This is a genomic window from Pseudomonas retamae, from assembly GCF_043496865.1.
Classification (GTDB): Bacteria; Pseudomonadota; Gammaproteobacteria; order Pseudomonadales; family Pseudomonadaceae; genus Aquipseudomonas; species Aquipseudomonas retamae.
The window spans coordinates 113,221-168,818 of record NZ_JBIEIL010000011.1 but is presented as its reverse complement, the minus strand read 5'-3'; the positions used below and the strand labels follow the sequence as shown (position 1 = coordinate 168,818).

The following is a 55,598-nucleotide window of genomic DNA, read 5'->3' as shown; positions in this document are numbered from 1 at the left end:
TGACGCGGTAGTTAAGGTTGCCGCAGTGGCCGCCCAGTGGATAAACCGTCAGGCGATCACCGAAGGTCTTGCGCAGGAAGCCAAGATCGCCCGGGCCGAGGATCACGTCGTCGGCGTTGTGCATCACGGCGATTTTCGGGCTGGCGTGCAGGTAATCCTTGAGCGCGTACAGGCTGACCTGGTCGATCAGTTGCAGCAGGCTGCCGCCATCGGTGCGCGCGCGCCACATCGGAATGACCTGCTCGGTGATGTAGCAATCGAAATCGCATTGCAGTGCACGCTTGAGGAACGGCGTGAGGCTGGTGCCTTCGGTGATCGGGAATTTTGGCGGGGTGATCAGGCCGCGACGGTTGATCAGGTCGGAAGTGAACGCGATATCGGCCGCCGAGAAGCGGAACGACGTGCCGATCAGCATCGCCATCTGCTCATTGGTCAGGTGCTGCTTGGACTGTTGGAAATCGTAGAGCAGCGCGTCATTGAGGTCGATGTAACCTTTTTGCTGGAAGTAGCGGGTCAGCTTGGTCAGCACCAGTTCATAAAAGGTGGTGCTGCTGTTGATGCCTTTGACTTCGGTCTGCACCAGCTTGTCGAGGTTGGTCACCGAGGTATACAGGTTGACTGGCGGGTTGAGCAGCAAGACTTTCTTGAAGTTGAAGCTGCGGCGCGTCTCGTCCAGATGCGCGACGAAGGCGGCATCGAGGGCGCCGAGGCTGTAACCGGTGAGGTAGTACTCGGTCACCGGCAGCTTCGGGTTCTGCGCGCGCACGGCCTGCATCACCCGGTACATGTCTTCGGCGTCTTCCTTGGTCACGCCCGGTGTAGCGAAGCGCGAAGCGGCGCTGATGAAGTCGAAGCTGGTCGGCGACGACAACTGCACGACGTGGTAGCCGGCCTTGTAATAGAGCTTTTTCAGGTACTCGTTGAGCGTGCTGTCATACCGAGCGCCGGTGCCAGCGATCAGGAAGATCAGCGGTGCCGGTTTGTCTTGCGTGGCGATGCGGTAGGTCAGCTTTTTCACCGCCCAGAAATTGTCCGGCAGGATGAACTCGCGTTCCGGGCGCAGGGTGACGCTGCGATCGGACTGATTGATGTCGTCATCGAGCGGCAGTTCAGGGCGCAGATCCGGCGGCGTCGTGGCGATGGTCGCCTCGAACGGATTGGTCAGGGGGTAGCCATAACTGGCGGCGTCGATATCCACCGCCAGTGCGGACGCACTCAAAATAAGGCCGCTGAACAGCGCGGCGAAGCGCAAGGAACGGAGCATGACTAGATCCCTTAGAGGAAGGTGCCGAATGAAGTTCGCAGGCTATGACCACCGGGCTTGCGCCAAAGTGCCATGCTGCGGCACCAAACAGGCGGAATTCGGAGTAATAGTAGCTGGACGATACACTTTGCACGGCCCGAATGAACAGTTAAGTGTTGTTAGCGCTTGCGTATGCAGGGCGGCAGATTAAGCTGGCCGCCGATTTCCAAAGATTGGAGTGCTCCATGTCCCGCCGCTTGCCCGTGATTGTGCTGCTCGTGCTGTTGCCGTTGTGGCTGGCGGCCAGTTATGCCGCGCGTTATGGCTTTATGGAAGAGGGCCAGTGGGTCGGCATCTGCGTCGATGAGGCCAGCCGTTGGGAATGCGTGGTGCGTTCGAACCTTGGGCTGATGATTCATTTCAAGGTGTTGGGCTGGGCGGCACTCGGTGCGGCGCTGATCGGCTTCGTTGTGCCGGGACGGGCAGGGTGGTGGCTGGCAGTGCTGGCGCTGGTGATCGGCTTGCCGGCGCTGGCGTTGTACAACACGACGTTGGCGGTGTTTGCCGTGGTGATTGGCGGGTTGCGCCTGGTCCGCGAGTCCCGCGGCGCCGGATAGTCAGCCTTCGCGAGCAGGCTCGCTCCCACAGGAGAATGCGATTCAAATGTGGGAGCGAGCCTGCTCGCGAAGAGGCCGGTGTGGCCAAAATTTACTGTGGGCGAACCCGCAAGCAGCGCCAAAGGGCGGCCACCATCAATACACTGACCAACGCCCAACCCCACGCCTGCTGATTCAACAACCCTTCCTGATACAGCTGCGGCGCAATCCCCGCACCCACCATAAAGGTCAGCAAGGCAATCTCCCTGCGCGGCACGCTCACCGGCCGGCACACATAAACCAGCGCCGGCAGCACGAACGCCATGCTGGCAAAGCTGCGATAACGCGAATCGAAGACCATCTCCAGCATCATCACCGCCGCAGCAAAACCGGCGGCCGCGACCAGCCGGCCAGCGTGCCGCTCAAACCATTCGAAAGCACGCCCACGCCAGCCAGCGCGCGCACTCAAGGTCAGCGCGGCATGCGCCAACACCAAAAGATTCAACGCGGTAAGCAAACCGACCCACAACCACTCGCTGGCGAACCGCGTGGTCACTCGCGCCAGATCGCCCCAGGCGCCAATCGAACAAGCGGCGAGGGCGCCCAGCAACGGTAACAGCAGCGCCGAACGGGTGGTCCGAACGCGACCGCCAAGCATCAGCGTACCGATAAAAATCACACCACCGAGCGCCAGCCATTCCTTCCAGTACGGCACATTGCTCACCGGCCCGGCCAGCACGCCTTTATCCAGGCGATCGGCATCGAACAAGCCCCAATAGCCGCCGACCGCGCCTTCGCTTGCACGTTTCCACGGTTGATCAAACGCTTCGATCAGGTTGTAACGCCAGCCTTCCTTTTCAGCCATCGCCACGAACCCGCGAATGAATTTCGCCTCGTTGACCCGGCTCGGCACGGCGGTTTCGCGCTGGCGGCCTTCGCTCGGCCACCCGGTTTCGCCGATCATCACATCCTTGGGGGCGAACTTGTTGCCGAACACCTGACGCACATCGGCGACATGCTGCAGGGCAACGTCGATGTTCGACGGATCATCTTCCCAATACGGCAATAAATGAATGGTCAGGAAATCCACCGCCGGCGCGACTTCCGGGTGCTTGAGCCAGAACTCCCAGACATCGGCATAGGTGACCGGCTGCCTGACCTGGCTTTTGACCTTGTTGATCAGCCGGGCCAACTGCGCGCCCGTGACTTCTTTGCGCAGCAACGCCTCGTTGCCGACGATGACGGCCGTGACCACGTCGGGGTTGGCGTTGGCCGATTTGATCAGCAGGTCGACTTCATTTTGAGTGTCGACCGGATTGCTGTTGACCCACGCGCCGATCATCAATTTCAACCCGTGCTTGCGCGCCAGCTCCGGCAACGCTTCGAGGCCGGTCATCGAATAGGTCCGAATGCACTCGAAACGCGTCGCGAGCAATGCGAGGTCGGCGTCCATGCGCTCCGGGCGCAACTTGAACGGCACGTCGAAGGGTGATTGGTCTTTATCGAACGGCGTGTAGGAGGCGCATTGCAGCTTGTGCGTCGGGGTGGCCGCGTCCGGCAGGATCACCGGCTGGCCGAGCGCGTACCAGAAACCGCCAAGGGCAAACACGCCGAGCAGGCAGGCAAACAGATAAGGCAAAAAAGGAAAACGAGACGTCGCGGTCATGGTCAGGCCGAGTGGCTGCAAAGCGACGCATGTTACCTGCATTTATACAGGGGTTGGTGAGCCGCATGCTGACGACATGCAAAGTTCGGGCGGATTGTCTGGCGTCAATTATTCAGGCGCGATTAATGGCGTTCTGATGTCGTTTCTCGTTGCCTTGAGGTCGCTGACAGAGCAGGTCGCGGGCGGCGTCAGGTTGATGATCGAAGCGTCAGTACCCTTGTGGAAAAATCGCGCTGATGTTTGATCGAGTGGGCGGTGCGGCGCGACGGGGGCGCTGCACCATAACAATACGTTGACGATGCCCGGCATCCGTCGGGCGCAGCATTTCGGGGAAGTAAACGATGAAGATGCGACGACTTTTAGGCGCAGGTGCCGTGCTGGCGCTTGCGATGAGTTCCAGTTTCGCCAACGCTGAAAAACAGACCCTGAACATCGGTTACGTTGACGGCTGGTCCGACAGCGTCGCGACCACCCATGTGGCGGCCGAAGTGATCAAGCAGAAACTCGGTTACGACGTGAAGCTGCAGGCCGTTGCCACCGGGATCATGTGGCAGGGTGTGGCGACCGGCAAACTCGACGCCATGCTCTCGGCGTGGTTGCCGGTTACCCACGGCGATTACTGGACCAAGAACAAGGATCAGGTCGTCGATTACGGCCCGAACTTCAAGGATGCAAAAATCGGCCTGATCGTGCCTGAGTACGTCAAAGCCAAATCGATCGAAGATCTGAAAACCGATGACACCTTCAAAAACCGCATTGTCGGTATCGATGCCGGTTCAGGCGTGATGCTCAAGACCGATCAGGCGATCAAGGATTACGGTCTCGACAAGTACAGCCTCAAGGCCAGTTCCGGCGCCGGCATGATTGCCGAGCTGACCCGCGCCGAGAAGAAAAACGAGTCCATCGCCGTCACCGGTTGGGTGCCGCACTGGATGTTCGCCAAGTGGAAACTGCGCTTCCTCGACGACCCGAAAGGCGTGTATGGCCAGGCTGAAACCGTCAACAGCATCGGTAGCAAAGGCCTCGAAGCCAAGGCACCGGAAGTGGCCAAGTTCCTGAAGAACTTCCAATGGGCGTCGAAAGACGAAATCGGCGAAGTCATGCTGGCGATTCAGGATGGTGCCAAGCCTGATGCAGCGGCCAAGGACTGGGTGGCCAAACACCCGGAACGTGTAGCTGACTGGACCAAGTAATTTAAACACCGCCACACCCCTGTGGGAGCGAGCCTGCTCGCGAATGCAATCTGTCAGTTGATGCAATATCGACTGATACGACGCGTTCGCGAGCAGGCTCGCTCCCACAGTTTTTTTCTGTGTACCGGAAAATGGCCAAAACATCATGGCCATCTACTACTAAGGTCGTCTGGAACCTCTCCCGCAGCCGCATACATTAGCTACGTTCCAACAATAATCTGTGCTGCGAGGATAAAAACAATGAACGACAGCATTTACCTCTCGATTCAAAACAGTCCCCGATTCAAGGAGCTGGTTCAGAAAAGGGAACGATTCGCCTGGATTCTCTCGGTAATCATGCTTGGGCTGTACTCCGCATTCATCCTGCTGATCGCGTACGGGCCGCATGTGCTCGGGGCGAAACTCAGTCCGGAATCTTCGATTACCTGGGGCATCCCGATCGGTGTCGGCCTGATCCTTTCGGCCTTCGTCCTGACCGGCATCTACGTGCGCCGCGCCAATGGCGAGTTTGACGACCTGAACAATGCGATTCTCAAGGAGGCTCAGCAATGATCCGGCGTCTACTTGCTTTATTAAGCGTTGCCGCGTTCGCGCCCGGCGCCTGGGCCGCTGATGCCCTGACCGGTGCAGTGGCCAAACAGCCGCTGAACATCCCGGCGATTCTGATGTTCGTGGCTTTCGTCGGCGCGACGCTGTACATCACCTACTGGGCTTCGAAGAAAAACAACTCGGCCGCCGACTATTATGCGGCGGGCGGCAAGATCACTGGTTTCCAGAACGGTCTGGCGATTGCCGGCGACTACATGTCGGCGGCGTCCTTCCTGGGGATTTCCGCGCTGGTGTTCACCTCCGGCTACGATGGCCTGATCTACTCGATCGGCTTCCTGGTGGGCTGGCCGATCATTCTGTTCCTGATCGCCGAGCGTCTGCGTAACCTGGGTAAATACACCTTTGCCGACGTGGCGTCCTACCGCCTCGGGCAAACCCAGATTCGCACCCTGTCGGCCTGCGGCTCGCTGGTGGTGGTAGCGTTCTACCTGATCGCGCAAATGGTCGGTGCCGGCAAGCTGATCCAGCTGCTGTTCGGCCTTGATTACCACGTTGCGGTGATCCTGGTCGGTGTGCTGATGTGCATGTACGTGCTGTTCGGCGGCATGCTGGCGACCACGTGGGTGCAAATCATCAAGGCTGTGCTGCTGCTGTCCGGTGCCTCGTTCATGGCGCTGATGGTCATGAAGCACGTTGGCTTCGATTTCAACACGCTGTTCTCCGAAGCGATCAAGGTGCACGCCAAGGGCGAAGCGATCATGAGCCCGGGCGGTCTGGTCAAGGATCCGATTTCGGCGTTCTCGCTGGGTCTGGCGCTGATGTTCGGTACCGCTGGTCTGCCGCACATTCTGATGCGCTTCTTCACCGTGAGTGACGCGAAAGAAGCTCGCAAGAGCGTGCTCTACGCAACCGGTTTCATCGGCTACTTCTACATCCTGACCTTCATCATCGGCTTCGGCGCGATCCTGCTGGTCAGCACCAACCCGGCCTTTAAAGATGCAGCGGGCGCCTTGCTCGGTGGCAACAACATGGCGGCGGTGCACCTGGCCAACGCGGTCGGTGGCAGCATTTTCCTCGGTTTCATCTCGGCAGTGGCGTTCGCGACCATTCTCGCGGTGGTGGCTGGCTTGACACTGGCCGGTGCTTCGGCGGTGTCTCACGACCTGTACGCCAGCGTGATCAAGAAGGGCAAGGCCAACGAGAAGGATGAAATTCGCGTGTCGAAGATCACCACCATCGCTCTGGCGGTGCTGGCGATCGGTCTGGGCATTCTGTTCGAAAGCCAGAACATTGCGTTCATGGTCGGCCTGGCGTTCTCGATCGCGGCCAGTTGCAACTTCCCGGTGCTGCTGCTTTCGATGTACTGGAAGAAGCTGACCACGCGCGGTGCGATGATTGGCGGCTGGTTGGGGCTGATCAGTGCGGTGGGCCTGATGATTCTTGGCCCTACCATCTGGGTGCAGATTCTGCATCACGAGAAGGCGATCTTCCCTTACGAGTACCCGGCGCTGTTTTCGATGATCATTGCCTTCATCGGGATCTGGTTCTTCTCGATTACTGACAAGTCGGCGGCGGCGGACAACGAGCGGGCGCTGTTCTTTCCGCAGTTTGTGCGGTCGCAGACTGGGCTGGGGGCGAGTGGGGCGGTTTCGCACTAATCTTTGCTTGTGGTTTCTTGTATGAGAAAGCGCCCTGATTGAGAGATCGGGGCGTTTTTTTTTGTGGGCGGTTATCGGGTGGTTTTTGGGTGAATATCCGTTGCTGCGGTAACGGCTTCCTAGGGTTTCGCCCTTACGGCGACTCACTTTTTTTCAAACGCCAAAAAAAGTAAGCAAAAAACGCTTGCTCCTACGTACGGCCCTCGCAAGCTCGGGTCCCCTCGCTCCGGCATCGATCCGGGCGCAGCGGCTACGGTTTGCTTCGCTGCACCTCCTTCCGCTGTGTCTGGCTGCGCCAGACGGTCGCTGCGCTCCCACGCCCGGATCAATCCCTCCACTCAGCCTTTCGACGTCGCCGGTGGATCAAGATCAAAAGCAGGCGAGCTGACACTCGGCCTATTGAGTGGTGAGAAGCGGCGCATGGCTTGGGATTTGTGGTGTGGCTGCCCCTCACCCCAGCCCTCTCCCGAGGGAGAGGGAGCCGATCGTTGTGCTTTTCAAATTTTGCGTTCGACTCGGTTTCGCAGGTCGGTGTAGCTCTCGCATCCACCACGGTCAGTTCCCTCCCCCGCTCGGGAGGGCGCCGATTTGTGGGCTGTTCAAAACCTGAGTACGACTAGCTATTGCACGTTGGCGTAACCCTCACATCCACCACGGTCAGTTTCCTCTCCCGCTGGGGAGGGAGCCGATTTGTGGGCGGTTCAAAACCTGAGTACGACCAGCTATTGCACGTTGGCGTAACCCTCACATCCACCACGGTCAGTTCCCTCTCCCTCCGGGAGAGGGCTAGGGTGAGGGGCTTTTGATTTTGACCTGGCTTTTGATTTTGATCTGGCTCTTGATCCGGTTTTTGATCTTTTTGCCCCTTCGGCAGGCTGAGTGAAGGGATTGATCCGGGTGTGGGAGCGTAGCGACCGTACGACGAAGTCGTACACAGCGGAAGTAGGTGCAGCGAAGCAAACCGTAGCCGCTGCGCCCGGATCGATTCCGTAACGAAGGAACCCCGAGCCCCAGCGAGGGGCCGAACGCCGGGGCAAAGCCTTTTGCTTACTTTTTGCTGGGCCGGCACTCCGGCGTTTGAAAAAGTGAGTCGCTGTAAGAGCGAAACCGCCAGAGGCAACAACCGCAGCAACGGATATGCCCAAAAATCTACAAATCCCCCAAACAAAAACGGCCTCTATATAAGAGGCCGTTCCTGACACACCACTAAACCATCACAACAGGAAAACCTTACTTACGGTCTTCCAGCTTAACGATGTCACGCGACTCATAACCCGTGTACAGCTGGCGCGGACGGCCAATCTTGTACGGGCTCGAGAGCATTTCCTTCCAGTGCGAAATCCAGCCGACAGTACGTGCCAGGGCGAAGATCACGGTGAACATGCTGGTCGGAATGCCGATCGCCTTGAGGATGATCCCCGAGTAGAAGTCGACGTTCGGGTACAGCGAGCGTTCGATGAAGTACGGGTCGGTCAGGGCGATCTCTTCCAGGCGCATGGCCAGTTCGAGTTGCGGATCGTTTTTGATGCCCAGTTCCTTCAATACTTCGTCGCAGGTCTGCTTCATTACAGTCGCGCGCGGGTCGCGGTTCTTGTAGACGCGGTGACCGAAGCCCATCAGCTTGAACGGATCGTTCTTGTCCTTGGCCTTGGCGATGAACTTGTCGATGTTCGAGACATCGCCGATTTCATCGAGCATGGTCAGTACGGCTTCGTTCGCACCACCGTGGGCAGGGCCCCACAGTGCGGCGATACCGGCGGCGATACAGGCGAACGGGTTGGCACCCGAAGAGCCGGCCAGACGCACGGTGGAGGTCGACGCGTTCTGCTCGTGGTCGGCATGGAGGATGAAGATCCGGTCCATGGCCTTGGCGAGCACCGGGCTGATCGGTTTGATCTCGCACGGGGTGTTGAACATCATGTGCAGGAAGTTTTCCGCGTACGTCAGGTCGTTGCGCGGGTACATCATGGGTTGGCCCATGGAGTACTTGTAAACCATCGCTGCCAGGGTCGGCATCTTCGCAACCAGGCGGATCGCGGAGATTTCGCGATGCTGCGGGTTATTGATGTCCAGGGAGTCGTGGTAGAAGGCCGAGAGGGCGCCGACTACACCGCACATGACGGCCATCGGGTGGGCGTCGCGACGGAAACCGTTGAAGAAGGTTTTCAGCTGCTCGTGAACCATGGTGTGGTTTTTCACGGTGCTGACGAACTGGGCCTTCTGTTCTGCTGTCGGCAATTCACCGTTGAGCAGCAGGTAGCAGGTTTCCAGGTAGTCCGACTTTTCAGCCAGCTGTTCGATCGGGTAGCCGCGGTGCAACAGAATGCCGTTGTCGCCGTCGATATAGGTGATTTTCGACTCGCACGAGGCGGTCGACATGAAACCCGGGTCGAACGTGAAGCGGCCCGTGGCCGTCAGGCTCCGAACATCGATTACATCGGGACCAACGGTGCCGGTTAAAATGGGCAGCTCGACGGGGGCTGCGCCCTCGATGATCAACTGCGCTTTTTTGTCAGCCATGTGGCCTCCTATTTATGCTTGAACCATCAGACAGACCCCCCACGCAGGGCCCGCACCACTATAGTGAGATAAATTCGAATGTCAATTTGCCTAAAGTCTTGCTCCAGAAGGCTTTAAGCGCACTTTTTCCTCGAAATTGACTGCCATTTACGCCTTTTATGCGACTTGTGCAATCCGCTATTGGGGGTAGGTGAACGCGTTGTCATTAGTAGCCTAACTGTCTATACTCGGCCACCGACCGCCAAGGGCTTTTGGGCTTGCTTTCATTGGGGGTCGCATCCCTGGGTGGTGGTTACCTGACCAGTGCACTCCCCAACAACTTTGCCCTGATTGTTAGGGGCTCTTCAGTGTGAAAAAAAAGCCGTGAAAAGCCAACGACCTGTAAACCTAGACCTAAGGACCATCAAACTCCCAGTCACTGCTTACACGTCCATTCTTCACCGTATCTCCGGTGTCATCCTCTTCGTGTGCCTTGCCATCATGCTTTATGCATTGGACAAGTCGCTGAGCTCCGAGGAAGGCTTCGGTCAGGTGAAAGCGTGTCTGACCAGTCCGCTAGCCAAGCTAGTGATTTGGGGCATCCTGTCCGCTCTGCTGTATCACCTGGTAGCCGGTGTGCGCCACTTGATCATGGACATGGGCATCGGTGAGACGCTGGAAGGCGGCAAACTGGGCTCGAAAATCGTTATCGCCGTTTCCGTGGTGGTAATCGTTCTGGCAGGAGTCTGGATATGGTAACTAACGTCACTAACCTGTCGCGTTCGGGCCTCTATGACTGGATGGCGCAACGTGTGTCTGCGGTCGTTCTCGCGGCTTACTTCATCTTTCTGATCGGATACATCGTCGCCAACCCTGGCCTCGAGTATGCCCAGTGGCATGAACTGTTCGCCCACAATGGAATGCGTATTTTCAGCCTGCTGGCCCTTGTTGCTCTGGGCGCTCACGCCTGGGTCGGCATGTGGACCATCGCGACCGACTACCTGACGCCGATGGCGTTCGGCAAGTCCGCAACGGCAATACGTTTCCTTTTCCAGGCAGTTTGCGGCGTTGCGATGTTCGCTTACTTCGTCTGGGGTGTGCAGATTCTCTGGGGTATCTGAGTCATGGCTAACATTCCAACGATTTCTTTCGACGCCATCATTATTGGTGGTGGCGGTGCCGGCATGCGCGCTGCGCTGCAGCTGGCGCAGGGCGGGCACAAGACTGCGGTAATCACCAAGGTGTTCCCGACCCGTTCGCACACTGTTTCCGCCCAAGGCGGCATCACTTGCGCCATCGCGTCCGCTGATCCGAACGATGACTGGCGCTGGCACATGTACGATACCGTCAAGGGTTCCGACTACATCGGTGACCAGGACGCGATCGAATACATGTGTCAGGAAGGCCCGGCTGCGGTGTTCGAGCTGGACCACATGGGTCTGCCGTTCTCGCGTACCGAGCAAGGCCGTATCTACCAGCGTCCGTTCGGCGGTCAGTCCAAGGACTACGGCAAGGGCGGTCAGGCTGCACGTACTTGCGCCGCTTCCGACCGTACCGGTCACGCGCTGCTGCACACCCTTTATCAGGGCAACCTGAAAGCCGGCACCACGTTCCTCAACGAGTACTACGCTGTCGATCTGGTGAAAAACCAGGAAGGCGAATTCGTTGGTGTGATCGCGATCTGCATCGAAACCGGTGAAACTTCGTACATCCGCGCCAAGGCCACCGTTCTGGCCACTGGCGGTGCAGGCCGTATCTACGCCTCCACCACCAACGCCCTGATCAACACCGGCGACGGCGTTGGCATGGCCCTGCGTGCCGGCGTGCCGGTGCAAGACATCGAAATGTGGCAGTTCCACCCGACCGGCATCGCCGGCGCCGGTGTACTGGTGACCGAAGGTTGCCGTGGTGAAGGTGGATACCTGATCAACAAGCACGGCGAGCGTTTCATGGAGCGTTATGCTCCGAACGCCAAGGACCTTGCCGGTCGTGACGTGGTTGCCCGTTCGATGGTTAAAGAAATCATCGCCGGCAACGGTTGCGGTCCGAACGGCGACCACGTAATGCTCAAACTCGACCACCTGGGCGAGGAAGTGCTGCACAGCCGTCTGCCAGGCATCTGCGAACTGTCGAAGACATTTGCACACGTTGACCCGGTGGTTGCGCCGGTTCCGGTTGTTCCAACCTGCCACTACATGATGGGCGGCGTTGCCACCAACATTCATGGCCAGGCGATCACCCAGAACGCCGAAGGTCAGGACCAGATCATTCCTGGCCTGTTCGCGGTCGGTGAAGTGGCTTGCGTATCGGTTCACGGTGCCAACCGTCTGGGCGGCAACTCGCTGCTCGACCTGGTGGTCTTCGGTCGCGCTGCCGGCCTGCACCTGGAAAAGGCTCTGACCGATGGCATCGAATACGACGACGCTACCGAGTCTGACATCGAAGCTGCCCTGTCGCGCCTGAACGCACTGAACAACCGTACCGACGGTGAAGACGTGGCAACCCTGCGTCGCGAGCTGCAAAGCTGCATGCAGAACTACTTCGGCGTATTCCGTACCGGTGAATACATGCAGAAAGGCATCGCTCAGCTTGCTGACCTGCGTGCCCGCATCGCCAACGTGAAGATCAACGACAAGTCGCAGGCGTTCAACACTGCACGAATCGAAGCGCTGGAGCTGCAAAACCTGCTGGAAGTGGCTGAAGCTACCGCCATCGCGGCCGAAGTACGTAAAGAGTCCCGCGGCGCGCACGCCCGTGAAGACTTCGAAGACCGTGACGACGAAAACTGGCTGTGCCACACCCTGTACTTCCCGGGTGACAAGCGCGTCACCAAGCGTGCCGTCAACTTCTCGCCGAAGACTGTTCCGACTTTCGAACCTAAAGTCCGGACTTATTAAGGGGTGACCGCCATGTTGCAAGTCAGTGTTTATCGCTACAACCCTGATCAGGACGCTGCGCCGTTCATGCAGGATTTCCAGGTCGATACCGGTGGTAAAGACCTGATGGTGCTCGACGTGCTGGCCCTGATCAAAGAGCAGGACGAGGGTTTCTCCTATCGTCGCTCTTGCCGTGAAGGCGTTTGCGGTTCCGACGGCATGAACATCAACGGCAAGAACGGCCTGGCGTGCATCACGCCGCTGTCCGCCGTTGTAAAAGGTAACAAGCTGATCGTTCGTCCGCTGCCAGGTCTGCCGGTTATCCGTGACCTGGTCGTCGATATGAGCATCTTCTACAAGCAATACGAGAAGGTGAAGCCTTACCTGCAGAACGACACGCCGGCTCCGGCCATCGAGCGTCTGCAGTCGCCGGAAGAACGTGAAAAGCTCGACGGTCTGTACGAGTGCATCCTGTGCGCCTGCTGCTCGACTTCGTGCCCATCGTTCTGGTGGAACCCTGACAAGTTCCTCGGTCCTGCTGCATTGCTGCAAGCCTACCGCTTCCTGGCTGACAGCCGTGACACCAAGACCAGCGAGCGTCTGGCTTCGCTCGATGACCCGTTCAGTGTTTTCCGCTGCCGGGGCATCATGAACTGCGTCAACGTATGTCCGAAAGGCCTGAACCCGACTAAGGCCATCGGTCACATCCGTAACATGCTGCTCTCGAGCGGCGTGTGATTCAGCTGCTGTAACGTTGCACCGTAGAGGCTGTGGCGCGGGCTTCAACCCGCGTCATGGCTATAACCAGAGCAGTAGCCACAAGCTGCCGCTCTTATTTTGAAGAAATGAGACAAGCAGGGGCATCCGGGCTGGTACCCGGACTATCAGTGTGATCCTAAGTGGCTTGTTTTAGTCGCTGCATTCGGACTTCTGCAAGTTTGCTCGGTGTCGACGCCGATGGTGTTCCCCTAACCGAGGGTGACCAAGCATGCAAGAAAGCGTGATGCAGCGCATGTGGAACAGCGCCTACCTTTCAGGTGGAAACGCTGCCTATGTGGAAGAGCTTTATGAGCTCTACCTGCACGACCCTAACGCTGTGCCAGAAGAGTGGCGCACCTACTTTCAGAAGTTGCCAGCCGACGGCAACTCTGCCACTGATGTTTCGCACTCCACGATTCGCGATCATTTCGTGCTGCTGGCAAAGAACCAGCGCCGCGCCCAACCGGTTTCCGCCGGCAGCGTGAGCAGTGAGCACGAGAAGAAGCAAGTTGAAGTGTTGCGATTGATCCAGGCCTACCGTATGCGTGGCCACCAGGCAGCCCAGCTTGACCCGCTGGGGCTGTGGCAGCGTCCTGCACCTGCAGACCTGTCGATCAATCATTACGGCTTGACCAATGCCGATCTTGATACGACCTTCCGTGCCGGCGACCTGTTCATCGGCAAAGAGGAAGCGAGCCTACGCGAAATTCACGAAGCGTTGCAGCAGACATATTGCCGCACCATCGGCGCTGAATTTACGCACATCACCGATTCCGAGCAGCGCCAGTGGTTCCAGCAGCGTCTGGAAAGCGTGCGTGGTCGTCCGACGTACTCCGCCGACATCAAGAGCCACCTGCTTGAGCGCGTGACTGCCGGTGAAGGCCTGGAAAAATACCTCGGTACCAAATACCCGGGCACCAAGCGTTTCGGTCTGGAAGGCGGCGAAAGCCTGATTCCGATGCTCGACGAACTGATCCAGCGTTCCGGCTCGTACGGCACCAAGGAAGTCGTCATCGGCATGGCCCACCGTGGCCGTCTGAACGTGCTGGTCAACACCTTCGGCAAGAACCCGCGCGAGCTGTTCGACGAGTTCGAAGGCAAGAAGAAGGTCGAGCTGGGTTCCGGTGACGTGAAATATCACCAGGGCTTCTCGTCCAACGTGATGACCGCCGGCGGTGAAGTTCACCTGGCCATGGCGTTCAACCCGTCCCACCTGGAAATCGTTTCCCCGGTGGTCGAAGGTTCGGTGCGTGCCCGTCAGGACCGTCGTAACGACGCCACTGGCGAGAAAGTGCTGCCGATCTCCATCCACGGTGACGCGGCATTCGCCGGTCAGGGCGTGGTCATGGAAACCTTCCAGATGTCGCAGACCCGCGGTTTCAAGACCGGCGGTACCGTGCACATCGTGATCAACAACCAGGTCGGCTTCACCATCAGCAACCCGCTGGACTCGCGTTCCACCGAGTACGCCACCGACGTTGCCAAGATGATCCAGGCGCCGATCCTCCATGTGAATGGCGATGATCCGGAAGCCGTGCTGTTCGTGACCCAGTTGGCCATCGACTACCGCATGCAGTTCAAGCGTGACGTGGTGATCGACCTGGTCTGCTACCGTCGTCGCGGCCACAACGAGGCTGACGAGCCAAGCGGCACCCAGCCACTGATGTATCAGCAGATCACCAAGCAGCGCACCACCCGTGAGCTGTACGCTGATCGTCTGACCCAGGCCGGTGTCCTTGACGCTGAACGTGTTCAGGCCAAAGTCGACGAGTACCGCAACGCGCTGGACAACGGTCTGCACGTGGTGAAATCGCTGGTCAAAGAGCCGAACAAAGAGCTGTTCGTCGACTGGCGCCCGTATCTGGGCCACGCCTGGACCGCGCGTCACGACACGCGTTTCGATCTGAAAACCCTGCAAGAGCTGTCCGCCAAGCTGCTGGAAATCCCGGAAGGCTTCGTGGTTCAGCGTCAGGTCGCAAAGATCTACGAAGACCGTCAGAAGATGCAAGCCGGCGGCCTGCCGATCAACTGGGGTTACGCCGAAACCATGGCGTACGCGACCCTGGCGTTCGAAGGTCACCCGATTCGCATGACCGGTCAGGACATCGGCCGCGGTACGTTCTCGCACCGTCACGCTGTGCTGCACAACCAGAAAGACGCGGGCACCTACATTCCGCTGCAGAACCTGTACGACGGTCAGCCACGCTTCGACCTGTACGACTCGTTCCTCTCGGAAGAAGCGGTACTGGCTTTCGAATACGGCTACTCGACCACCACGCCAAACGCGCTGGTGATCTGGGAAGCCCAGTTCGGCGACTTCGCCAACGGTGCGCAGGTCGTGATCGACCAGTTCATCACCAGCGGTGAGCACAAGTGGGGCCGTCTCTGCGGTCTGACCATGCTGCTGCCACACGGTTATGAAGGTCAGGGCCCTGAGCACAGCTCGGCACGTCTTGAGCGTTACCTGCAGCTGTGCGCCGAGCACAACATCCAGGTGTGCATGCCGACCACGCCGGCACAGATCTACCACTTGCTGCGCCGTCAGGTGATTCGCCCGCTGCGCAAGCCGCTGGTCGTGCTGACGCCGAAGTCGCTGCTGCGCCACAAGCTGGCCATCTCGACGCTGGAAGATCTGGCCGAAGGCTCGTTCCAGACCGTGATCCCGGAAATCGACGCACTGGACCCGAAAAAGGTCGAGCGCGTGGTTCTGTGCAGCGGCAAGGTCTACTACGACCTGCTGGAAAAACGCCGTGCCGAAGGCCGCGAAGATATCGCCATCGTGCGTATCGAGCAGCTGTATCCGTTCCCTGAGGACGACTTGAAGGAAGTCCTGGCTCCGTACACCAACGTCAAGCATGCCGTGTGGTGTCAGGAAGAGCCGATGAACCAGGGTGCCTGGTACTGCAGCCAGCATCACTTGCGTCGCAGCATCGCAAACCTCGACAAGACTCTCGTACTTGAGTACGCGGGCCGTGAGGCTTCGGCTGCACCTGCTTGTGGTTACGCATCGATGCACGCCGAGCAGCAGGAAAAACTGCTGCAAGACGCGTTTACCGTTTAACGCCTTCGCGCTGACTGAAACCGAATTTTAAGGACCCACAGATAATGGCTATCGAAATCAAAGCCCCGTCATTCCCGGAATCGGTTGCCGATGGCACCGTTGCCACCTGGCACAAGAAACCAGGCGAGGCCGTCAAGCGTGACGACCTGATCGTCGACATCGAGACCGACAAGGTCGTGCTGGAAGTGTTGGCCGAAGCTGACGGCGTACTGGGCGCAATCGTTGCTGAAGAAGGCGCTACCGTTCTGTCGAACCAGGTTCTGGGCTCGATCGAAGAGGGCAGCGCTGCTGCCGCTGCTCCAGCCGCTGCCGCTGCTCCGGCCGCTACTGCCGCTGCCGCACCGGCTGCTGCCGATGGCGAAGACGACCCGATCGCGGCTCCCGCTGCACGCAAGCTGGCTGAAGAGAACGGCATCAACATCGCTTCCGTTGCCGGCACCGGCAAGGGCGGTCGTGTGACCAAGGAAGACGTGGTTGCGGCTGTTGCTGCGAAGAAAGCCGCTCCGGCTGCCGCGCCTGCCAAGGCTGCTGCTCCTTCGGCCGCTGCTCCAGTGTTCGCCGCTGGCGACCGCGTCGAGAAGCGTGTACCGATGACCCGCGTACGTGCCACCGTGGCCAAGCGTCTGGTTGAAGCACAGTCGAACATGGCCATGCTGACCACCTTCAACGAAGTCGACATGACCGAAGTCATGGCCCTGCGTTCGAAGTACAAGGATCTGTTCGAGAAGTCCCACAACGGCGTGCGCCTGGGCTTCATGTCGTTCTTCGTGAAAGCTGCTACCGAGGCGCTGAAGCGCTTCCCGGCTGTCAACGCGTCGATCGACGGCGGCGACATCGTTTACCACGGCTACGCGGACATCGGCGTTGCCGTTTCCAGCGACCGTGGCCTGGTTGTTCCGGTTCTGCGTAACGCCGAGCTGATGAGCCTGGCGGAAATCGAAGGCGGCATCGCCACGTTCGGCAAGAAAGCCCGTGACGGCAAACTGTCGATGGACGAGATGACCGGTGGTACCTTCACCATCACCAACGGTGGTACCTTCGGTTCGATGATGTCGACGCCGATCGTCAACCCGCCGCAGGCAGCGATTCTGGGCATGCACAACATCATCCAGCGTCCTATGGCCATCAACGGTCAGGTCGTGATCCGTCCGATGATGTACCTGGCACTGTCTTACGATCACCGTCTGATCGATGGCAAAGAAGCTGTGACCTTCCTGGTGACCATCAAGAACCTGCTGGAAGATCCGGCTCGTCTGTTGCTGGATATCTAAGAAACAGCTGCAAGCTTTCAGCTACAAGCCTCAAGCTCAAGACGAGCCTGTGGGCTTGCAGCTTGAAGCTTGCGGCTTGTAGCTTTATTGCTAAAGAGGATTTTTTGAATGTCGCAGAAATTTGACGTAGTAGTGATCGGTGCGGGTCCTGGTGGCTACGTAGCTGCCATCAAGGCCGCGCAACTGGGCCTGAGCACTGCCTGCATCGAGAAGTACACCGACGCTGAAGGCAAGCAAGCCCTGGGCGGCACCTGCCTGAACGTGGGTTGCATTCCGTCCAAGGCACTGCTCGACAGCTCCTGGAAGTACAAGGAAGCGAAAGAAAGCTTCAACGTTCACGGTATCTCGACTGGCGAAGTCAAAATGGACGTCGCTGCGATGGTTGGCCGCAAGGCTGGCATCGTCAAGAACCTGACCGGCGGCGTTGCCACCCTGTTCAAGGCCAACGGCGTTACTTCGATCCAGGGCCACGGCAAACTGCTGGCTGGCAAGAAAGTCGAAGTCACCAAGCCGGACGGCTCGGTTGAAGTCATCGAAGCGGAAAACGTCATCCTCGCGCCAGGTTCGCGTCCGATCGACATTCCACCGGCTCCGGTTGACCAGAACGTCATCGTTGATTCGACCGGCGCGCTGGAATTCCAGTCCGTGCCTAAGCGTCTGGGCGTGATTGGCGCTGGCGTGATCGGCCTGGAACTGGGTTCGGTATGGTCGCGTCTGGGTGCAGAAGTGACTGTGCTCGAAGCGCTGGACACCTTCCTGATGGCAGCGGACACCGCTGTTTCCAAGGAAGCGCTGAAAACCCTGACCAAACAGGGTCTGGACATCAAACTGGGCGCTCGCGTGACCGGTTCGAAAGTCAACGGCGAAGAAGTCGTGGTGAACTACACCGACGCCAACGGCGAACAGACCATCACTTTCGACAAGCTGATCGTAGCCGTTGGTCGCCGTCCGGTGACCACTGATCTGCTCGCAGCCGACTGCGGCGTGGAAATCGACGAGCGCGGTTTCATCGCCGTCGACGACCATTGCGTCACAGCTGTACCGGGCGTTTTCGCCATTGGTGACGTAGTTCGCGGCATGATGCTGGCGCACAAGGCGTCCGAAGAAGGCATCATGGTCGTCGAGCGCATCAAGGGCCACAAGGCTCAGATGAACTATGATTTGATCCCTTCGGTTATTTATACTCACCCGGAAATCGCGTGGGTTGGCAAAACCGAGCAGGCGCTGAAGGCCGAAGGCGTTGAAGTCAACGTCGGCACCTTCCCGTTCGCCGCTTCCGGCCGTGCCATGGCTGCCAACGATACCGGTGGTTTCGTCAAGGTCATCGCCGATGCCAAGACCGACCGCGTATTGGGCGTGCACGTGATTGGCCCGAGCGCTGCAGAACTGGTTCAGCAGGGCGCGATCGGTATGGAATTCGGCACCAGCGCTGAAGACCTGGGCATGATGGTTTTCTCCCATCCGACCCTGTCTGAAGCCTTGCACGAAGCTGCTCTGGCAGTGAATGGCGGTGCCATCCACGTCGCCAACCGCAAGAAGCGTTAACTGAATAATAAGAAACCACGGCGGTAACGGCCCGTCGCGAGCCTTGCGAGCAAGTCTCACCGCGGAATGTCCGCCGGACGCAGTCTTGCGTAGCTCAGCTACGCAAGCAGCAGTCACAGGTGGCGCGGCACTCAAACGAGCGCAGCGCCGAATGCGCAGTACCTAACGAAGACGGTAAAAAGCATGAATCTTCACGAGTATCAGGGTAAGCAGCTGTTCGCTGAATACGGCCTGCCAGTTTCCACTGGTTACGCAGTAGACACCCCGGAAGCAGCAGCAGAAGCTTGCGACAAAATCGGCGGCAGCGAGTGGGTTGTCAAAGCTCAGGTCCACGCCGGTGGTCGCGGTAAAGCGGGCGGCGTAAAGCTGGTTCGCAGCAAAGAAGACGCCAAAGCCTTCGCACAGCAGTGGCTGGGCAAGCGTCTGGTGACTTACCAGACTGATGCCAACGGCCAGCCAGTCACCAAGATCCTGGTTGAATCGTGCACTGATATCGCTAAAGAGCTGTACCTGGGCGCTGTCGTTGACCGTTCGAGCCGTCGCATCGTGTTCATGGCTTCCACCGAAGGTGGCGTGGACATCGAGAAAATCGCTCACGACACGCCAGAAAAAATTCTCAAGGCCACTATCGATCCACTGGTTGGCGCTCAGCCATCCCAGGGTCGCGAGCTGGCATTCCAGCTGGGTCTGGAAGGCAAGCAGGTCACTCAGTTTGCCAAGATCTTCGTTGGTCTGGCCAAGCTGTTCAAAGACCACGACCTGGCTCTGCTGGAAGTGAACCCGCTGGTGATCAAGGCTGACGGCGATCTGCACTGCCTGGACGCGAAGATCAACATCGACGCCAACGCCATGTACCGTCAGCCTAAGCTGAAGGCATTCCACGATCCGTCGCAGGACGATCCGCGCGAAGCGCACGCTGCCAAGTTCGAACTGAACTACGTAGCACTGGAAGGCAACATCGGCTGCATGGTCAACGGTGCCGGTCTGGCCATGGGTACCATGGACATCGTCAACCTGCACGGCGGCAAGCCAGCCAACTTCCTCGACGTAGGTGGTGGTGCTACCAAAGAGCGCGTGACCGAAGCATTCAAGATCATCCTGTCCGACAGCAATGTCGCCGCAGTACTGGTCAACATCTTCGGCGGCATCGTTCGCTGCGACATGATTGCCGAAGGCATCATCGGCGCTGTGAAAGAAGTCGGCGTGAAAATCCCGGTTGTTGTTCGTCTTGAAGGCAACAACGCTGAACTGGGCGCTAAAGTACTGGCAGAAAGCGGTTTGAACATCATCGCTGCTACCAGCCTGACCGACGCTGCTCAACAAGTCGTTAAAGCTGCGGAGGGCAAGTAATGAGCGTCCTGATCAATAAAGACACCAAAGTCATCTGCCAGGGTTTCACCGGCGCGCAGGGTACTTTCCACTCCGAACAAGCCATTGCCTACGGCACCAAAATGGTTGGCGGCGTGACTCCGGGCAAGGGTGGTACCACTCACCTGAACCTGCCAGTGTTCAACACCGTGAAAGAAGCCGTAGAAGCCACTGGCGCCACCGCCAGCGTGATCTACGTACCGGCTCCTTTCTGCAAGGACTCGATCCTGGAAGCGGCGTTCGGCGGCATCAAGCTGATCGTATGCATCACCGAAGGCATTCCTACCCTGGACATGCTGGACGCCAAGGTCAAGTGCGACGAGCTGGGCGTAGTCCTGATCGGCCCTAACTGCCCAGGCGTGATCACCCCAGGCGAATGCAAGATCGGCATCATGCCAGGTCACATTCACTTGCCAGGCAAGGTCGGTATCGTTTCGCGTTCCGGCACCCTGACCTACGAAGCTGTGAAGCAGACCACTGACGCCGGTTTCGGTCAGTCGACTTGCGTCGGCATCGGTGGTGACCCGATCCCGGGTTCGAACTTCATCGACATCCTGAAGCTGTTCCAGGAAGACCCGCAGACCGAAGCGATCGTGATGATCGGCGAAATCGGCGGTTCGGCTGAAGAAGAAGCGGCGGCCTACATCAAGGCTAACGTGACCAAGCCGGTTGTTTCCTACATCGCTGGTGTGACTGCTCCTCCGGGCAAGCGCATGGGCCATGCTGGCGCAATCATCTCTGGCGGCAAAGGCACTGCAGACGAGAAATTCGCTGCTCTGCAAGACGCAGGCGTGAAAACCGTGCGTTCGCTGGCAGACATCGGCAAGGCCCTGGCCGAGCTGACTGGCTGGGAAGTGAAGAAGTAAGCTTCGGCTGACTTTTCAGCTCCAGCAACAAAGGCCACCTTCGGGTGGCCTTTGTCGTTCAAGAGCAGCTGCAAGCTGCAAGCTACAAGCTCGAAACTTGCAGCTTGCGGCTGCTTTTCTTATGTAAACGCGACACGGAAACGTCGTGTATCGGATAGTTCGCCCTCTAATAGTGCGTTTTCCTGCCGGATTCGTTAGGCTGGCGGCCATTTTGCAGTGCGTCGCCCACAAGGCAGCCACGCAGCTTCACAGGTCAGTCCCATACGGATCGACAGCATTTCCCTAATCCCACAGGGCAATCCCCCTCTAAATTCCGATTTCAGTAGTGTGGTATTTCCTTAATGAAAGTTTTGAAAGGTCAGGACATCCTGGCACTTGGTTTTATGACGTTTGCCCTGTTCGTCGGGGCCGGTAACATCATTTTTCCGCCGATCGTCGGCTTGCAGGCCGGACCTCACGTCTGGATGGCTGCACTGGGTTTTCTGATCACCGCAGTCGGTCTGCCGGTGATCACCGTTGTTGCGCTGGCCAAGGTCGGTGGCGCGATGGATGCGTTGAGCAGCCCGATCGGCAAGATCGCTGGCGGCATCCTCGCGGCGGCCTGCTATCTGGCGGTCGGCCCGTTGTTCGCCACGCCGCGTACCGCGACGGTGTCGTTCGAAGTAGGTCTGGCACCGCTGACCGGCGAAAGCCCGTTGGCGCTGTTCCTCTACAGTTCGGTGTACTTCCTGCTGGTGTTCTTCATTTCCCTGTACCCGGGGCGTTTGCTGGACACCGTTGGCCGTTTCCTCGCGCCGCTGAAGATCATCGCGCTCGCGGTACTCGGTATCGCCGCGTTCGCCTTGCCGGCCGGTGACATCGGCCACGGCACGCCGGAATATGTTGCCGCGCCGTTCTCCCAGGGTTTCATCAATGGTTACCTGACCATGGATACCCTCGGCGCTCTGGTGTTCGGCATCGTCATCGTCAACGCGATCCGCTCCCGTGGTGTCGAGTCGCCCAAGCTGATCACCCGTTACGCGATCATCGCCGGGCTGATTGCCGGTGTCGGTCTGGCGCTGGTGTATGTCAGCCTGTTCCGTCTTGGTTCCGGCAGCCATGAAGTAGCCGTCGGTGCGACCAACGGCGCGGCGGTCTTGCACGCTTATGTGCAACACACCTTTGGCTCGCTGGGCAGCGGTTTCCTCGCCGTGCTGATTTCGTTGGCGTGCCTGGTGACTGCAGTCGGCCTGACCTGCGCCTGTGCCGAGTACTTCAGCCGCGTGCTGCCGCTGTCGTACAAGACCCTGGTGATCATCCTCGCAGCGTTCTCGCTGCTGGTGTCCAACCTGGGCCTGACCAAGCTGATCGCCTTCTCGATCCCGGTGCTGACCGCGATCTACCCGCCGTGCATCGTGCTGGTGGCACTGAGCTTCTGCAAAGACTTCTGGCATGAACATGGCCGCATCCTTGGCCCGGTGATGCTGGTGTCGTTCATCTTCGGCAGCATCGACGCGCTGAAAGGCGCCGGCCTGGCCGACTGGATGCCGACTCAGCTGTCACACCTGCCACTGAGCGAGCAGGGCCTGGCCTGGCTGGTGCCGTGCGTGATGACGCTGGTGGTTGCGGTAGTGTGCGATCGCCTGCTGGGCAAGCGTAGCGAAGCGGTTGCCTGACGTGTTTTGACCCGCCATAAGCGGGTCTTGCATGATTAAACAGAAATGCCCCGTATCAATCGATACGGGGCATTTTTTATGCTCGTGAGGCAGTGTCTTTTTGGCTGAGCTAACGTCGAAGGGTTGCGTCGCTTTCATGTAGGAGTGAGCCTGCTCGCGATAGCGGTGTGTCAGTCACCATTGAAGTTGCCTGACACACCGCTATCGCGAGCAGGCTCGCTCCCACAGGTACAGCATTCATACATCACAAGGATTTGCATGTCGTTCATCCAAGCCAATCTGATCCACCTGCTCGCCGCGCTCTGGTTTGTCATCTGCTGGGGCGGTTACACCCGGTACGCCACCTGGAAGGCCCGCGACACCGCATGTCTGGCCAGTGTGCTGCATCTGTATCGCGAGGACTGGATGCGCCGCATGCTGCTGCGTGACAATCGCATCGCCGATGCCAGCGTGATCGGCAACCTGGAACGCAACGCCTCGTTCTTCGCCTCCAGCACGTTGATTATTCTCGCTGGCATTCTCACCGTACTCGGTGCGTCTGACCGGGCCGTTTCGCTGTTGGCGGACATTCCCATGGTCCAGCAGGCGTCGCAGGGCATGTCGGAGATCAAGTTGCTGTGTCTGGCGCTGGTGTTCGTCTATGCCTTCTTCACCTTTAGCTGGTGCATGCGCCAGTACAACTTTGCGGCGATTCTGGTCGGGTCGGCACCGATGGTTGGCGAGCGGCATGTTTCCGAGCAGGAGCGCAAAGCTTTTGCCTCGCGTGCAGCACGGGTGATTTCAATGGCGGCCAACCAGTTCAACTTCGGTTTGCGCTCTTATTACTTCGGCATGAGCATGCTGGCCTGGTTCGTCAGCCCATGGCTGTTCATGCTGATGAGCGCGGGAGTGGTGGTGGTCTTGTATCGCCGCGAATTTCATTCCGACGTGCTCGACGTCATGGTCTATACCCCTACCGAGGCACCTGTGCCCGAAACCAATAAAGAGGCCGCTTGATGAGTATTCCGTTCTGGTGTGTGTTTATCAGCGCGTTACTGATTTATATCGCGCGTTTGCCCGTGGGCAAGGCGATGAAAGAGCAGGGCGGGTATGACAACCACCTGCCGCGCCAGCAACAGGCGCAATTGACCGGTTACGGCGCCCGAGCCCTGGCGGCGCATCAGAACAGTATCGAAGCGTTCATTTTGTTCGCGGTTGGTGTACTGATGGCGCACACCACGCAAACGGCGGGATGGCTGATCGACGCGTTGGCGATCATCTTCGTGATCGCGCGGGTTCTGTACTTGTGGTTGTATCTGGCGGATCTGCCGAAGTTGCGCAGTCTGGTCTGGCTAGTCGGCTTAGTGGCTACGTTGTTGCTGATGATTAGTCCGACTTTTAGAACGGTTCTGTTGTAAGCGGCCATTGCAGCAAATCCCGGACAAAAGAAAACCCGCACTTGGCGGGTTTTCTTTTTCGGCGGCTAGAGGCGGTTTATTGCTTCTTGGCAGCTTCGTCTTGTGCGGCAGCGTTCGATTCAGCCTGAGCTTTGGCAGCTTCGGCGTTTTCTTTCGCAGCGTCGTTCACTTTATCCTGAGCTTTGTTCATGTCCTGCTGAGCTTGCTCAGCGTGCTGGTTGGCATCTTGAGCTTTGTCCTCGGATTTTTTATCGCAGGCAGCGAGACCGAGGGAAGCGGTCAACATCAAGGCAATAGCTAAAGTCTTACGCATGGGGTGTTTCTCCTTATGGAAAATAACTACTGGCCTTAAGAACTCGGCGCTACGGGTTAAGTTCCTCATTTCTTTCAGATATATAACTTTGTTTTATCACGGAACTTTTGCCGTTTCTCTCACTACTGGCAAAAGGCTCTAACGCGAGTAATTATCAAATGGCTGAAAACAGCGTTTTTGAGCGCGCGACGCGGTTTCTCTCGGCGTTGCGCCACTGTCAGGTGCTGGGGTTGAAAGTGCAGAGTGCCTCCAGCGGAGGCCTGACGGTGATCTTGCCTTACAGTCCGCAAATCGTCGGTAACCCGCAAACCGGGGTGATCCATGGCGGCGCGATCACCTCGCTGATGGACACGGCCTGCGGCATGTCGACCTTGTGCGTGCTGCCGGAATTCGAAGTCTGCCCGACTCTCGATCTGCGCATCGATTACATGCACGCCGCCGAGCCGCATAAAGATGTCTATGGCTTTGCCCAGTGCTATCGAGTCACCACCGATGTGATCTTCGCTCGCGGATTCGCTTACCAGGACGATCCCGAGCAACCCATTGCCCACGTTGTCGGCACGTTCATGCGGATGGGCAAGGCGCTCAAAGGCACTCAGGGTTTTGGCGGCGCAATCAAGGGAGTCAAACCGTGAGCGATGATCTCAAGCAGCAATTGCAGCACGCCCACGCACAAGGCGACTATGCGCCGTTGCTGAAGCTGATCCCCTACGCCGGCCTGATTGGCATCGAGTGTTCACGCGTCGGCGATGAGCTGCTGTTCAAGCTGCCGGCGAACAAGGACAACATTGGTAACCCTTTATTGCCGGCGATCCATGGCGGGGTGATCGCCGGGTTCATGGAGCTGGCGGCCGCCCTGCATCTGCTGATTTTCACCGGCGCCCCGGGCGTGCCGAAGATCATCGACTTTTCCCTCGATTACCTGCGCGCGGGGCAGTTTCGCGACACTTGGGCCAAGTGTCAGGTCTGCCGTCAGGGGCGTCGGGTCGCCAATGTGGCGATCACCGCCTGGCAAACCACCGAGGCCGAACCGATTGCCACCGCTCGTGCGCACTTCAAAATCGATGAACCCTTGAAATCCTGAACAGCGCCCCAAACTCAGATGACAACCCGCCGCCGACCATTCGGGTCGCGGCCACTGCCATCTGATTGGAGTTTGATGACCATGAGTGTGGAAACTCAAAAGGAAACCCTGGGCTTCCAGACCGAGGTAAAGCAGCTGCTGCACCTCATGATCCATTCGCTGTATTCGAACAAGGAAATTTTCCTGCGCGAATTGATCTCGAACGCCTCTGACGCTGTCGACAAGCTGCGCTTCGAAGCGCTGGCCAAGCCAGAGTTGCTCGAGGGCGGCGCTGATCTGAAAATCCGTGTGAGCTTCGACAAGGACGCCAAGACCGTCACCCTCGAAGACAACGGTATCGGCATGAACCGTGACGATGTGATCACCCACCTGGGGACCATCGCCAAGTCCGGCACTGCCGATTTCATGAAAAACCTGTCCGGCGATCAGAAGAAGGATTCGCACCTGATCGGCCAGTTTGGCGTGGGCTTCTACTCCGCGTTCATCGTTGCCGACAAGGTGGATGTCTACAGCCGTCGCGCCGGCACTGCTGCCAGCGAAGGCGTGCACTGGTCGTCGAAAGGCGAGGGTGAGTTCGAAGTTGCCAACATTGACAAGCCAGAGCGCGGTACTCGCATCGTCCTGCACCTGAAGTCCGGTGAAGACGAGTTCGCCGATGGCTGGCGTCTGCGCAACATCATCAAAAAGTATTCCGACCACATCGCGCTGCCGATCGAGCTGCCGAAAGAAGTCACCGCGGCTGAAGGCGAAGAGGCACCGGCCGTCGAGTGGGAAACGGTCAACCGCGCCAGTGCCCTGTGGACCCGTCCGCGCACTGAAGTGAAGGACGAGGAATACCAGGAGTTCTACAAGCACATCGCGCATGACTTCGAGAATCCACTGTCGTGGAGTCACAACAAGGTCGAAGGCAAGCTCGAGTACAGCTCGCTGCTGTACGTCCCGGCCCGCGCCCCGTTCGACCTGTACCAGCGTGAAGCGCCGAAAGGCCTGAAGCTGTACGTGCAGCGTGTGTTTGTCATGGATCAGGCCGAGTCGTTCCTGCCGTTGTACCTGCGTTTCATCAAAGGTGTGGTCGATTCCAACGACCTGTCGCTGAACGTGTCGCGTGAAATCCTGCAGAAAGACCCGATCATCGATTCGATGAAGACCGCGCTGACCAAGCGCGTGCTCGACATGCTGGAAAAACTGGCGAAGAACGAGCCTGAGCAATACAAGGGCTTCTGGAAAAACTTCGGTCAGGTCATGAAAGAAGGCCCGGCAGAAGATTTCGCCAACAAAGAGAAAATCGCCGGTCTGTTGCGTTTTGCATCGACTCAAGGTGACGACGGCGAGCAGATCGTCGGTCTGGCCGACTATCTGGCCCGCGCCAAGGAAGGTCAGGACAAGATCTACTACCTCACCGGCGAGACCTACGCGCAGGTCAAGAACAGCCCGCATCTGGAAGTTTTCCGCAAGAAAGGCATCGAAGTGCTGCTGCTGACCGATCGCATCGACGAGTGGCTGATGAGCTACCTGAGCGAGTTCGACGGCAAGACCTTTGTCGACGTGGCGCGCGGTGACCTCGATCTGGGCAACCTGGACTCGGAAGAGGACAAGAAGGCTGCAGAAGAAGTCGCCAAGTCCAAAGAAGGTCTGGTTGAGCGCCTGAAAACCGCCCTGGGCGATTCCGTTGCTGAAGTTCGCGTGTCTCATCGTCTGACCGATTCGCCGGCCATTCTGGCCATCGGCGAGCAGGATCTGGGTCTGCAAATGCGCCAGATCCTCGAAGCGAGCGGGCAGAAGGTGCCGGATTCGAAGCCGATCTTCGAATTCAACCCGAACCACCCGCTGATCGAGAAACTCGATGGCGAGCAGAACGACGAGCGTTTCGGCGACCTGTCGCACATCCTCTTCGATCAGGCCGCGCTGGCTGCCGGCGACAGCTTGAAAGATCCGGCCGCTTATGTGCGCCGTCTGAACAAGCTGCTGGTTGAACTGTCGGTTTGATCACGTTGTAGGAAAAACCCGCTTCGGCGGGTTTTTTCATTCTGGTGTTTAACGAATCAGGAGTCAGAAATGAGCCAAGTCACTGTACGTTCCGTGGTCTACCAGATTGACGGCCAGCCTTACGAAGGGCGTTTGGCCTTCGATGCCGAGCACAAAGGTGCGCTGCCGGGTTTGTTGATGGCGCCGAACTGGATGGGCGTCAGCGCCGGTGCCGAAGACATCGCCAAAGCGGTGGCGGCCAACGGTTACGTGGTGTTGATCGCTGACGTCTACGGCCAGGCCGTACGTCCGCAGAACGCCGATGAAGCGCTCGCTGCGATGATGCCGCTCAAGGACGACCGCGCCTTGCTGCGCAAACGCCTGCAAGTGGCTTTCGAGCAGTTGCAAAGCCAGGGTGAAGCGGCGGTGGATACCGCGAAACTGGCGGTGTTCGGTTTCTGCTTCGGCGGCTGCTGCGCGCTGGACCTGGCCCGCACCGGCGCGCCAGTGAAAGCGGCGGTGTCGTTTCACGGCACGCTGGACTCGCCGAACCCAGCGGATGCGCAGAACATCCAGGGCTCGGTGCTGGTGCTGCACGGCGCGTCCGATCCACTGGTGCCGAAAGAGCAATTGCCGGCATTTGAAGACGAGATGAATGCCGCTGGCGTGGATTGGCAGTTGCTCAGCTATGGCGGTGCGGTGCACTCGTTTACCGACCCGCATGCGAACGTGCCGGGCAAGATGATGTACGACGAGAAGACCGCGAAGCGCGCGTTCAAGTCGATGCATGATTTGCTGGATGAAGTGTTCAAGGGCTGAACCTGAAGCTGAAGCTGAAACCTTAAAAGCAAAGGCCCCTCACCCTAGCCCTCTCCCAAAGGGAGAGGGGACTGAATGCGGGATGCTCGGGAGTTACGCCGAACCGAGCGCCTTCTGCTGAATCCATAATCGATTCGATCATTCAGGTCGATGTAAGGAGCAAGACACCTCGGTCGGCTCCCTCTCCCTCCGGGAGAGGGCTGGGGTGAGGGCAAAGGGTTCAACGCGGTAGCTCAATCCGCTCCACTTCCCCGGGCACCGTCGGCCAATCCCCGGCCGCCCATTTGCGCCGCGCTTCGTCGATCACCGCCGGATCACTGGCAACGAAATTCCAGTTGATCCGCCGCGGCCCGTCCAGCGCAGCGCCGCCGAATACCACCGCGTGAACATCACTTTCGGCAAACAGACTCATCTCTTCCCCGGCCGGCAGCACCACCAATGCGTGAGGCTCAATGGCTTCGCCGTTCAGCTGCGCATCGCCGCTCAATACATACACCGCACGTTCTGCATGCTCGGTCGGAATCAGCAGCGTGGTTGCGCTCTGCATCCGCACTTCGGCATACAGCGTCGGAGAAAGCACCGGTACCGGTGATTCGAGGCAAAAGCCTGACCCGGCAATCATGCGGATCTGCACGCCGAGGTTATCGCTGACCGGCAAGGTCGCCGCCGGGTGATGGCTGTAATGCCCTGGGCCCTGCTCATGTTCCCTGGGCGAGGCCAGCCAGACTTGCAGGCCGTGCAGAGTAAAAGTCTCGGCGAGCAACGGTGCAGGAGTGCGCTCGACATGGGCGATCGCGCTGCCAGCGGTCATCCAGCTGACATCGCCGGCGCTGACTACCTGATCCGAACCCAGGCTGTCCTTGTGTTGCAGTTGGCCTTCGAACAGATAGGTGAGGGTCGACAGACCGATGTGCGGGTGCTGTCGGATGTCCATGCCTTTACCGGTCGGATAAACCGTCTGGAGCATGTGGTCGAAAAACACGAAAGGCCCGACGCTGCGGCATTTGGCTGACGGCAGCGGGCGTAGGATCGGCTGGCCTTCGACGTCTTCGGCGCGCGGGCGGATGATCAGGGGTTGCGTATCCATGGGGGACATTCCAGGCTGAGCGGGCGATGCCAGAAGCATAACCCGCCGCTGGCATTGGGAGGTTTATTGGCTGTCGAAGCCTTGCGGGGTGTGGGTTTCGATTGTCACGTCACTGGTGGTCATCAGTTTGTGAATCGGGCAACGGTCGGCGACCCGCAGCAGTTCGTCGCGTTGCGCGTCGGTGAGTACGCCTTTGAGGGTCAGGGTGACGTGCAGGACGTATTTGCCTTTTTGCTCTTCGCTGTTGTCGCGTTTGACGTCGACGCCTACGCCGGTCAGCGGAATGTCCTTCTTCTTCGCGTACATCTTCAAGGTCAGCGCTTTGCAGGCGCCGAGTGCGGCATCGAAATAGTCGTGCGGCTCTGGCGCAGAACCTTCGCCGCCGGCCGTTTTCGGCACGTCGGCAAACAGTTCGTGGTCATCGATTTGTACGGTGTGACGATAGCCTTCAGCGGAGACGGTATTGACGGTAACAGTCATGAGGACCTCACAGGCAGCAGGAAAAATCGTTGGGTCAGGCAAGACCCTGCAGTTATAGAACATTCCCACCGGTACGCGTTCCGCTTTCCGTGAGGGCTGAACCCTTGTCCTTCGGGCGGGGTCTAGGCTATGCCCACCTGCCGGAGATTACTTGTGTTTTTGTCTCGTCTGATTGTCGCCTGCCTTCTGGCTCTCGCCGGGACTGCCCATGCCCGCGATTACACCTACAGCGATGCGCACCTGCATTACGTGGATTTTTTCCAGGAAAGCGCCGGCATGGCGAAACTGCTGACGGCCATGAAGGAAAACTCCATCGAGCATGTGATGATTTCCGGCATCCCCGTGGCGAAGAAATGGCACGAGGACGAACCCAAGCGCCCGCGCTATTACGCCGGTGATGACGCCGACGCCTACTGGTACAGCGCCACCGACGTGATCATCGCCGAGGCAGTGCAAAAGCTGTCTCCGGAACAACGCCCGTTCTTTCATCCGTTCTTGTCGGGTTTCAACCCCAACGACAAAAACTCCGCCGCGCACATCCAGCGCATGCTCGATCTGTATCCGGGGCTGTGGCAGGGCATTGGCGAGGTGTTTACCCGCCACGATGATCTGACCGCGCTCACCGCCGGCGACACCCCGCGAGCCAACAACGAAGCGATGACCAAGATCTATCACCTTGCCGCGGAGAATGATCTGCCGGTAATGCTGCATTCCAACATCACCTCCAAGCGTGAGAAAAATCCGCTGTATTTGCAGGAAGTCGAGGAGCCGCTGCGTAATCATCCGCACACCCGCTTCATTTGGGCGCATGCGGGCACCAGTGCGGAAATCCATCGGCATCAAAAGCAGCTGCCGTTTCTGTTGCCGACCCTGACACGCATGCTCGAGGCTTATCCGAATCTGTATATCGATCTGTCGTGGAGCATGCTCACGCCGTACCTGTTGGACGAGCAGGGCAAACCTAGGCCTGAGTGGCTGGCGCTGGTGGAAAAGTACCCTGATCGCTTCATGCTGGGTTCTGATGTGGTAGGACGGTTCAACAAACTCGGTCAAGAAATGCACAGCTATCGACCGTTTCTGGATGCGCTGCCGGAGGCGGTGGCACGTAAAGTCGCCCGGGATAACTTCCTGGCGATACTGCCACGCGGTACGGTCAAAGACGCTGGTCAGCGCTGAGACGATAAGCTCAGCGCTTCGAACTAGCCGCTCGTCTGCCTATCGCCTTTTCGTCTTACGCAATTTCAGTGCAATGCCGATACCTTCTAAAGCAACCCGCTGCAGGCTGATGCAGCGCTTTTGGAAGGAGCCAGTCATGAACATTCGTAATTTCAATATCGCCCCGCGCGCCGGCGTCGGGTTTGGCCTGTTGGCGTTGATGGTCTTTGCTCTCGGCGCATTCGCCCTGCTGCAAATGTCGAACATGCGCGCGCAGTCCGATGAGGTCGACAATAACTGGCTGCCGAGCGTGATGGCGGTCGGCGACATGAGCCAGGACATGCTGCGTCTGCGCGCCTTGACCATGCGCCTGCTGCTCAATCGAGACCCCAAGGCGCTTGAGCAGAACGTCGCCAAGCTCAACGAGCTGCGCAATGGCCTGACCGACACGCAGCGACGCTATGAGGGGCTTCTCGCCTTGCCTGAAGAGCGGGCGCTGTTCGATCGCTTCAAGGTCGCTGAACACAAATACCTTGAGCTCCAGGCACAGGTTGTGCAGCTGTCGGGGCAGAATCGGGTAGCCGAAGCTTCAACAATTCTCAACGAGCAGATGAGCTCGCTGGCCGACGAGATCGCCGTCACCCTGCGCGAACTGGTCGATCTGAACAAGCACAATGCCAATCTGGCCACTGAGGCGGCGCGTCGGGTGTTCAACCATTCGCGGGTCTGGGTTGCCGCGATGATTGCGTTAACGGCGCTGATCACCATTGGCCTGGCGTGGCTGTTGACCCGCAGCATCGTCGTGCCACTGACTCAGTCGCTCAGCGTGGCCGAAGTCGTCGCCGGCGGTGATTTGACCGGCGATATTCACATCGCTGGCAAAGACGAACCGGCGCGGCTGTTGCATGCACTCAAGAGCATGCAGCTCAACCTGCGCGAGACGATCCGGCGGATCTCCGAATCGTCCACGCAACTGGCCTCGGCTTCCGAAGAACTGAGCAGCGTCACCGAGGACGCCACCCGTGGTTTGCACCAGCAAAGCCAGGAAATCGAGCAGGCCGCCACCGCGGTCAACCAGATGACCGCGGCGGTGGAGGAGGTGGCGAACAACGCCGTGGCTACGTCCGAAGCGTCGCGTGAATCCGACCGCATCGCCCGCCAGGGTCGCGAGCAAGTACAACAAACGGTGACCTCCATCGAATTTCTCGCCGGCGACGTGACCCAGAACGCGGCCAAGGTCGAAGACCTCGCGCAGAAGATTCATGGCATCAGCAAAGTGCTCGATGTGATTCGTTCGATCGCCGAGCAGACCAATCTACTGGCCTTGAATGCCGCGATCGAAGCAGCGCGCGCTGGTGACGCCGGACGCGGCTTTGCTGTAGTCGCCGATGAAGTGCGGGCCTTGGCCCATCGCACCCAACAGTCGACGCAGGAGATCGAACAGATGATCGGCGGGATTCAGCAGGGCACCGATTCGGCGGTCAGTTCGATGCAGCAGAGCAATACGCGCGCCCGTTCGACGCTGGAACTGGCCAAGTCTGCCGGCTTGGCGCTGGAGGAGATTGCTTCGGCGTTCACCTTGATCAACGAACGTAATCTGGTGATCGCCAGTGCCTCAGAAGAGCAGGCAGCGGTGGCGCGGGAGGTGGACCGTAACCTGATGAACATTCGCGATCTGGCGATGCAGACTTCGGCCGGGGCCAATCAGACCAGTGCGGCGAGTCAGGAGTTGTCGCGGTTGGCGGTGGATTTGAACGGGATGGTGGCTAAATTTTCGGTTTGAGAGTTTATCTCGAAAAGCCCCTCACCCTAGCCCTCTCCCCGGGGGGGGAGAGGGGACTGACGGCGTGAGATTGGAGAGCTGCGACGGCCTGATAGTGCATTAGAGAATGCATAATCGACTCAGTGATTCAGGTCGACGTACAGCAAAAGACACCTCGGTAGGCTCCCTCTCCTGGGGGAGAGGGCTGGGGTGAGGGCCGAGCCAGGCACAAATCTTCAATCCAGCAGCCAATAAAAAGCCCCGCATTTCGCGGGGCTCTTGATTCCTGCAACGAATCAGCTGCCTTTGACAGCCTTGCCGTTGACCGTACCGTCCTGGAGCATGATGTTGTACTCCTTGCCGTCGGTCTCGACCTGCTGCAGACGCACCAGCAGGTAATCCCAGTCCTTGGCGAACCACAGCACGGTGATGCGCTTGCTTTGTGTCGGGTCGCGCACGCGTTCGACTTTGATCGCGTCGATCTTGCCGGCCTTGGTCTCGACTTTTTCCGAGCCCAGTACGCGGAAGTCATAGGTATCGACTTCGCCGTCATCGACCACTTGATAGCTCATGGTCTTCTTGCCGGCGGCGACGTCATGCTGCAGCGCCAGTTGATAGGTGGACTTGTCGACCATGCCACGGTTCAGCGGGATCTTCACCGCGTCGCCACGGTCGGTGCCGGTGACCAGTTTGTTGTTCCAGTCGAAATCCAGATCAGCCTTCTTGGCTTTGCCCAGACCACCGCGTTCGAAGTGGTAGGACTGTGGCAGCAAGGTGTCCTTGTCCAGCGTCAGGGTGCTTTCTTCAGTCAGGCTGGCGATCATCATCGACGCCTTGAAGCTGAGTTTCCACACGCCGTTGGCTTCCTTGGCCAGGCTGCGCTCGGCGGTGCCGCTCATGGGCAGTTGCTTCCAGTCGGCGGTGTAGCTGGCGGAGAACGGTTGAAGGTCCGCTGCCTGCGCGAAGGGCAGGGCGAGCAGAGCGCAAGCGAAGAGCAGGGCGCGACGCATAATATCTCCTAGATTCGAATCAAGTGGCCGCTGGCGGCGAGTATCTGGCCGTCCAGCACAGCACCGTGTTCCCCGAGTGCCAGCCTGCCTTCGGCAAACCAGCGTACGGCCATCGGGTAAATCCGGTGTTCCTGAACGTGAACGCGCTGCGCCAGACTCTGCGGCGTGTCGTGCAACTCTACCGGTAATACTGCCTGTACGACCAGTGGTCCGCCATCGAGTTCCTCAGTGACAAAGTGCACCGAGCAGCCGTGTTCCGTGTCGCCGGACTCCAGCGCGCGCTGATGAGTGTGTAACCCTTTGTATTTGGGCAGCAACGACGGATGGATATTGAGCAGGCGACCCTGGTAATGCCGGACGAAATCAGCGCTGAGAATGCGCATGAAGCCGGCCAATACCACGAGTTTCGGTTGGAATTCGTCGATCAGTTCGATCAGTGCAGCATCGAAGGCCTCACGGCCCTCGAATGCCTTGTGATCCAGCGAGCGGGAGGCGATACCCGCATCACTGGCGCGCTGCAGGCCGTAGGCGTCGGCGCGATTGGAAATCACTGCAGCGATGCGGACCGGGCTGTCGCCGGTCCGCGTGCTGTCGATCAGGGCCTGCAAGTTACTGCCGGTGCCGGACAACAGCACCACGACATCACAGGGTGCGGACATCAATGAGCCTTAAGGTTCTGCAGATCGACCTGGGCAGCGCCTTCGGCAGCCGCGGCGATCTGACCGATGACCCAAGGCTGCTCGCCGGCGTCACGCAGGGTGTTCAGGGCCACTTCAACGTGCTCCTGAGCCACGCAGATGACCATGCCGACGCCGCAGTTCAGGACGCGGTGCATCTCGGTCTCGTCAACGTTGCCTTTTTCTTGCAACCAGTCGAACACCGCAGGGCGGGTCCAGCTAGCGACATCAACCACCGCTTGAGCGCCTTTTGGCAGCACGCGCGGGATGTTGTCGAGCAGGCCGCCACCGGTGATATGGGCCATGGCCTTGACGGCGCCGGTTTCCTTGATCAGCTTGAGCAGCGGCTTGACGTAGATGCGGGTCGGGGCCATCAGCAGGTCGGTCAGCGGTTTGCCGTCGAGCTGGATGTTTTCGATGTCGGCACCGGAGACTTCGATGATCTTGCGGATCAGCGAGTAGCCGTTGGAGTGCGGGCCGGACGATGGCAGGGCGATCAGCGCGTCACCGGTGGCGACTTTCGAGCCATCGATGATTTCGGCTTTTTCCACGACGCCGACGCAGAAGCCGGCCAGGTCGTAGTCTTCGCCTTCGTACATGCCCGGCATTTCAGCGGTTTCGCCGCCCACCAGCGAGCAACCGGACAGTTCACAGCCGGCGCCGATGCCGGTCACCACCTGGGCAGCAGTGTCGACGTTGAGTTTGCCGGTGGCGTAGTAGTCGAGGAAGAACAGCGGCTCGGCGCCGCACACCACCAGATCGTTGACGCACATGGCGACCAGGTCGATGCCGATGCTGTCGTGCTTGTTCAGGTTCAGCGCCAGACGCAGCTTGGTGCCGACGCCGTCGGTGCCGGACACCAGCACGGGCTGCTTGTAGCCGGCCGGGATTTCGCAGAGGGCGCCGAAACCGCCCAGGCCGCCCATGACTTCCGGGCGCGCAGTGCGCTTGGCGACGCTCTTGATGCGTTCGACCAATGCTTCACCGGCGTCGATGTCTACACCGGCGTCCTTGTAGCTCAGGGAGGGTTGCTTGCTCATGATCCAGGCCTTTAGGGGAGGGGATTCAGGGGGTAACGACCGAGTTCAGCGGGAACATCGAAATCGGGGTGGCGGTGGCCTCACGCGAGTTTCGGGGTGCCCGGCTGTTGCCGGTCTGCGAAGGCGCGCGATTTTATCAGGCTTGAGGGGCAGCGGCCATCCTCGCACCGACGGGCAGGGCCATATCCGCGGAAATTTTTTACAATCCAGCGCCCTGAACCTCTGTATAAGGTGTGGCCATTAACCGTCTATCGTTATCACTGTGCAAAAACTTACCGCCGCCGTGTGAATGTTTTGCGCAGGCCAAGGGTCACAGCCTTGCTCAAACGGTTCACGCGGCCTGTTCCAGCCGCTCCTGTCGACGGGAATTCTCCATGCGTTTTGCTAAATTATTGTTGGTAGGCTGTCTGTCGCTGCTCAGCCTGGCGAGTCACGCCGAAAATCTCAAAGGCCTTTATCAGGTGCGCCAGCCAGTCACTGGCCAGGCGCCGGAAGAACGCGATCGCGCCACGCAGGCGGCGCTCGACACGCTGGTGCTGCGCCTGACCGGCGACCCGAAAGCGCCGCAAAGTCCCGGCCTGGCGGCGATTCGCAAGGACCCGCAGCAGATCATCAGCCAATTCGGTTTCGATGCCGGGCCGCCGGAAGTGCTGAAGGTCGATTTCGACCCGGCGACCAGCGAACAGGCGCTGCGTCGCGCCGGGTTGTCGCTGTGGGGCGCCAATCGGCCGTCGATCCTCGGTTGGTGGCTGAACGATTCGACCGAAGGCTCGAGTCTGGTCGGTGACGGCCAGGCTGCGGCAACGCCACTGCGCACGGCAGCACAACACCGCGGCTTGCCGCTGCGCCTGCCGCTGGCCGACCTGAGCGAGCAGTTGGTTGCCACCGCGCCGACACTCGAAGGCGCCGATGCCGCGCCGTTGCGCACTGCCTCCGAACGCTACAACGCCGACGCCTTGCTGGCGGTGCATGCCCGTGAAGACGGCGGGCAGTGGCAGGCGAAATGGCGACTGTGGCTCGGCGATCAGAAAGAATCCGGCAGCGTCCAGGGCGCCGATCAGGCTGCCGTGGCTGATGCGGTGATGCTGGCCGTGGCCGAGCGCCTGGCGCCGCGCTTTGTGGTCAAACCCGGCGCTTCAGGGCAGCAAACCCTCGAAGTGCAGGGCATGAATCTGGAGCATTACGCGGCACTGTTGCGGTTACTCGAACCATTCGGCGTGCGTCTGCAGACTGTCGATGGTGATCGTATCGTCTACCGGGTCAACGGCAGCGCCGAGCAGTTGCGTGCGCAGCTTTCATTGGCGAAGTTGCAGGAGTTGCCGCCAGAGGCGCCGGCTCCGGTGCCTGCGCCGCAACCTGTGGAGGCCGGTGCTGCACCGGTGGCAGCGCCCGCTCCGGTAGCGGCGGCGCCGTCGTTACGCTTTCGTTGGTAAATCTTTCTTTATATAGAAGCAGGAGTGGTACATGGCCGATACGCGGCGTTGGTTCTGGCTCGGTGGGGTAGTCCTGCTTTGCGCGTTTGTCTGGTTGCTGCACCCGATCCTCACGCCGTTTTTGGTTGCGCTGCTGCTGGCTTATCTGTTCGATCCACTGGTGGATCGACTGGAACGCGCAGGCCTGTCGCGCACCTGGGGAGTGATCTCGGTGTTCGCCTTGTTCACTCTGATCGTCACTGCATTGCTGTTGGTGCTGGTGCCGATGCTCGCCAAGCAACTGCTGCGTCTGTACGAACTGGCGCCGCAGATGCTCGACTGGCTGCAGCACACCGCGGTGCCGTGGGCGCAGGCGAAGCTGGGGCTGTCGGATGGTTTCTGGAAGTTCGACAAGGTCAAAGCGGCAATCAGTGAGCACATGGGCCAGACCACCGACATCGTCGGCGTGGTGCTGAGCCAGGCGACGGCGTCAAGTCTGGCGTTGATTGGCTGGTTGGCTAACCTCGTGCTGATTCCGGTGGTGAGCTTTTACCTGCTGCGCGACTGGGACGTGATGATGGCGAAGATCCGCAGCCTGCTGCCGCGTGATCGCGAGGAGCGTGTAGTGGCGCTGGCCGGCGAATGTCATGAGGTGCTCGGCGCGTTCGTGCGCGGACAGTTGCTGGTGATGCTGGCGCTGGGCGTGATCTATGCGGCGGGGCTGATGATCGTCGGTCTGGAGCTGGGGCTGTTGATCGGCCTGATCGCAGGTCTGGCGGCAATCGTGCCTTATATGGGCTTCGTGATCGGTATTGGCGCAGCGCTGATTGCCGGGTTGTTCCAGTTCGGTGGTGATCTGTACCCGATGGTTGGCATCGTCGCGGTGTTCATGGTCGGGCAGGCGCTGGAAGGCATGGTGCTGACGCCGCTGCTGGTGGGCGATCGCATCGGCCTGCATCCGGTGGCGGTGATTTTCGCCATTCTCGCCGGTGGCGAGCTGTTCGGTTTTACTGGCGTGTTGCTGGCGTTGCCGGTGGCGGCGGTGATCATGGTCCTGGTGCGCCATGTGCACGATCTGTACAAGGACTCCGACATCTATAGTGGTGTGGACGAGCCGGAGTTGTAAGAGCGAAGGGCAACCCGGCGAACCGCCGGGTTGCCGCGTTTTCGGCAGGCGTCGGCGCCAAAGAATCTGTCAGGAAACCAAGGCGTTAACGCAAACCTTTGATTTTGCTTGGACTCTGTCGCATTGTGCGCTCAGCGTCACGGGTATAAACTTCGCCAACTTTACACAGAGGCCACTAACGGTTCCTTGGTAACCGTTCAGTCAGCATGAAACCGATTCAGCTGCCCCTAGGTGTGCGTCTGCGTGACGACGCCACCTTCATCAACTACTACCCAGGCGCCAATGCCGCTGCACTCGGCTATGTCGAGCGTCTGTGCGAAGCCGACGCCGGCTGGACAGAAAGCCTGATCTACCTGTGGGGCAAACACGGCGTAGGGCGTACGCATCTGTTGCAGGCCGCATGCTTGCGTTTCGAGCAGATGGGCGAGCCGGCGGTGTATCTGCCGCTGGCCGAGTTGATGGACCGCGGCGTCGAAATCCTCGATAACCTCGAACAGTACGAGCTGGTCTGTCTCGACGACTTGCAGGTGATTGCCGGCAAGGCGGATTGGGAAGAAGCGATGTTTCACCTGTTCAATCGTCTGCGTGACAGCGGTCGGCGTCTGCTGATCGCCGCGTCGACGTCGCCGCGCGAACTGCCGGTGAAACTGGCCGACCTGAAATCGCGACTGACTCTGGCGCTGATCTTCCAGATGCGCCCGCTCTCCGATGAAGACAAGTTGCGTGCGCTGCAATTACGCGCATCGCGTCGTGGTTTGCACCTGACCGACGAGGTCGGGCACTTCATTCTGACCCGGGGCACGCGCAGCATGAGTGCGCTGTTCGAGCTGCTTGAACAGCTCGATCAAGCCTCGTTGCAGGCCCAGCGCAAGCTGACCATTCCGTTCCTCAAAGAAACCCTGGGCTGGTAAGCCGAGCCTGTTGTACTGCGGGTTTCAAGGGAAGCGCGGCATCTTTCAGGCGCCAGAAAATCCGCTTTCCTGCATGGGTTGCAGGTCGCGTACCGGTTCAAATGGGCTTAAGCGCTTAGATGTAAACGAGAAACCGCCAAGTCACATTTAGTTCGATTGAATTTGCAAATGAGGACGATAGCGGGCATAGTCTCGGCTTCTTTACAACTATCAGCCACGGTCGTGCCCATGCTAAAGCGCTTCGCACCCCTCGTGCCTCTCGCACTCGTCACCCTGTTGTACGGTTGTGCTGCTCATTCTCCAGTTCAAGAGCAGCCTCAGCAGGTTAAAAATTCCGCCACGGCCCAGTCTTCCGTTATTTATCAGGAAGAGCTGGACACCGAAAAAGAACTCAACGAATTCAACGGCAAGAAGCCTTATCAGCTTCCTGTTCTGGCCGACAGCATTCTCGAACGCGGCATGTCCCTGATCGGTACCCGTTACCGTTTCGGTGGTACCTCTGAAGCCGGTTTCGATTGCAGCGGTTTCATTGGTTACCTGTTCCGCGAAGAAGCCGGCATGAACCTGCCGCGTTCCACCCGCGAAATGATCAACGTAGATGCGCCGCTGGTTGCGCGCAGCAACCTTGAGCCAGGCGATCTGCTGTTCTTCGCCACCAATGGCCGTCGCGGCCGGGTCAGTCACGCCGGGATCTACCTGGGCGACAACCAGTTCATCCACTCCAGCAGTCGTCGCAGCGGCGGTGTTCGCATCGACAGCCTGGGTGACAGCTACTGGAGCAAGACCTTCATCGAAGCGAAACGCGCCCTGGCGAACGCTCCGACCGTGGTCACCGCGCGCAAGTAATTTCCTGTTGTCGCCGCGTTCGTGGCGACACTCAGGCTACCGGTAAACGGAGTAGACACAAACTTTACAAGGTGAAGTTAAAGTCTTACTTGAAGTTTGCCGCGTAGCCGCTAGAATCCTGAATCATATTGATGGCAAACCGCCTGCGTACAGACGCAGGCGGTTTTGTTTCTGTCCATTCGGCAGAGAAAGCCGCAGCCTGATCAGGATGTTCTGCTTATGACGATGTCGGCCCGCCTCACCTTGATCCTTTGCGCCGCGCTGCTTAGCGCCTGCGCCAGTCGTACACCGCCGCCAGCCCCCGTGGTTCGCGCGCCGATTGTGTTCGGCCCCTCCCAAACTTTTTCGCCGGTCGCTGAAGACGTGCTGTTTCGCGCGCTTGGCCTCGTCGGCACGCCTTATCGCTGGGGCGGCAACACGCCGGATTCGGGGTTCGATTGCAGCGGCCTGATCGGTTTCGTCTACCGCGATGCGGCGGGAATCTCGCTGCCACGTTCCACTCGCGAAATGATCGTCATGCAGGCACCGAACGTCGGCAAGGAAGGCTTGCAGACCGGTGACCTGATTTTCTTCGCTACCAACGGCGGCTCGCAGGTCAGCCACGCGGGCATTTATGTCGGTGAAGGCCGCTTCGTGCATGCGCCGGCAACCGGCGGCACGGTCAAGCTCGACAGCCTGTCAAAAGCGTATTGGCAGAAGGCCTATCTGAGTGCCAAGCGGGTGTTGCAGCCGGGGCAGTTGGCGCATAACCCTTAAAAGGGCAGCGCATAACCCAATGTGGGAGCGAGCCTGCTCGCGAATACGGTACCTCAGTCAAAGCACTTTCGACTGACAGTCCGCCTTCGCGAGCAGGCTCGCTCCCACATTTTTTTGCGTCGCGTTTACATTATTTTGTGGCCGACACGCGCCACACCTTGTTGCCCACATCATCCGCTACCAGCAACCCGCCTTGCGGGTCGATCACCACGCCCACCGGGCGGCCCAGCGCGTTTTCGTCCTTGTCGAGGAAACCGGTCAGCACATCCACCGGCGTGCCATTGGGTTTACCGCCACTGAACGGTACGAAAATCACTTTATAGCCACTGTGCGGTTTGCGGTTCCACGAGCCGTGCTGGCCGATGAACGCACCTTCCTTGAATTGCGCCGGCAACGTGTTGCCCTCGGCGAAGGTCAAGCCCAGTGAGGCGGTGTGCGGGCCGACCGCGTAATCCGGGACGATGGCCTTGGCCACCAGATCGAGGTTCTGCGGCTTGACCCGTACATCGACGTGCTGGCCGTAATAGCTGAATGGCCAGCCATAGAAGCCGCCGTCCTTGACCGAGGTGATGTAGTCCGGCACCAGATCGCTGCCGATCTCGTCGCGCTCGTTGACCGCCGTCCACAGCGCGCCACTGGTGGGCTCCCACGCGAGGCCGTTGGGGTTGCGGATGCCCGAGGCGAAGATCCGGTGATTGCCGGTCGCCCGATCGACTTCCCAGATCGCCGCGCGACCCTCTTCCTGATCCAGGCCGTTTTCGCCGACGTTGCTGTTCGAACCGACGGTGACGTAAAGCTTGCTGCCGTCCTTGCTGGCGATCACGTTCTTGGTCCAGTGATGATTCAGCGTGCCGCCCGGCAGGTCGACGACCTTGATCGGCTGGGTCTTGATTTCAGTCGCGCCGGGCTCGTAGTTAAAGCGCAACAGGCGATCAGTATCGGCCACGTACAGATCGTTGCCGACCAGGGTCATGCCGAACGGCGAGTTGAGGTTTTGCAGAAATACCGTGCGAGTCTCGGCCACACCGTCCTTGTCGGCATCGCGCAGCAGGGTGATGCGATTCGGGCTCGGTACCCCGGCGCCGGCCTTGCCCATGACCTTTTTCATCACCCAGCCACGGATGCCCTTGCTGTCATCCGGTTTCGGTGGCGCATTGGTTTCGGCTACCAGCACATCACCGTTGGGCAGCACATACAGCCAGCGCGGATGATCGAGGCCTTCGGCAAATGCTGCGACCTGAGTACCGGCCGCTGCCGTCGGTTTTGCCCCCTCGGGCCAGCCGATCGCCGGGGCGATGTTCACCGTCGGGATCAGGGTCTTGTTCGGTTCCGGCAGTTTCGGCGACGGGCCAGTGCCGTCGGAGACTTGCAGGCTGGAGGTTTCGCCGCAGGCGCTGAGCCCGCCGGCAAGGGCGATGACGAAAACGAGGTGGGGCTTGCGCATTGCTGATCTTCCCTATGAATGCATTCCTAACCATAGAGGAGGGCGCAAGCCCGATGGTTCAACTGCTCAGCCGCGGGCTTCCTTGAACAGCACGGCAATGCCCGGGTTATAGTGGCCCGCTTCGCTGTGCAACTTGCGGTAGGCGTAGGGGAAATACCAGGCCACGGCGCAGGTGTGTTCCTTTTGCAGGTCGTCGACCATGTCCTGCAATTCCTCGGGGCTGGCACTGTGCTGGGCTTTTTGCGGGGCGACGAACAGGCAGCCGAGCTTGAGATCGCTGGCGTAACTGATGCGCTTGGCGTCCTGAGTGATGTCGGCAAGAGCCAGGGTCAGGTTGAGGTTGTTCACCCGTGGCCAGCGCTGGGTGGCCTGAATGAAGGCGCGGTCTTCGCTGCCGGCGATAAACAGATCGGCGCGGGCATTGCGCTCGCCGTCTTCGTTCTGTTTACGGGTGACGGTGTCGTTCAAGGTCACCAGTTCGGCCATCCAGGCAGCGGCCGAGAGCAGGCCGAGGTTGGCTTTCTCGTCATGCCAGTACGGCGTGTCGCCGTCGCCGCGCACGGTGTTGTAGCGGTCGATACAGTCAAACCAGCGTTCAAGCACCGGGCGCAGGAATTCCAGGCGCGGGTTGCTGATGATCATGCCTTGCATCGTCATCGTCCTTATTGTTGTGGTGTGCTTTTTCAAGAAAAGCATGGCTCTTTGATATCACTTGTCACAGTCTGGCACAAGATTGCCGGCAGATAATTGATCGGTGGCAGTTTCTCGCCCGATGGCCGCCTCTTTAATTGACGCTCCACCCCCAACCCTCTAACCTTCGCCGCTTGTTTCAGGTGCTCTGTGACCTGCGTCGACAGAGTGAAACAGGGAAGCCGGTGAGGGTGGTCTTCACGCGAAGCCACGACGATCCCGGCGCTGCCCCCGCAACGGTAAATGAGTGAACACTGCGTTCAATGCCACTGCTCAACAGCGGGAAGGCGCGCAGTCTGGCCAACGCCGCTCATGAGCCCGGAGACCGGCCTGATCCATCCAGCGGCATCACGGTGGGCGATGCCAGGCTTTTTGCCGTCTATTCTTGTGCCTGCCCGCCGTTTACCCGTCTCAACGGAGAGCTCCCCATGACCGATTCCCCCGAGCGCGACGAACGCCATCTGGCGCGCATGCAGCGCAAAAAAGCCGTGATCGATGAACGCATCGCCAATTCGCCCGACGAGTGCGGCCTGGTGCTGGTGCTGACCGGCAACGGCAAAGGCAAAAGCAGCTCGGCCTTCGGCATGCTCGCCCGCGCCATGGGCCACGGCATGCAGTGCGGTGTGGTGCAGTTCATCAAGGGCCGCAACAGCACCGGCGAGGAGCTGTTCTTCCGCCGCTTCCCCGAGCAAGTGCGCTTCCATGTGATGGGCGAAGGTTTCACCTGGGAAACCCAGGACCGCCAGCGCGACATCGCCGCCGCCACGGCGGCGTGGGAAGTGTCTCGTGAGCTGCTGCGCGATCCGTCGATCGGTCTGGTGGTGCTCGATGAATTGAACATCGCCCTCAAGCACGGTTATCTGGATCTCGATCAGGTGCTCAGCGATTTGCAGGCGCGACCGCCGATGCAGCATGTCGTCGTGACCGGGCGCGGTGCCAAGCCGGAAATGATCGAGATGGGCGACACGGTCACGGAAATGGGCATGCTCAAGCACGCCTTCCAGGCCGGGATCAAAGCGCAGAAAGGCGTCGAACTTTGAATCAGCCCCGTCACTGCCCGGCGGTCCTGATCGCCGCGCCGGCCTCCGGCCAGGGCAAGACCACCGTCACCGCCGCGCTCGCCCGTTTGCATCGCAATCAGGGACGCAAGGTCCGCGTGTTCAAATGCGGCCCGGACTTTCTCGACCCGATGATCCTTGAGCGCGCCAGCGGTGCGCCGGTCTATCAACTGGACATGTGGATGGTCGGCGAGCAGGAAAGCCGTCGCCTGTTGTGGGAAGCCGCCGGCGACGCGGATCTGATTCTGATCGAAGGGGTAATGGGCCTGTTTGACGGCACGCCGTCGAGCGCTGACCTGGCGCGGCATTTTGGCGTGCCAGTGCTCGGCGTGATTGACGGCACCGCCATGGCGCAGACGTTCGGTGCGTTGGCGCTGGGCCTGGCGAAATATCAGCCGGACCTGCCGTTTGCCGGTGTACTGGCCAACCGTGTAGGCACCTTGCGTCATGCGCAATTGCTCGAAGGCAGCCTCACCGAAGGCCTGCGCTGGTACGGCGCATTGTCGCGCGAGACCGGCATCGAGCTGCCGAGCCGCCATCTCGGCCTGGTGCAGGCCAGCGAACTGAATGATCTGGACTTGCGTCTCGACGCCGCCGCCGATGCCCTGGCCAGCAGTTGCGAAGTCGCCTTGCCGCCAGCCGTCGAGTTCGCCGCGCCGGATGTGATTGCTGCCGAGCCGTTGTTGCACGGCGTGCGGATCGCCGTTGCCCGCGACGAAGCGTTCGCTTTCACCTATGGCGCAAGCCTCGATCTGCTGCGGGCGATGGGCGCCGAGTTGAGCTTCTTCTCGCCGATCCGCGACACGCAATTGCCCGAGGCGGACAGTCTGTACCTGCCGGGCGGTTACCCCGAGCTGCATCACGTTGCGCTGGCACAGAACACAGCAATGATCGAGGCGATCCGCGCGCACCATGCGGCAGGCAAGCCGTTGCTGGCCGAGTGCGGTGGCATGCTGTATCTGCTCGATTCGCTGACCGATGTCGAAGGCACCCGCGCTGAACTGGTCGGGTTGTTGCAGGGCGACGCGGTAATGCAAAAGCGTCTGGCAGCGTTGGCATTGCAGGCGGTCGATCTGCCGGAAGGGTCGTTGCGCGGCCACACGTATCATCACTCCCTGACGACAACCGAGCTGACGCCGATTGCCCGTGGGCTGAGCCCGAATGGTGGGCGCGGTGCCGAGGCGGTTTATCGGCAAGGGCGGATGACGGCGTCTTATGTGCACTTTTATTTTCCGTCGAACCCGACTGCGATTGCCGCGCTGTTTGTACCTGTACCTGAGACCGCCTTCGCGAGCAGGCTCGCTCCCACAGTGAGTGCAGCCATGTCTGACGAAACCGGATCCCCTGTGGGAGCGAGCCTGCTCGCGAAAGGGCCATGACCGACAACGCATTCTCCGAAGCCGAGCGCCAAGCGGTTTACAAAGCCATCGCCGAACGCCGCGACATGCGCCACTTCAGCGGCGGCACGGTGGAGCCCGAGCTGCTGCGCCGCTTATTGGAAGCCGCCCATCAGGCGCCGAGCGTCGGCCTGATGCAGCCCTGGCGCTTCATCCGCATCAGCGACCGAACCCTGCGCGGGCAGATCCAGCAACTGGTGGAAGCCGAACGCGTGCGCACCGCCGAAGCCCTCGGCGAGCGCAGCGACGAGTTCATGAAGCTCAAGGTCGAGGGCATCAACGACTGTGCCGAAGTGCTGGTCGCGGCACTGATGGACGATCGCGAAAAGCACATTTTCGGCCGGCGCACGCTGCCGGAAATGGACATGGCTTCGCTGTCCTGCGCGATTCAGAATCTGTGGCTGGCAGCCCGTGCCGAAGGATTGGGCATGGGCTGGGTGTCACTGTTCGAGCCGCAGGCGCTGGCCGATCTGCTGCACCTGCCGCCGGGTGCCAAGCCGTTGGCAGTGCTGTGTCTGGGCCCGGTCAAAGAGTTCTACCCGGCGCCGATGCTGGTGCTCGAAGGCTGGGCGCAGGCGCGTCCGCTGAATGAATTGCTGTACGAAAATTATTGGGGAGTGAGTCAATGAGTGTGGCGTTGTTGAGTGTCGCCGCGGTGGCGCTGGATGCGCTGCTCGGTGAACCGAAACGCTGGCATCCGCTGGTGGCCTTCGGCAATTTTGCCGGGCGCATCGAGCAACGTTTCAACGCCGGTGGTCGCGGCTGGCGCAGCCATGGCGTGACCGCATGGGTGATCGCGGTGCTGCCGCTGACGCTACTCGCCACGGCGTTTTCCTGGGCGCCTTATGTCGGCTGGGTTGTCGAAATTCTCGCGCTGTATTGCGCCCTCGGCATGCGTAGCCTCGGCGAACATGTCGCGCCGGTGGCAGCGGCATTACGCGCTGATGATCTGGCTGAGGCGCGCACTCGCGTCGGCTATCTGGTCAGCCGCCAGACCGAAGAACTCGACAGCAACGCCGTGGCCCGCGCCGCCACCGAATCGGTGCTGGAAAACGGCAGCGATGCAGTATTTGCTGCGCTGTTCTGGTTTGTCGTCGCCGGTGCGCCGGGCGTGGTGCTCTATCGCTTGAGCAACACGCTGGACGCGATGTGGGGCTATCGCAACGAACGCTTCGAGCGCTTCGGCTGGGCGGCGGCGAAAATCGACGACGTGTTGAACTACATTCCTGCACGGCTGGTGGCGCTGACCTACGCGCTGCTCGGCAAAACCCGCCTCGCGCTCAAATGCTGGCGCAGCCAGGCGCCACAATGGGACAGCCCCAACGCCGGCCCGGTGATGGCGGCGGGTGCCGGTGCGCTGGGCGTCGAACTGGGCGGGCCGGCGATCTACCACGGCGAACTGCACGAGCGCCCGCAGCTCGGTGAAGGCGCCCCCGCCGATGCCGATTCCATTGAGCGCGGCTGGCAATTGGTCCAGCGCGGGGTATGGTTATGGCTGCTGATTCTTTGCGTGGGGGCTGAATTTTATGCTTGAGCACGGGGGCCGGCTGAGCAAGGCTGCAGACGATTACGGCATTGCCGAAGCCGACTGGTTGGACCTGTCCAGCGGTCTGGCGCCGTGGCCTTTTCCGATCCCGGAGATCCCCTTGCGGGCCTGGGCACGCTTGCCGGAAACCGACGATGGCCTGGAGCAGGCAGCGTGCGATTACTACGGCGCCGCGCAAGTGCTGCCGGTGGCCGGTTCGCAGATGGCCATCCAGTTGTTGCCGCGCTTGCGCCGTGCCGGCAAGGTCGGCGTATTGTCACCGTGCTATGCCGAACACGCCGAGGCCTGGCGGCGCAGTGGCTACATCGTCCGGGAAGTGCTGGAGCAGGAAGTCGAGTTCTTTCTCGATAGCCTCGACGTACTGGTGGTGGTCAACCCGAACAATCCGACCGGCCTCAGCCTGACCCCGGCGCGCCTGCTTGACTGGCACGCGCGGCTGGCCCAGCGCGGCGGCTGGCTGGTGGTCGACGAAGCGTTCATGGACAACACGCCGCACTTGAGCCTGGCCGCGCATAGCCATCTCATCGGCCTGATCGTGCTGCGCTCGTTCGGCAAGTTTTTCGGTCTGGCCGGGGTGCGGTTGGGCTTCGTGCTGGCTGAGCGCAAGTTGCTCAAACTGCTCGCCGAGCAGGTCGGCCCCTGGGCGGTCAGCGGGCCGACGCGGGTGCTCGGTCAGGCGTGCCTGCAAGACACCGAAAATCACACGCGCCAACGGATTCGCAGCGATGAAGCCAGCGAACGGCTGGCGGCGTTGCTCGAACGCTACGGTTTCAAGCCGCAGGGGGGCTGCGCGTTGTTTCAGTGGCTGATCACCGAGCACGCCGAAACGCTGCACGACTTCATGGCCCGGCGCGGCATCCTCCTGCGCCTGTTCGCCCACAACAGCAGCCTGCGTTTCGGACTGCCCGGCGATGCCGCCGATGAGCTGCGACTCGCACAAGCCTTCGACGCCTACCGTAAGGAACACCCATGACCACGCTGATGGTGCAGGGCACCACGTCGGATGCCGGTAAAAGCACGCTGGTGACGGCGCTCTGTCGCTGGGCGACCCGTCAGGGCGTCGCGGTGGTGCCGTTCAAGCCGCAGAACATGGCGCTCAACAGTGCCGTGACCGCAGACGGCGGCGAGATCGGCCGCGCGCAAGCGGTGCAGGCGCAGGCTGCTCATCTTGAACCGCACACCGACATGAACCCGGTGCTGCTCAAGCCCAACAGCGACACCGGCGCACAAGTGATCATTCACGGCCGCGCGGTGACGACGATGAACGCCGTCGCCTATCACGACTACAAAGCCATCGCCATGCAAGCGGTGCTGGAATCGCACGAACGCCTCAGCGCCGCCTATCCGCTGGTGATGGTCGAGGGCGCCGGCTCACCGGCCGAGATCAATCTGCGAGCCGGCGACATCGCCAACATGGGCTTTGCCGAAGCGGTGGATTGCCCGGTGCTGCTGATTGCCGACATCAATCGCGGCGGGGTGTTTGCCCATCTGGTCGGTACGCTGGAATTGCTTTCACCGAGCGAGCAGGCGCGGGTCAAGGGCTTCATCATCAACCGTTTCCGCGGTGACATTGCTTTGTTGCAACCGGGCCTCGACTGGCTCGAACAGCGCACCGGCAAACCGGTGGTTGGCGTATTGCCGTATGTGCTGGATCTGCACCTTGAGGCTGAAGATGGCATCGACCAGCGCCAGACCGCCAAAGCTGAGCAGGTGCTGAAAGTCGTGGTGCCGGTGCTACCGCGCATCAGCAACCACACCGATTTCGATCCGCTGCGTTTGCATCCGCAGGTCGACCTGCAATTTGTCGGGCCGGGACAGGCGATTCCGCCGGCGGACCTGATCATCCTGCCGGGCTCGAAAAGCGTGCGCAGCGACCTCGCGTATCTGCGTGGCAACGGCTGGGAAACCGCGATCAACCGGCATTTGCGCTACGGCGGCAAAGTACTGGGCATTTGCGGTGGCCTGCAGATGCTCGGCGAGCAGGTCCATGATCCGTTGGGTCTGGAAGGTGCAGCAGGTTCCAGCGCCGGGCTGGGGTTGCTCGCGTTTGAAACGACGCTCGAAGCCGAGAAGCAATTGCGCAACGTGCGCGGGCGGTTGGCGCTGGAAAACGCTGCAGTCATTGGTTATGAAATCCATGCCGGCGTCACCCGCGGGCCGGCGCTGGAGAACGCAGCGGTGTTTCTGGATGACGGTCGTTGCGATGGCGCGCAGAGTACTGACGGCCAGGTATTCGGCACCTATCTGCATGGCTTGTTCGAATCGCCCGAGGCGAGTGTGGCGATGCTGCGCTGGGCCGGTTTGAGCGATGTGCAAACGGTGGATTACCACGGCCTGCGCGAGCGCGATATCGAGCGACTGGCGGATCTGGTGGAGCGGCATCTGGATACCGGGCTGTTGCGTGGGCTCTGTGGGATTTGATTTGTCGGGGCTGGCCTCTTCGCGAGCAGGCTCGCTCCCACAATTGATCGCATTCCCCTGTGGGAGCGAGCCTGCTCGCGAAGGCGCCGGTTGTTTCACTACCTATTGTTGAGAAAAACCATGCTCCAACTGATCCTCGGCGGCGCCCGCTCCGGCAAAAGTCGCCTGGCGGAAAAACTCGCCAGCGACAGCCATCTGGCGGTGACCTACATCGCCACCAGCCAAGCGCTCGATGGCGAGATGAACGCCCGCGTCGCTCACCACCGCGCCCGCCGTCCGGCTGAATGGGCACTCATCGAAGAACCGCTGGAACTGGCCCGGGTGCTGCGCGAATCCGCCAGCGCCGAGCGTTGCCTGCTGGTCGATTGCCTGACCTTGTGGCTGACCAATCTGCTGATGCTCGACGACGCCGAACGCCTCGCCGCCGAGCGTGAGGCGCTGCTCGACTGCCTGGCCTCGCTGCCGGGTGAAATCATTTTTGTCAGCAACGAGACCGGTATGGGTGTCGTGCCGCTGGGCGAGTTGACTCGCCGCTACGTCGATGAAGCCGGTTGGCTGCATCAAGCTCTGGCCGAGCGTTGTCAGCGTGTTGTCCTGACCGTTGCCGGCCTGCCCCTGACTCTGAAAGGACCTGCGTTATGACTCAAACCTGGTGGCTCAACCCGTGCCAATCGGTCGACAACAACGCTGTTGAACAAGCGGCGGCGCGGCAACAGCAACTGACCAAACCGGCCGGCTCGCTCGGTCGGCTGGAAACGGTTGCGGTGCAACTGGCCGGCCTGCAAGGGCAGGTCAAGCCGACACTGGAGCAGAACTGGATCGCTATTTTTGCCGGCGATCACGGTGTCGTCGCCGAAGGTGTTTCGGCGTTCCCGCAGGAAGTCACCGGGCAGATGCTGCTCAACTTCGTCAGCGGCGGCGCGGCGATCAGCGTCTTGGCGCGACAGCTCGGCGCAGAGCTGGAAGTGGTCGATCTGGGCACGGTGAATCCGGCGCTGAATCTGCCCGGCGTGCGCCATGTGAACATCGGCGCGGGCACGGCGAACTTCGTCCACGGCGCAGCAATGACCCAGGCCCAAGGCGAGTTGGCCTTGCAGGCCGGGCGTGACAGCCTGCTGCGTGCAAAAGCGGCAGGCGCGCAGTTGTTTATCGGTGGCGAAATGGGCATCGGCAATACCACGGCGGCCAGCGCCCTGGCCTGCGCCTTGCTCGATTGCCCGGTGGCGCACCTGACCGGTCCCGGTACCGGGCTGAATGCCGAGGGCGTCAGCCATAAGGCGCAGGTGATCGAGCGGGCCCTGGCATTGCACGCGGCACAGCGCGGCGATGCGTTGCAAACGCTGTTCAACCTCGGCGGTTTTGAAATCGCCGCATTGGTTGGCGCTTATCTGGCGGCGGCGCAGGAGGGCGTTGCGGTGCTGGTGGACGGGTTTATCTGCACGGTCGCGGCGCTGGTCGCGGTGCGCCTGAACCCGGCCTGCCGCGAGTGGCTGCTGTTCGGCCACCGTGGTGCAGAGCCGGGCCATCGCCATGTGCTCGAAACGCTGCAGGCCGAGCCATTGCTGGAACTCGGTCTGCGCCTGGGCGAGGGCAGTGGCGCGGCGCTGGCGGTGCCGCTGTTGCGCCTGGCCTGCGACCTGCACGGGCAAATGGCGACATTTGCCGAAGCAGCGGTGGCGGATCGTCCGGCATGACCTTGCATCTGCATCTGCTGCGTCACGGCGAGACTGAACTGGGCGGCGGCCTGCGCGGCAGCCTCGATGATGCGCTGACCGAGCAGGGCTGGGCGCAAATGCGCGCAGCGGTGGTCGCGGGCGGACCATGGGACCGGATTGTCAGCTCGCCGTTGCAGCGTTGCGCGCGCTTCGCCGCCGAACTGGGCGAACAACTGAACCTCAGCGTGCATCTGGATAAGGATTTGCAGGAACTGCATTTCGGCGCTTGGGAAGGGCAGAGCGCAGCCGTGCTGATGGAAACGGACGCCGAGGGGTTGGGACTGTTCTGGGCCGATCCATATGCATTTACGCCACCGGATGGAGAGGCGGTCAGCGATTTTTCCGCGCGGGTGCTGGCGGCGATTGAACGGTTGTACGCCGCGTACGCCGGCGAGCGGGTTCTGCTGGTCAGTCATGGCGGCGTGATGCGCTTGTTGCTGGCGCGGGCGCGCGGTTTACCCCGTGAGCAACTGCTGAATGTCGAGGTTGGCCACGGATCGTTGTTTGCGCTCACCGTCGCGGCCGACGGCGCGCTCAAGGAAGGTCACTGAGATGTTGCCGCTGTGGATCGCCTTGCAGTTTCTCAGCAGTCTGCCGATACGGCTCCCGGGCATGCCCGAGCCGGAACAGCTCGGCCGGTCATTGCTGTTCTATCCGTTGGTGGGTTTGCTGTTTGGCCTGATCCTCTGGGGTTTGAATCTGCTGTTGGCCGGAGCACCGTTGTTCTTGCATGCGGCATTGTTGTTGACGGTGTGGGTGCTGCTCAGCGGTGCGCTGCACCTCGATGGCCTGGCCGACAGTGCCGATGCCTGGCTCGGCGGTTTCGGTGATCGCGAGCGCACGCTGACGATCATGAAAGACCCGCGCAGCGGGCCGATTGCGGTGGTGACGCTGGTGCTGGTGTTGCTGCTCAAGTTGGCTGCGTTGCTGGCGCTGATCGAGCAGGGGCAGGGGCTGGCGTTGATCATCGTGCCGCTGCTTGGCCGGGCGGCGTTGTTGGGGCTGTTTCTGACCACGCCGTATGTGCGTGCCGGTGGCTTGGGGCAGGCGTTGGCTGATCATCTGCCGCGCAGGGCTGGCTGGTGGGTGCTGGGCGTGAGCGCGCTAGGCTGCGCGTTGATTGCCGGGTTTGCCGGGATCGTTGCGGTGGTGACTTGCGTCGGCATGTTTGTCTGGTTGCGTCAGGTGATGATGCGCCGGCTGGGCGGGACGACCGGGGATACGGCGGGGGCGTTGCTGGAGTTGCTGGAGATGGGGGTGTTGGTTGGGCTGGCGTTGGTCTGAGGTTTTCGCGTCGGTTGTGCGGGCCTCTTCGCGAGCAGGCTCGCTCCCACATTTGAAATGCGGTTTGAATGTGGGAGCGAGCCTGCTCGCGAAGATGGCGCCCGCAAATGTTATGGGAAAACTCATCTGTAACTTGATTTAACACAGTCGCGGGTATATACACGCACCATGCTTCCTTCTCAGTGTTTGTGCATCAACCTGCGTCGCGCCGCGCGTGGCGTCAGCAGGCATTACGACGGCGCCCTCGACGGCTTCGGGATCAACGTTGCCCAGTATTCTCTGCTGTGCAATCTGCAGCGTCTGGAGCAACCGAGCATTTCCGAACTGGCTGAAGCCATGGGCCTGGACCGCAGCACTCTCGGGCGCAACTTGCGGGTGCTGGAAGGCGAAGGGCTGGTTGCGCTGGCCGAAGGCGAGGACATGCGCAACCGCATCGTCCGTCTGACCGAAACCGGTGCGCAGCGCCTGGCGGCGGCGCTGCCGGCCTGGGAAGCGGCGCAGGAGCGCTTGATTGACCGCCTCGGCGCGGAAAAACGCGAGACCTTGCTCAAATTGCTGGATGAACTGGCCTGACGCCAGTTTGTTCGCGCTCAAGCGGGTATATACCCGCGACCGGAGAATAATAATGACAACGATGTGGCGTACGTGCGGTTGGGTGTTGCTGGGAAGTGCGCTGATTCTGGCGTTGTCATTGGGCGTGCGTCACGGTTTCGGTCTGTTTCTGTCGCCGATGAGCGCGCAGTTCGGCTGGGGACGCGAGGTGTTCGCTTTCGCCATCGCCCTGCAAAATTTGATCTGGGGTCTGGCGCAGCCGTTTACCGGTGCGCTGGCCGACCGTTTTGGCGCGGCGAAAGTGGTGCTGATCGGCGGTGTGCTGTATGCGCTCGGGCTGGTGTGCATGGGGTTATCCGATTCGCCAATGACGCTGTCGTTGAGTGCCGGGCTGCTGATCGGTATCGGCCTGTCCGGCACCTCGTTCTCGGTGATTCTCGGCGTGGTCGGGCGAGCAGTGCCAGCGGATAAACGCAGCATGGGCATGGGCATCGCCAGCGCGGCCGGGTCGTTCGGCCAGTTCGCGATGTTGCCGGGCACCCTCGGCCTGATCGGCTGGCTCGGCTGGTCGGCCGCGCTGTTGGTGCTGGGCCTGCTGGTGGCGATGATCGTGCCGTTGGTGAGCATGCTCAAGGATAAGCCATTGCCGGTGCTCGGCCATGAGCAAAGCCTGTCCGAAGCCCTGCGCGAAGCCTGTTCGCATTCCGGATTCTGGCTGTTGGCGTTCGGCTTTTTCGTCTGCGGTTTCCAGGTGGTGTTCATTGGCGTGCACCTGCCGGCCTATCTGGTCGACCAGCATCTGCCGGCGACGGTCGGCACTACGGTGCTGGCGCTGATTGGCTTGTTCAATATCTTCGGCACCTACACCGCTGGCTGGCTCGGTGGGCGCATGTCCAAACCGCGCTTGCTGACCGGGCTGTACCTGTTGCGGGCGGTGGTGATCGTGCTGTTTCTGTGGCTGCCGGTCACCACCACATCGGCGTACCTGTTCGGCATGGCCATGGGCTTTTTGTGGCTGTCGACGGTGCCGCTGACCAACGGTACGGTGGCGACCTTGTTCGGCGTGCGCAACCTGTCCATGCTCGGTGGCATCGTGTTCCTGTTCCATCAGCTTGGCTCGTTCCTCGGCGGCTGGCTGGGCGGGGTGGTGTACGACCGTACCGGGAGTTATGACTTGATCTGGCAAGTGGCGATTCTGCTCAGTCTGTTGGCCGCGGCGCTGAACTGGCCGGTGCGCGAGCGCCCGGTTGCACGCCTGCAAGCCAGTGCGAGCGCCGCGTGAATCGCCTCTGGCCGCGACTGGCCCTCAGCGCACTCGGCGCCGCGCTGCTGGCGCTGGTGTGGTGGGGCTGGCAGCAGGGCGGTCTGGCCCTGATACAGCTGGGCATGAGCATTTGCTAGAACCCGGCATGGCGAGTAACGTCGAGGCCTGACAACTGCTCAAGGATGTTCGACATGTTGATGCGTTGGTGTGCTGTTCCCGCATTGCTGCTGGCGATGACCGGTCTCGCCCAGGCTGCGGAATGCCCGGAGCTGCTTCAGGGCTCGCTGCCCAAATTGCGGGCCAAGGAATCCATCGATCTGTGCAAAAAATACGCGGACAAGCCGCTGGTGGTGGTCAACACGGCCAGCTTCTGCGGTTTCGCCCCGCAGTTCGAAGGTCTCGAAGCGGTTAATCAGCGTTACAAACCGCAGGGCCTGGAAATGCTTGGCGTGCCGTCCAATGATTTCAAGCAAGAGTCCAAGGACAGCGCCGAAACCGCCAAGGTCTGTTACGCCAACTACGGCGTCACCTTCAACATGACCGAGCCGCAAAAGGTCCGCGGCGACGATGCCACGCACCTGTTTCAAGTGCTGGCTGCGCAGAGCAATGCGCCGAAGTGGAATTTCTATAAATACGTGATCGACCGGCAGGGCAAGGTCATCGCCAGTTTTTCCAGCCTGACCAAACCGGATGATCCGGAATTTATTGCGGCGATCGAGAAGGCGATTGCTTCCAAGCCGCTGGCCAACTGATTCACGCTGTTCCCTGTGGGAGCGAGCCTGCTCGCGAATGCGGTCTGTCTGACACTTCATTTTTTGGATGTGCTGATGCCTTCGCGAGCAGGCTCGCTCCTGCATTTGGATCTGCGGCATGAAAAAGCCCCGCCTCTGCAAAGAGAGCGGGGCTTTTTGTGGGCGAGGGATTAGCCTCGCCACGGTGCATCAGAAGCGGTAGGTCGCGCCGACACCGAAACCGTTTGCCGAGTTTTCATACTTGGAGTCGTAGCTCTGGCCACGGTTGTTTTCGTTGCGGATATGGACCGACTCTTCCTTCAGGTACGAGTAGGCAACGTCGATCGTCAGGTCGTCGGTCGGGCTCCAGCCGGCACCGATGCTGAAGATGGTCCGGTCGCCGGTCGGGATACGAGGCGAGCGGTCTTCGTTGTTGGTCGGCGACTGGTCGAAGGTCAGACCGGTACGCAGTACCCATTCCTTGTTCAACTGATACGACGTGCCCACGGCGTAAGCCCAGGTGTCGTGCCAGTTCTGGTCTTCGTTGATCGAACCGAACTGGCCGGCCAGCAGTGGCTGCACCCCGGAGTTCTTCACGGTGATCTTGTCCAGCTGGCTCCAGCGGGTCCAGGTGGTACCGGCGTAGACGTTCCAGCGATCGTTGATCGCCTGGGTGACCGACAGGTCTACGGATTCCGGGGTGGTGATCTTCAACGAAGCGTCGTACTTCTGGTTGGCGCCCAGACCTGCCAGCGCCAGCGCGCCGTATTTGACCTTGGTGTCGCCTTCGAGCTTGTAATCGACCTTGGAGTGGTAGGTCAGGCCCACGCGGGTGGTGTCGGTGGCTTGTA

The 55,598-nt window shown here is 60.3% G+C and carries 53 protein-coding genes, 1 pseudogene and 1 riboswitch (2 of these 55 only partly in view); of the genes and pseudogenes, 42 read left to right on the top strand and 12 right to left on the bottom strand.

Annotation, left to right across the window (positions count from 1 at the left end; translation table 11 throughout):
* Positions 1-1,264, bottom strand: partial view of a serine/threonine protein kinase gene (locus ACGSLL_RS21390; RefSeq protein ID WP_394507838.1) — the 5' portion only. Its footprint begins 35 nt before the window's first position; 1,264 of the gene's 1,299 nt are visible here — the first part of the coding sequence; it begins with the start codon at positions 1,262-1,264; its stop codon lies beyond the left edge, outside the window.
* Between the two features lie 224 nt (positions 1,265-1,488).
* Here ACGSLL_RS21390 and ACGSLL_RS21385 point away from each other — a divergent pair, with 224 nt between their 5' ends.
* A complete protein-coding gene (locus ACGSLL_RS21385; protein WP_394507837.1) occupies positions 1,489-1,860 on the top strand; it encodes a hypothetical protein in 372 nt (123 codons plus the stop codon).
* Positions 1,861-1,951: 91 nt separating this feature from the next.
* On the opposite strand, the gene ACGSLL_RS21380 is transcribed toward ACGSLL_RS21385, so the two are convergent.
* Complete coding sequence (locus ACGSLL_RS21380) at positions 1,952-3,547, bottom strand: glycoside hydrolase family 17 protein (protein WP_394507836.1); 1,596 nt, start codon at positions 3,545-3,547, stop codon at positions 1,952-1,954.
* 299 nt (positions 3,548-3,846) lie between these two features.
* Here ACGSLL_RS21380 and ACGSLL_RS21375 point away from each other — a divergent pair, with 299 nt between their 5' ends.
* The 3 genes from ACGSLL_RS21375 (at position 3,847) to ACGSLL_RS21365 (ending at position 6,905) form a co-directional block, all read left to right on the top strand.
* Positions 3,847-4,698, top strand: a complete 852-nt coding sequence (locus tag ACGSLL_RS21375; RefSeq protein ID WP_336357144.1) for a glycine betaine ABC transporter substrate-binding protein — start codon at positions 3,847-3,849, stop codon at positions 4,696-4,698.
* Positions 4,699-4,938: 240 nt separating this feature from the next.
* A complete protein-coding gene (locus ACGSLL_RS21370) occupies positions 4,939-5,250 on the top strand; it encodes a DUF485 domain-containing protein (protein WP_394507835.1) in 312 nt (103 codons plus the stop codon).
* A complete protein-coding gene (locus tag ACGSLL_RS21365) occupies positions 5,247-6,905 on the top strand; it encodes a cation acetate symporter (RefSeq protein WP_042607583.1) in 1,659 nt (552 codons plus the stop codon). The genes ACGSLL_RS21370 and ACGSLL_RS21365 overlap by 4 nt, the downstream gene beginning before the upstream one ends.
* Before the next feature lie 1,230 nt (positions 6,906-8,135).
* Here ACGSLL_RS21365 and gltA read toward each other — a convergent pair.
* Complete coding sequence (gene gltA / locus ACGSLL_RS21360; protein WP_394507834.1) at positions 8,136-9,425, bottom strand: citrate synthase; 1,290 nt, start codon at positions 9,423-9,425, stop codon at positions 8,136-8,138.
* Positions 9,426-9,788: 363 nt separating this feature from the next.
* Between gltA and sdhC the strand changes: the two genes are divergently transcribed.
* From sdhC to ACGSLL_RS21300, 12 genes are all read left to right on the top strand, one after another.
* Positions 9,789-10,163: a succinate dehydrogenase, cytochrome b556 subunit gene (gene sdhC / locus ACGSLL_RS21355; RefSeq protein WP_016773673.1), complete on the top strand. Its 375-nt coding sequence runs from the start codon at positions 9,789-9,791 to the stop codon at positions 10,161-10,163.
* Positions 10,157-10,525: a succinate dehydrogenase, hydrophobic membrane anchor protein gene (gene sdhD, locus ACGSLL_RS21350; RefSeq protein WP_008049683.1), complete on the top strand. Its 369-nt coding sequence runs from the start codon at positions 10,157-10,159 to the stop codon at positions 10,523-10,525. Before sdhC ends, sdhD begins: the two co-directional genes overlap by 7 nt.
* 3 nt (positions 10,526-10,528) lie before the next feature.
* On the top strand, positions 10,529-12,301 hold the full coding sequence (gene sdhA, locus ACGSLL_RS21345; protein WP_042607585.1) for a succinate dehydrogenase flavoprotein subunit: 1,773 nt from the start codon (positions 10,529-10,531) through the stop codon (positions 12,299-12,301).
* Positions 12,302-12,313: 12 nt separating this feature from the next.
* On the top strand, positions 12,314-13,018 hold the full coding sequence (locus ACGSLL_RS21340; RefSeq protein WP_016773675.1) for a succinate dehydrogenase iron-sulfur subunit: 705 nt from the start codon (positions 12,314-12,316) through the stop codon (positions 13,016-13,018).
* 250 nt (positions 13,019-13,268) lie between these two features.
* Positions 13,269-16,100 (top strand): 2-oxoglutarate dehydrogenase E1 component, encoded by a 2,832-nt coding sequence (locus ACGSLL_RS21335; RefSeq protein WP_208938191.1) that lies wholly within the window; start codon positions 13,269-13,271, stop codon positions 16,098-16,100.
* A 44-nt stretch (positions 16,101-16,144) separates the two neighbouring features.
* On the top strand, positions 16,145-17,371 hold the full coding sequence (gene odhB, locus ACGSLL_RS21330; protein ID WP_090282415.1) for a 2-oxoglutarate dehydrogenase complex dihydrolipoyllysine-residue succinyltransferase: 1,227 nt from the start codon (positions 16,145-16,147) through the stop codon (positions 17,369-17,371).
* Positions 17,372-17,479: 108 nt separating this feature from the next.
* Positions 17,480-18,916, top strand: a complete 1,437-nt coding sequence (gene lpdA, locus ACGSLL_RS21325; protein WP_394507833.1) for a dihydrolipoyl dehydrogenase — start codon at positions 17,480-17,482, stop codon at positions 18,914-18,916.
* 183 nt (positions 18,917-19,099) lie between these two features.
* Positions 19,100-20,266, top strand: a complete 1,167-nt coding sequence (gene sucC / locus ACGSLL_RS21320; RefSeq protein WP_090282417.1) for an ADP-forming succinate--CoA ligase subunit beta — start codon at positions 19,100-19,102, stop codon at positions 20,264-20,266.
* On the top strand, positions 20,266-21,150 hold the full coding sequence (sucD, locus tag ACGSLL_RS21315) for a succinate--CoA ligase subunit alpha (RefSeq protein ID WP_090282418.1): 885 nt from the start codon (positions 20,266-20,268) through the stop codon (positions 21,148-21,150). Before sucC ends, sucD begins: the two co-directional genes overlap by 1 nt.
* A gap of 341 nt (positions 21,151-21,491) precedes the next feature.
* The gene (gene brnQ, locus ACGSLL_RS21310; protein ID WP_203421260.1) at positions 21,492-22,805 is read left to right on the top strand and encodes a branched-chain amino acid transport system II carrier protein; all 1,314 of its coding nucleotides are present in this window, start codon (positions 21,492-21,494) and stop codon (positions 22,803-22,805) included.
* 258 nt (positions 22,806-23,063) lie between these two features.
* Positions 23,064-23,801, top strand: coding sequence for a DUF599 domain-containing protein (locus tag ACGSLL_RS21305; protein ID WP_090282420.1), 738 nt, complete (start codon positions 23,064-23,066; stop codon positions 23,799-23,801).
* On the top strand, positions 23,801-24,202 hold the full coding sequence (locus tag ACGSLL_RS21300) for an MAPEG family protein (RefSeq protein WP_394507832.1): 402 nt from the start codon (positions 23,801-23,803) through the stop codon (positions 24,200-24,202). Before ACGSLL_RS21305 ends, ACGSLL_RS21300 begins: the two co-directional genes overlap by 1 nt.
* Positions 24,203-24,278: 76 nt before the next feature.
* On the opposite strand, the gene ACGSLL_RS21295 is transcribed toward ACGSLL_RS21300, so the two are convergent.
* Positions 24,279-24,515 carry a hypothetical protein gene (locus ACGSLL_RS21295; protein WP_008082962.1) on the bottom strand — a complete coding sequence of 79 codons (237 nt, stop codon included), beginning with the start codon at positions 24,513-24,515 and terminating at the stop codon, positions 24,279-24,281.
* A gap of 158 nt (positions 24,516-24,673) precedes the next feature.
* Here ACGSLL_RS21295 and ACGSLL_RS21290 point away from each other — a divergent pair, with 158 nt between their 5' ends.
* The 4 genes from ACGSLL_RS21290 to ACGSLL_RS21275 all read left to right on the top strand — a co-directional run bounded on the left by ACGSLL_RS21290 (position 24,674) and on the right by ACGSLL_RS21275 (position 28,383).
* Positions 24,674-25,150, top strand: a complete 477-nt coding sequence (locus ACGSLL_RS21290) for a PaaI family thioesterase (RefSeq protein ID WP_394507831.1) — start codon at positions 24,674-24,676, stop codon at positions 25,148-25,150.
* Entirely contained in the window at positions 25,147-25,599 is a 453-nt protein-coding gene (locus ACGSLL_RS21285; RefSeq protein WP_394507830.1) for a PaaI family thioesterase, read from the top strand. The genes ACGSLL_RS21290 and ACGSLL_RS21285 overlap by 4 nt, the downstream gene beginning before the upstream one ends.
* Before the next feature lie 81 nt (positions 25,600-25,680).
* Positions 25,681-27,585 carry a molecular chaperone HtpG gene (htpG, locus tag ACGSLL_RS21280; protein ID WP_394507829.1) on the top strand — a complete coding sequence of 635 codons (1,905 nt, stop codon included), beginning with the start codon at positions 25,681-25,683 and terminating at the stop codon, positions 27,583-27,585.
* A gap of 69 nt (positions 27,586-27,654) precedes the next feature.
* Positions 27,655-28,383, top strand: coding sequence for a dienelactone hydrolase family protein (locus tag ACGSLL_RS21275; RefSeq protein WP_394507828.1), 729 nt, complete (start codon positions 27,655-27,657; stop codon positions 28,381-28,383).
* A gap of 220 nt (positions 28,384-28,603) precedes the next feature.
* On the opposite strand, the gene ACGSLL_RS21270 is transcribed toward ACGSLL_RS21275, so the two are convergent.
* Both ACGSLL_RS21270 and ACGSLL_RS21265 read right to left on the bottom strand, forming a co-directional pair.
* Positions 28,604-29,470 (bottom strand): pirin family protein, encoded by an 867-nt coding sequence (locus tag ACGSLL_RS21270; RefSeq protein ID WP_394507827.1) that lies wholly within the window; start codon positions 29,468-29,470, stop codon positions 28,604-28,606.
* Positions 29,471-29,533: 63 nt separating this feature from the next.
* On the bottom strand, positions 29,534-29,950 hold the full coding sequence (locus tag ACGSLL_RS21265) for an OsmC family protein (RefSeq protein ID WP_090282426.1): 417 nt from the start codon (positions 29,948-29,950) through the stop codon (positions 29,534-29,536).
* 129 nt (positions 29,951-30,079) lie between these two features.
* Between ACGSLL_RS21265 and ACGSLL_RS21260 the strand changes: the two genes are divergently transcribed.
* The 3 genes and pseudogenes from ACGSLL_RS21260 (at position 30,080) to ACGSLL_RS21250 (ending at position 32,888) form a co-directional block, all read left to right on the top strand.
* The gene (locus ACGSLL_RS21260; protein ID WP_394507826.1) at positions 30,080-31,126 is read left to right on the top strand and encodes an amidohydrolase family protein; all 1,047 of its coding nucleotides are present in this window, start codon (positions 30,080-30,082) and stop codon (positions 31,124-31,126) included.
* Positions 31,032-32,033, top strand: a pseudogene (locus ACGSLL_RS21255) (MCP four helix bundle domain-containing protein); the annotation flags it as partial. The gene ACGSLL_RS21260 and the pseudogene ACGSLL_RS21255, both read left to right, overlap by 95 nt.
* Entirely contained in the window at positions 32,025-32,888 is an 864-nt protein-coding gene (locus ACGSLL_RS21250; protein ID WP_394507865.1) for a methyl-accepting chemotaxis protein, read from the top strand. The pseudogene ACGSLL_RS21255 and the gene ACGSLL_RS21250, both read left to right, overlap by 9 nt.
* 275 nt (positions 32,889-33,163) lie before the next feature.
* Here the strand turns inward: ACGSLL_RS21250 and ACGSLL_RS21245 are convergent, their stop codons facing one another.
* The 3 genes from ACGSLL_RS21245 to purM are packed head-to-tail and all read right to left on the bottom strand — an operon-like array spanning position 33,164 to position 35,594.
* Entirely contained in the window at positions 33,164-33,877 is a 714-nt protein-coding gene (locus ACGSLL_RS21245; RefSeq protein ID WP_090282429.1) for a DUF3108 domain-containing protein, read from the bottom strand.
* Between the two features lie 8 nt (positions 33,878-33,885).
* A complete protein-coding gene (gene purN / locus ACGSLL_RS21240; protein ID WP_394507825.1) occupies positions 33,886-34,536 on the bottom strand; it encodes a phosphoribosylglycinamide formyltransferase in 651 nt (216 codons plus the stop codon).
* A complete protein-coding gene (purM, locus tag ACGSLL_RS21235; RefSeq protein WP_394507824.1) occupies positions 34,536-35,594 on the bottom strand; it encodes a phosphoribosylformylglycinamidine cyclo-ligase in 1,059 nt (352 codons plus the stop codon). The genes purN and purM overlap by 1 nt, the downstream gene beginning before the upstream one ends.
* 374 nt (positions 35,595-35,968) lie before the next feature.
* Between purM and ACGSLL_RS21230 the strand changes: the two genes are divergently transcribed.
* The 5 genes from ACGSLL_RS21230 (at position 35,969) to ACGSLL_RS21210 (ending at position 40,645) form a co-directional block, all read left to right on the top strand.
* Positions 35,969-37,027 (top strand): DUF2066 domain-containing protein, encoded by a 1,059-nt coding sequence (locus ACGSLL_RS21230; RefSeq protein WP_394507823.1) that lies wholly within the window; start codon positions 35,969-35,971, stop codon positions 37,025-37,027.
* Positions 37,028-37,058: 31 nt separating this feature from the next.
* Positions 37,059-38,132 (top strand): AI-2E family transporter, encoded by a 1,074-nt coding sequence (locus tag ACGSLL_RS21225; protein WP_208938176.1) that lies wholly within the window; start codon positions 37,059-37,061, stop codon positions 38,130-38,132.
* Positions 38,133-38,338: 206 nt separating this feature from the next.
* Positions 38,339-39,043, top strand: coding sequence for a DnaA regulatory inactivator Hda (gene hda / locus ACGSLL_RS21220; RefSeq protein ID WP_394507822.1), 705 nt, complete (start codon positions 38,339-38,341; stop codon positions 39,041-39,043).
* 228 nt (positions 39,044-39,271) lie between these two features.
* Positions 39,272-39,889 (top strand): C40 family peptidase, encoded by a 618-nt coding sequence (locus tag ACGSLL_RS21215; RefSeq protein WP_090282434.1) that lies wholly within the window; start codon positions 39,272-39,274, stop codon positions 39,887-39,889.
* Positions 39,890-40,108: 219 nt separating this feature from the next.
* A complete protein-coding gene (locus tag ACGSLL_RS21210; RefSeq protein ID WP_258450037.1) occupies positions 40,109-40,645 on the top strand; it encodes a C40 family peptidase in 537 nt (178 codons plus the stop codon).
* A gap of 130 nt (positions 40,646-40,775) precedes the next feature.
* On the opposite strand, the gene ACGSLL_RS21205 is transcribed toward ACGSLL_RS21210, so the two are convergent.
* Together ACGSLL_RS21205 and ACGSLL_RS21200 are read right to left on the bottom strand one after the other, a co-directional pair.
* Complete coding sequence (locus ACGSLL_RS21205) at positions 40,776-42,089, bottom strand: PQQ-dependent sugar dehydrogenase (protein WP_394507821.1); 1,314 nt, start codon at positions 42,087-42,089, stop codon at positions 40,776-40,778.
* A gap of 66 nt (positions 42,090-42,155) precedes the next feature.
* Positions 42,156-42,740, bottom strand: a complete 585-nt coding sequence (locus ACGSLL_RS21200; RefSeq protein WP_394507820.1) for a hypothetical protein — start codon at positions 42,738-42,740, stop codon at positions 42,156-42,158.
* 163 nt (positions 42,741-42,903) lie between these two features.
* Positions 42,904-43,127: riboswitch (cobalamin riboswitch) on the top strand.
* A gap of 80 nt (positions 43,128-43,207) precedes the next feature.
* Between ACGSLL_RS21200 and cobO the strand changes: the two genes are divergently transcribed.
* The 14 genes from cobO (at position 43,208) to ACGSLL_RS21130 (ending at position 54,768) form a co-directional block, all read left to right on the top strand.
* Positions 43,208-43,819, top strand: coding sequence for a cob(I)yrinic acid a,c-diamide adenosyltransferase (gene cobO / locus ACGSLL_RS21195; RefSeq protein WP_016773703.1), 612 nt, complete (start codon positions 43,208-43,210; stop codon positions 43,817-43,819).
* On the top strand, positions 43,816-45,216 hold the full coding sequence (locus tag ACGSLL_RS21190) for a cobyrinate a,c-diamide synthase (protein ID WP_394507819.1): 1,401 nt from the start codon (positions 43,816-43,818) through the stop codon (positions 45,214-45,216). Before cobO ends, ACGSLL_RS21190 begins: the two co-directional genes overlap by 4 nt.
* On the top strand, positions 45,213-45,863 hold the full coding sequence (bluB, locus tag ACGSLL_RS21185; RefSeq protein ID WP_394507818.1) for a 5,6-dimethylbenzimidazole synthase: 651 nt from the start codon (positions 45,213-45,215) through the stop codon (positions 45,861-45,863). The genes ACGSLL_RS21190 and bluB overlap by 4 nt, the downstream gene beginning before the upstream one ends.
* Positions 45,860-46,768, top strand: coding sequence for an adenosylcobinamide-phosphate synthase CbiB (gene cbiB, locus ACGSLL_RS21180; RefSeq protein WP_394507817.1), 909 nt, complete (start codon positions 45,860-45,862; stop codon positions 46,766-46,768). Before bluB ends, cbiB begins: the two co-directional genes overlap by 4 nt.
* Complete coding sequence (gene cobD / locus ACGSLL_RS21175; protein WP_394507816.1) at positions 46,761-47,753, top strand: threonine-phosphate decarboxylase CobD; 993 nt, start codon at positions 46,761-46,763, stop codon at positions 47,751-47,753. Before cbiB ends, cobD begins: the two co-directional genes overlap by 8 nt.
* Positions 47,750-49,201 (top strand): cobyric acid synthase, encoded by a 1,452-nt coding sequence (locus ACGSLL_RS21170; protein WP_394507815.1) that lies wholly within the window; start codon positions 47,750-47,752, stop codon positions 49,199-49,201. The genes cobD and ACGSLL_RS21170 overlap by 4 nt, the downstream gene beginning before the upstream one ends.
* Before the next feature lie 120 nt (positions 49,202-49,321).
* Complete coding sequence (gene cobU / locus ACGSLL_RS21165) at positions 49,322-49,843, top strand: bifunctional adenosylcobinamide kinase/adenosylcobinamide-phosphate guanylyltransferase (RefSeq protein WP_394507814.1); 522 nt, start codon at positions 49,322-49,324, stop codon at positions 49,841-49,843.
* A complete protein-coding gene (gene cobT / locus ACGSLL_RS21160; RefSeq protein ID WP_394507813.1) occupies positions 49,840-50,895 on the top strand; it encodes a nicotinate-nucleotide--dimethylbenzimidazole phosphoribosyltransferase in 1,056 nt (351 codons plus the stop codon). Before cobU ends, cobT begins: the two co-directional genes overlap by 4 nt.
* Positions 50,892-51,467, top strand: coding sequence for an alpha-ribazole phosphatase family protein (gene cobC, locus ACGSLL_RS21155; protein ID WP_394507812.1), 576 nt, complete (start codon positions 50,892-50,894; stop codon positions 51,465-51,467). The genes cobT and cobC overlap by 4 nt, the downstream gene beginning before the upstream one ends.
* Position 51,468: 1 nt before the next feature.
* Positions 51,469-52,200: an adenosylcobinamide-GDP ribazoletransferase gene (locus tag ACGSLL_RS21150; RefSeq protein WP_394507811.1), complete on the top strand. Its 732-nt coding sequence runs from the start codon at positions 51,469-51,471 to the stop codon at positions 52,198-52,200.
* Positions 52,201-52,368: 168 nt separating this feature from the next.
* Positions 52,369-52,773, top strand: coding sequence for a MarR family winged helix-turn-helix transcriptional regulator (locus ACGSLL_RS21145; protein WP_394507810.1), 405 nt, complete (start codon positions 52,369-52,371; stop codon positions 52,771-52,773).
* 52 nt (positions 52,774-52,825) lie between these two features.
* Positions 52,826-54,034 carry an MFS transporter gene (locus tag ACGSLL_RS21140; RefSeq protein WP_394507809.1) on the top strand — a complete coding sequence of 403 codons (1,209 nt, stop codon included), beginning with the start codon at positions 52,826-52,828 and terminating at the stop codon, positions 54,032-54,034.
* Positions 54,031-54,153: a hypothetical protein gene (locus ACGSLL_RS21135; protein ID WP_394507808.1), complete on the top strand. Its 123-nt coding sequence runs from the start codon at positions 54,031-54,033 to the stop codon at positions 54,151-54,153. Before ACGSLL_RS21140 ends, ACGSLL_RS21135 begins: the two co-directional genes overlap by 4 nt.
* 54 nt (positions 54,154-54,207) lie before the next feature.
* Entirely contained in the window at positions 54,208-54,768 is a 561-nt protein-coding gene (locus tag ACGSLL_RS21130) for a glutathione peroxidase (protein WP_394507807.1), read from the top strand.
* A gap of 189 nt (positions 54,769-54,957) precedes the next feature.
* Here ACGSLL_RS21130 and ACGSLL_RS21125 read toward each other — a convergent pair whose 3' ends face one another.
* Positions 54,958-55,598, bottom strand: partial view of an OmpP1/FadL family transporter gene (locus ACGSLL_RS21125; RefSeq protein WP_394507806.1) — the 3' portion only. 631 nt of this gene lie beyond the right edge of the window; the window shows 641 of its 1,272 coding nt (coding positions 632-1,272); its start codon lies beyond the right edge, outside the window; its stop codon occupies positions 54,958-54,960.

Excerpts from the sequence above, each read along its gene's own strand:
- purM (WP_394507824.1), bottom strand. The coding sequence starts at position 35,594 with ATGAGCAAGCAACCCTCCCTGAGCTACAAGGACGCCGGTGTAGACATC.
- ACGSLL_RS21260 (WP_394507826.1), top strand. The coding sequence starts at position 30,080 with ATGCCCACCTGCCGGAGATTACTTGTGTTTTTGTCTCGTCTGATTGTC.
- ACGSLL_RS21365 (WP_042607583.1), top strand. The coding sequence starts at position 5,247 with ATGATCCGGCGTCTACTTGCTTTATTAAGCGTTGCCGCGTTCGCGCCC.
- ACGSLL_RS21335 (WP_208938191.1), top strand. The coding sequence starts at position 13,269 with ATGCAAGAAAGCGTGATGCAGCGCATGTGGAACAGCGCCTACCTTTCA.
- ACGSLL_RS21245 (WP_090282429.1), bottom strand. The coding sequence starts at position 33,877 with ATGCGTCGCGCCCTGCTCTTCGCTTGCGCTCTGCTCGCCCTGCCCTTC.
- ACGSLL_RS21265 (WP_090282426.1), bottom strand. The coding sequence starts at position 29,950 with ATGACTGTTACCGTCAATACCGTCTCCGCTGAAGGCTATCGTCACACC.
- ACGSLL_RS21295 (WP_008082962.1), bottom strand. The coding sequence starts at position 24,515 with ATGCGTAAGACTTTAGCTATTGCCTTGATGTTGACCGCTTCCCTCGGT.
- ACGSLL_RS21145 (WP_394507810.1), top strand. The coding sequence starts at position 52,369 with ATGCTTCCTTCTCAGTGTTTGTGCATCAACCTGCGTCGCGCCGCGCGT.
- ACGSLL_RS21375 (WP_336357144.1), top strand. The coding sequence starts at position 3,847 with ATGAAGATGCGACGACTTTTAGGCGCAGGTGCCGTGCTGGCGCTTGCG.
- htpG (WP_394507829.1), top strand. The coding sequence starts at position 25,681 with ATGAGTGTGGAAACTCAAAAGGAAACCCTGGGCTTCCAGACCGAGGTA.
- brnQ (WP_203421260.1), top strand. The coding sequence starts at position 21,492 with ATGAAAGTTTTGAAAGGTCAGGACATCCTGGCACTTGGTTTTATGACG.
- cobC (WP_394507812.1), top strand. The coding sequence starts at position 50,892 with ATGACCTTGCATCTGCATCTGCTGCGTCACGGCGAGACTGAACTGGGC.
- cobO (WP_016773703.1), top strand. The coding sequence starts at position 43,208 with ATGACCGATTCCCCCGAGCGCGACGAACGCCATCTGGCGCGCATGCAG.
- ACGSLL_RS21275 (WP_394507828.1), top strand. The coding sequence starts at position 27,655 with ATGAGCCAAGTCACTGTACGTTCCGTGGTCTACCAGATTGACGGCCAG.
- sucC (WP_090282417.1), top strand. The coding sequence starts at position 19,100 with ATGAATCTTCACGAGTATCAGGGTAAGCAGCTGTTCGCTGAATACGGC.
- ACGSLL_RS21225 (WP_208938176.1), top strand. The coding sequence starts at position 37,059 with ATGGCCGATACGCGGCGTTGGTTCTGGCTCGGTGGGGTAGTCCTGCTT.
- ACGSLL_RS21205 (WP_394507821.1), bottom strand. The coding sequence starts at position 42,089 with ATGCGCAAGCCCCACCTCGTTTTCGTCATCGCCCTTGCCGGCGGGCTC.
- ACGSLL_RS21250 (WP_394507865.1), top strand. The coding sequence starts at position 32,025 with ATGCAGCTCAACCTGCGCGAGACGATCCGGCGGATCTCCGAATCGTCC.
- ACGSLL_RS21140 (WP_394507809.1), top strand. The coding sequence starts at position 52,826 with ATGACAACGATGTGGCGTACGTGCGGTTGGGTGTTGCTGGGAAGTGCG.
- ACGSLL_RS21130 (WP_394507807.1), top strand. The coding sequence starts at position 54,208 with ATGTTGATGCGTTGGTGTGCTGTTCCCGCATTGCTGCTGGCGATGACC.
- ACGSLL_RS21340 (WP_016773675.1), top strand. The coding sequence starts at position 12,314 with ATGTTGCAAGTCAGTGTTTATCGCTACAACCCTGATCAGGACGCTGCG.
- sdhA (WP_042607585.1), top strand. The coding sequence starts at position 10,529 with ATGGCTAACATTCCAACGATTTCTTTCGACGCCATCATTATTGGTGGT.
- ACGSLL_RS21210 (WP_258450037.1), top strand. The coding sequence starts at position 40,109 with ATGACGATGTCGGCCCGCCTCACCTTGATCCTTTGCGCCGCGCTGCTT.
- ACGSLL_RS21215 (WP_090282434.1), top strand. The coding sequence starts at position 39,272 with ATGCTAAAGCGCTTCGCACCCCTCGTGCCTCTCGCACTCGTCACCCTG.
- bluB (WP_394507818.1), top strand. The coding sequence starts at position 45,213 with ATGACCGACAACGCATTCTCCGAAGCCGAGCGCCAAGCGGTTTACAAA.
- ACGSLL_RS21290 (WP_394507831.1), top strand. The coding sequence starts at position 24,674 with ATGGCTGAAAACAGCGTTTTTGAGCGCGCGACGCGGTTTCTCTCGGCG.
- cobT (WP_394507813.1), top strand. The coding sequence starts at position 49,840 with ATGACTCAAACCTGGTGGCTCAACCCGTGCCAATCGGTCGACAACAAC.
- ACGSLL_RS21170 (WP_394507815.1), top strand. The coding sequence starts at position 47,750 with ATGACCACGCTGATGGTGCAGGGCACCACGTCGGATGCCGGTAAAAGC.
- odhB (WP_090282415.1), top strand. The coding sequence starts at position 16,145 with ATGGCTATCGAAATCAAAGCCCCGTCATTCCCGGAATCGGTTGCCGAT.
- ACGSLL_RS21200 (WP_394507820.1), bottom strand. The coding sequence starts at position 42,740 with ATGCAAGGCATGATCATCAGCAACCCGCGCCTGGAATTCCTGCGCCCG.
- lpdA (WP_394507833.1), top strand. The coding sequence starts at position 17,480 with ATGTCGCAGAAATTTGACGTAGTAGTGATCGGTGCGGGTCCTGGTGGC.
- ACGSLL_RS21150 (WP_394507811.1), top strand. The coding sequence starts at position 51,469 with ATGTTGCCGCTGTGGATCGCCTTGCAGTTTCTCAGCAGTCTGCCGATA.
- cbiB (WP_394507817.1), top strand. The coding sequence starts at position 45,860 with ATGAGTGTGGCGTTGTTGAGTGTCGCCGCGGTGGCGCTGGATGCGCTG.
- sucD (WP_090282418.1), top strand. The coding sequence starts at position 20,266 with ATGAGCGTCCTGATCAATAAAGACACCAAAGTCATCTGCCAGGGTTTC.
- sdhD (WP_008049683.1), top strand. The coding sequence starts at position 10,157 with ATGGTAACTAACGTCACTAACCTGTCGCGTTCGGGCCTCTATGACTGG.
- ACGSLL_RS21380 (WP_394507836.1), bottom strand. The coding sequence starts at position 3,547 with ATGCAGGTAACATGCGTCGCTTTGCAGCCACTCGGCCTGACCATGACC.
- ACGSLL_RS21300 (WP_394507832.1), top strand. The coding sequence starts at position 23,801 with ATGAGTATTCCGTTCTGGTGTGTGTTTATCAGCGCGTTACTGATTTAT.
- gltA (WP_394507834.1), bottom strand. The coding sequence starts at position 9,425 with ATGGCTGACAAAAAAGCGCAGTTGATCATCGAGGGCGCAGCCCCCGTC.
- ACGSLL_RS21305 (WP_090282420.1), top strand. The coding sequence starts at position 23,064 with ATGTCGTTCATCCAAGCCAATCTGATCCACCTGCTCGCCGCGCTCTGG.
- hda (WP_394507822.1), top strand. The coding sequence starts at position 38,339 with ATGAAACCGATTCAGCTGCCCCTAGGTGTGCGTCTGCGTGACGACGCC.
- ACGSLL_RS21230 (WP_394507823.1), top strand. The coding sequence starts at position 35,969 with ATGCGTTTTGCTAAATTATTGTTGGTAGGCTGTCTGTCGCTGCTCAGC.
- ACGSLL_RS21270 (WP_394507827.1), bottom strand. The coding sequence starts at position 29,470 with ATGGATACGCAACCCCTGATCATCCGCCCGCGCGCCGAAGACGTCGAA.
- cobU (WP_394507814.1), top strand. The coding sequence starts at position 49,322 with ATGCTCCAACTGATCCTCGGCGGCGCCCGCTCCGGCAAAAGTCGCCTG.
- ACGSLL_RS21385 (WP_394507837.1), top strand. The coding sequence starts at position 1,489 with ATGTCCCGCCGCTTGCCCGTGATTGTGCTGCTCGTGCTGTTGCCGTTG.
- purN (WP_394507825.1), bottom strand. The coding sequence starts at position 34,536 with ATGTCCGCACCCTGTGATGTCGTGGTGCTGTTGTCCGGCACCGGCAGT.
- ACGSLL_RS21370 (WP_394507835.1), top strand. The coding sequence starts at position 4,939 with ATGAACGACAGCATTTACCTCTCGATTCAAAACAGTCCCCGATTCAAG.
- cobD (WP_394507816.1), top strand. The coding sequence starts at position 46,761 with ATGCTTGAGCACGGGGGCCGGCTGAGCAAGGCTGCAGACGATTACGGC.